Below are 49,303 nucleotides of genomic sequence, written 5' to 3'. Positions count from 1 at the left end.
TAGCGATATTTTTATGTACGCATCAGCCTGAGCATGCTTATCGGGTTGCGGATCAGGTCTTGTTATTGAAAAAAGGCCAGGTGATGGCAGCCGGAGATACTGCCAACACCCTGACCTTAACCACACTTGCTCAACTGTATGATCTTCCCATCGCTGCAGTGAGCCAGCATGCTCAAAACGTCATTCCTAAATCTTAGAAATGATGTGTGAGCCCAATCGCAGCACGACGACTGCTGCTATTTGAGGCATCAAAAACCTGCTCCAAGTGGTAGTTTTTACCGTAAGCACCAAAAGCATAGAGTTGGGTGCGGGCTGATAAATCATAGACATAGCCTAAGGAATACACTTGGACTTTGCGGGCTTTTTTCTGGGTTTCCTCCCAGTGCCAGTTAGGTTTAGCAAGACTCCATTGTGCAATAAGCTCCCCTTGGCCCAATGACAGGGCGGCACCGACAAAAACGCTATCTACTTTACCACCTTGCAAAAACTCAGGTGCGCCATAGCCTTCTAATGCGTCAACCTCCCAGTATTCTGCGGCTTGCTCGCCCCCATTTAAGCCAACAAAGCCATTTTTTTGCCTTGCCCAAGCCGCAGCAAGTGTAAAAGCATCAAAGTCGTATTTAGCACTGACTTGTAAGGCTTTGGCGTGTTTTGGGGTGTAGGGGTGACGAGACTGTAAGTGCTGATCATAGCTGATGGCCGCGTACAAATTCTCGCCCTCAAAGCGTAGAGCACCATTAAAACGCTCAGGTTGATCCGTCAGTGAGGATTTGTCCCAGTCGGCGGCTTGGTAGCCCAAACCGGCTTGCCAGCCTGCCCAGGAGGGTGTGTAGTACTGGATGCTTTGATTTTGTTGGTAGTTATCGCTATTACGCATCAGTGCGCCTAAGCCAAAGTCTTTCCAGCCCGCGAGCTCAACTTCTTCGTTAAATTGTTGTGAGACGGGGTTTTGGCGTCCTAAGTACAGTGTCCCCCAGCCTTCATGTTGTAAGCCAAGGCGGGCACTTTGATCAAATAGCGCATCTTCTTCGAGCTGACCACTAAGTAGGTCAATGCTGCTTTCTAATTGGAACAGGGCGTGGGCGCCATTACCTAAATCTTCACTGCCTTGCAGTCCCCAAATCGAATCGGTTTGCCCTCCGTTAATTAAGCCACGGTGACGAGCCTCACCGCTTTGTTTGGTGTAGCTAATGCCCGTATCGAGCGTGCCATAGAGCTGTAAAGCGCTCTCTGCAGCAACAGGTAGGGTGAGAGAAGACAGAATAACGGTAGTAAAAAGAGGAAAAAAAGGGTGTTTCAACATGATTTTGCTCATAAGGACTCACTACGCCTTAGAGCAAAGTGATTTGCCCTAGGTGGCGCAGGAGTCAGGAATTGATAAAAAAGTGGGAGTTAACCTTCCCGTCGGTTCATCGTCCATATGGGGGCTCCTTAGTATTGATCGTAACGGTCAGCCAACATGCCCCATAAAGGCTGGTGGGGTTGTGGCGTTTGATAGCGAGGTCGGGTAATAGCACGTAGTCGCTGGCGTACAGGGGTGTCGTTAAGTTTGGGACGTGCCATTGGCTTGGCGGCGTGTTGTAGAATTTCTAAGCCAATGCTTTGTACATCCATGTCTGCTGTACGCTGGACTAATTTTTGTAAAAATGCGGTGGACTGATCGGCGTGGGCATCAAACTCGACGCTGAAGTTCAGCTCAGAGTGATCGCGCCCTTGGCGTAAAATCTGTTGCTGCCAAGCCCGTAATAACAAGCCATAGTCATAGCCAGTAGCGCGTACAATATCGCGCAAGGCGTCAAACTGTTCGCTGTGGCAGCGAATGGATAAACGGTGCCGCATTTTGGCATCTGCCATTTTTTTAGTAAAAAAACGCATGATATTCTCCTAAATTACAAATGGTGTTGCAGATAAAGGGTGCAACAGCCCCTGCCTCCTTTAAGGCATACTGAGCATGCAATATTGTTAGTGACCTTCGACGTGTACGCGACGAATACCGTCTTTTTGCCCCAGTTTGAGGGCAAGGCGGTTTAAGACTAAGGGGCGATCAGCGGTGCAGTGAATGGTTAATTCTGTACACGCATGTTGGCCTTCGTGCAGCAAGGCGCTTTGGGCACGCGTGATCGATGCCCCTATGGACCGTAAGTCCTGGTATAGGGGTTGTTTAATGCTCTGTAAGCTGTTGCTTGAGCCCACAATCGTGAGGCGATAGCGCGGGTTGTAGGCACGAGAAGAAACTCGTCCACCTAGCCGGCGCAAAAATTGGGTGAAGCGCATGTTGATCTCCGGTAAAGAAAGAATCAAAACATAATGCGCGCATCACTTAGTGCTAGGCTACACGATGCAAAAAGGAGATATAGGAGAAAAGCAAATTCCAGAACGGAAGATGATTGGTCTACATCCTGCCTAAACAGGACGCAGCAAGAGGGCTGAAATCCTGATTAAGCGATACGCGCGATGTTAGATCGACTACATTCGTCTGTATCCACGATTTAACCTCTTGAGTTGATAATAATTGCTCTATTATAGGGGTAAGTCCCCATTTTGGGAACTGTTTCCTTTTCTCTGTGAAAAAATCAAGGGGTTTTGTACTTGGTCGTTGTTTTATCGCAATGTTTTTTACTTTATTTTTATAATCGCTTTTAAAGCACGTATTGTTATGGCGTGCCAACGAGTCGGTTTTAAAATATCGGCTCTAAGGGTTATCGCTAGTTTTATACCTAAACCATTGCTCTAGAACGAATCCTCGTTCTATTATTGATTATGCTTGAATCCACCTGTAGATTGTTTCCCGATATGGGTTCGCGTCATGCCTCGGTATTGCGCGCCGCGTTACGGCTTTTTAGCCAAAAAGGTTATTTCAACACTTCTGTGCAGGAAATTGTTGCAGCGGGCGGGGTGTCGGTTGGTTTTACCTATCACCACTTTAAAGACAAAACCGGTATTGCGCATGCGCTATACCAACATCTGTTAGCACGCATGGACGATTTGCTTGACCATATCGAGCAACAACACACAGAGGCTCAAGCACGCTGTAAAGCAGTGATTCATATGTTGTTTGAGCTGACCGAAGCCGAGCCCGATGCGATGGCTTTTATTATTCATGCTCGACATCAGGAATTTCTACCCGGAGAAAAATCCATCTGTTCGGCTTCGGCTTTTGTACGTATGCGCCGCTTTGTGGCGCAGGGCGTCGAAAGCGGCGAGCTAAAACCCATGGATCCGGTTGTAGCAAGCGCATTCATGTATGGTGCGGCAATTCGTTTAGTATGTTTGCGTTTGGATGATGTGATTACGGACTCCTTACTGCATTATCTGGATGAACTTTGGCGCCATACTTGGGACACGCTGAGCGCAGCTTAGTGTAGGTGCTCTGGTAACAGAGCATTTTTTAGGCCAATCATTAGAACGAATGTTCGTTCTACTTAAGGAGTTTAGCGATGGCACACCACATTTTAATTATTGGTGGGGGCATTGGTGGCACGATGACAGCTAATCATTTGGTCACCAAAATGTACCCTGAAATTCGCACAGGAAAAGTCAAAGTTACGTTGTTATCGAACTCTCCCTGGCACTATTACAAACCGGCTTTTATGTACGTGGCCTTTGATAGTTTTTTTCGTGATGAGCTACGCCGACCCCAACGTAGTTTGCTCCGCCCTGAAATTGATTTTCAGGTAGAAGAGGTCACACATTTTGACTTTAGTAGCCAACAGGTGGAATGTAAAAGCGGTAAAAAATTTGGCTATGACCATTTGGTGATTTCGACTGGTTGTATCCCTGCTCCTGAGCGTATCGAAGGCTTAAAAGAAGCGGGCGATCACTTTTATCAGCATGGGCCCGCACGCCAGTTAGCGGACAAATTAAAAACCATTGAAAAAGGGCGGATTTTTATTACCGTAACCTTTCCTAAAACCCACAATGTGCCCCATCAGTGTGGTATCGCTCCGATTGAAACCACATTGATGCTCGATGACTTATTGCGCCGCCGTGGGGTGCGGGATCAGATTGAAATTGTTTATACCTATCCCACGGTATCGCAGTTATTACGTAATTGCTTGTTTATGCAAAAAGACACATGCGATATTTTGCCACCAATTTTTGAGCAAAAAGGCATCAAGCATCAGCGTGGGTTTACCTTAGCCAAAGTCGACCCAGACAAAAAAATAGCGTATTCCGAAGAGGGTAAAGAAGAAAACTTCGATATTTTAATGGCGACACCGCCGATTCGTGCGGTAAAAGCGGTACGAGATACGGGGATTTCTCAAGCGGCCGATGGCGAGGGGTGGTTACCCACAGACCATGAAACCTTACAAGTGATTGGTTTGGAAAATGTGTATGTTTTGGGTGATACGGTGGACTTACCCATTAGTAAAGCCGGTGGTTCATGCCATAGTCAGTCGCCAGTAGTGGTAAATAATATTGCTTCGGAAATTCGCTTTGGTCGCACTTCGGATAAATATGATGGGCGGGTGGTAGCGATCGCGCAGATGGGCTTAGAGGACGGTATGCCGTTATGGTATGACTATCACGAGGATGTGAAGCCCACGCCCCCGAATAAGTTGGGCGGCTTAATGCGCAAGGGTTTTAACCGTGGTGCTTATTGGGCGGTTGCTCGAGGCTTAATCTAAGGAGAAATCAATGACAACGGATCATGAAAAAACAACCACCCCTGAGTCGGCGAGCCAGCAGGTTGATCACTTATTACAAGATGATGCCACCTTGATGGGGTTGCAGGATTTGATTAATAAGCTGGAGCCTTTGATTGCAGGTGGGCGACTTAATCGCTTGGTGGACTTAGCATCGGTTGCTGCGGATCTCGTGGACATGTCCGATGAATATATGATTGAGAAAATCGCTAAAGCGGGCGAAGACATGATGGGAGCAGCCTGGGCAACCGGAAATGCCGCACGCATGGCGAGTGCTCAGGTTTCTGACATGAAAGATGCCCCAACACTAATGGGTTTAGTGCGCATGGCACGCGAGCCCGAAGTGCGCCGTGGTTTAGCCTTTTTGCTAGCATTTGCTGGTGTCATCGGCAAGATGAATAGCTATCAACCGCTGGATTATGATGCAGATTAAGGTTTTTTATTTGTTGTAGGTTCGCTGTAAGTCATGCCTTTTGGGCATGTTGGTCGTGCTTAGCCCCCTGAGCACGACCTTTTTTCGTGCTCAAGTAGCCAGGCTTTATGCTCTATTCCCCAGCGATAGCCTTGTAGGGCACCTGATTTAGCAATAACACGGTGGCAGGGAATAAATAGGGCGATTGGGTTTTTAGCGCAAGCGCTAGCAACCGCACGCACCGATCGTGGTGACCCAAGGTAGTGAGCAAGCTCAGAATAAGTCCAAGTCTGTCCCCAGGGAATATGGGTTAATGCGTGCCAAACCCGTTTTTGCCATGTTGTGCCTTGTGGTGAAATGGCAAGGTTTTGTAATCGATCGTTGACAAAATAATCCTCTAGCGCCTCTCGATAAGAGGTAGGGAGACGTTGCCTCTTACCCGTGTAGTGAGGGAACTGTTGTAAAAACGATTGTTCTATTGTTGAAGCACAGTCACTTAGACTCAGCCAACAGAGCTGATTGTGTGCTGTGGCCAACAAAATCCAGCCCAAAGGGCTATGGGTTAGTGAATAATAAAAAGTCATCGTGTAAAAAACTCAACAAAATCAGTGCTAACGCGTAAAATAGTGAGCCGCTGTAACGCAGCGCAGATGTTTGATTTGATTTTTGGGTGTATATATTTTGACTACCAGACGCGCAAAACGTTGGGACGGTGAGCTATCCTCCCTGTCAGTAGAGTATTTAACCGAAGTGGCCGAAAAAATGCAGGCATACGGCCAAACGGTACAGTTTGAGTTTCCTGGCCATGCGAAAACGCCAATTTATCAGGTGATCAATCACCGTGGTTTTAAAATGGGTTTTGATGGCAAGCACTTGTTGCATAGCTTAAATGAAAACGGCAATGTGAGCGATCAGCTTTCAGCCGAATTTTCATTGGAGCAAGTACAAGAAGCAATTTTAAATCCGCCAAGTGCGGCACCGCGTGCACGTAAAAGTACTGGCGTTCGCGCTAGAAAAACGGCCGTGGCGCCTGATCAAATAGAGGTGGATAAATACAACTATTTTCGTGCTAATCGAGACTGGCTACCGGATGATATTCAGTACTACGCAGAAGACATCAGTGCTTTAATGCGTGGGGGGATGACAGCAGAGCAAGCATTTGCCAGTATTTTAGACCAGCACTACGAGTAAAAAATGGGCAGCCTGATTGGCTGCTTATTTTTTACTCCAGTTAAAGCCGAGTATAAATGCGGTATGCTTAGGAGCTCATACTAAAGGGGTCGCCATGTTAGAAACTGCCATCGTTGCCGCTAGAGACCGAGCGCGGCTTGTAGAGGTCGCTGGGATACTGATTGGGTTTGGGGTTGATGGATTAGTCAGTCAACTGGGCTTACGTAAACTTTTGCCTCGAGACCAAGCCAGCTCAGCAAATAAAGCCAATGCCGAGCTTTCGTTACCAGAGCGGTTGCGCAAAGCCATCGAGGCTTTGGGGCCTACTTATGTCAAGCTTGGGCAGATTTTAGCAACGCGACATGATTTGCTTGGCCCTGAGTGGACAACAGAGCTAGAGAAACTGCATAACCATGTGAGTGCTGTGCCATGGGAGCAGATTTCGCCCCAGCTGATTGAGGATCTTGGGGCAGATCCTCACGAGCTCTTTGTGGATTTTCATACAGAGCCCATTGCGGCGGCATCCATGGCGCAGGTATATCAGGCGCGCCTGCATGATGGTACAGAGGTGGTATTAAAAGTTCGGCGTCCAGACTTACGCGCCACCATCGAGGCAGACTTACGCTTATTAGCACATGGGGCTCATTTGCTTGCACAGACAAACCCAGATTGGGCGCGATTTAAGCCCGAGGAAATGGTGAGTTATGTAGCAAGCGCATTGCGAGACGAGCTGGATTTTGCACGCGAGGGACATAACTGTGAGCAAATGTCGGCGGCATTTGCCCAGCATCCAGAGATCGTTTTCCCTAAAATTTACTGGCAATGGACCAACGAACGACTACTCGTACAAGATTTTATGCGCGGAGAAAATCCTACCCATGCGCAAGCGCTACGCGCCAAAGGGCTTGATCCGGCTTTGCTTGCCAAACGAGGGGCTCTAGCTGTCTTGAAAATGATTCTAGAGGACGGTTTTTTTCATGCGGATCCGCACCCTGGCAATATGTTAGCCATGGCACATAATCGTGTTGGCTTTATTGATTTTGGGATGGTGGGACACCTTTCTGAGCGGCGTAAAACCCAGTTGCTGATTTTATTCCGAGCCCTTGCCGAGGGGCGTGGCGATGGTGTGGCTTCGATGTTGTTAGCATGGTCAGATCAATATGATGCGGATCCGGTGCAGTTGGATATGGCGGTAGAGCGCTTTTTAGCTCAGCATAGTACAGGCAAATTACGTATTAGCTTGGCTTTAATGGATTTTATGGCTTTAGCGCGTCAGCAGAAAATCACGCTGCCTGCGGATTTAAGTTTGTTGTTTAAAGCGTTTATTACGGCCGATGGGGTATTACGGCGAGTCGACCCGGATTTGGATTTGGTGCAATTGGCTACGCCAATGATCCATGAGCAGATTCGAGAGCATTACAATGTGCATGCTATTAAAGAGCGAGCCACCTATTTGGCGGCTGAGTTTTATGATCTGGCGGCCGACACACCTGGTGCGCTACGTTTACTGCTGCACCGTCTGCGTCATGGCCGTATCGGCGTAGACATGGAGCTACGTCATTTAGATAAGGTGGCTAAGTCTTTAGAACTTGCGGCAGTGCGCTTATGTGTGGCTTTGGTAACGGCGGCATTTGCTCTGGGTTTGGCACCACGTTTATTTGATTTTGGACCCATATGGCTGGGTATACCGTTATTTGCGTGGTTTGGTTTGATAGCTACGGTCATGGGGTGTGTGCTGTTATTGTATTGGCTATTTAAGCCCAAATAACGTGGTTTTTTATTGAAGAAAGACAAGTATTTGTATTAGATGATCTTGAGATAAGGAAGGTTATGAGCTTATTAAATAGTGTGTTAGCTAATGCTGCATCAGTGATGCTTAGGGACAAACAAAAAGAGCAAGCGACATTACTGCCGGCATTTTTACAGGCGGTAAATCAATATCCTGGTGGTATAAATGGGCTACTTGAGGCTTTTAAGCAGGGGGGCTTAGGTGCAGTGGTGCAATCATGGATGAGTCAGGGGGAAAACCTGCCTATTGCGCCAACGCAGCTACAGCAGGTATTAGGAAATAATATGGTGACTGACTTGGTCAGTAAAACGGGCTTAAGCCAGGACTCCGTACTAAACCATTTATCGAGTTTATTACCTGTGGTAGTTGATAAACTATTTAGTCAAAACAATAAAATTCTCAATGAGTCTGGACAAGTGGATATGAGCCAGATGATGAGTACAGTTTTAGCTTTGTTAGCTAAAAAGTAAAAAAAGCCGCAATTGCGGCTTTTTGCTAGCTGATATGTGGTTCGCTTAGGCAGATTGACTTGCTGCTAAGGCTTGTTCTAAGTCAGCCAAAATATCGTCGATATGCTCAATACCAATAGAAAGACGAACCATATCACTACTTACACCCGCAAGTTTTAGCTCCTCATCATTAAGCTGACGGTGGGTGGTGGTGGCAGGGTGACAAGCAAGAGACTTGGTATCACCGATATTTACCAAACGTAGAATAAGAGAAAGCGCATCAATGAACTTTGCGCCTGCTTCGCGCCCGCCTTTGATACCGAAGCTTAAAATAGCGGCTGGTTTACCACCGAAATATTTTTGTGCTAGGGCGTGTTCAGGGTTGCTGGATAAGCCGGCATAGTTCACCCAGCTAACATGTGGGTGATTGGCTAAATACTCGGCAACACGCTGGGCGTTTTCTGTATGACGCTCCATGCGTAAGGCTAGGGTTTCAATACCTTGTAGGATTTGGAAGGCATTGAAAGGGGAAAGCGCCGAACCAGTGTTACGCAAAGGAACAACACGACAGCGGCCAATAAAGGCGGCAGGGCCAAAGGCTTCGGTATATACCACGCCGTGGTAAGAGGGGTCGGGCTCGTTCAGAATAGGGAAGCGGTCTTTGTGTTTAACCCAGTCAAATTTTCCGGAATCCACAACAGCGCCAGCGATTGTTGTGCCATGGCCTCCCATATATTTGGTTAAAGAGTGCACCACAATATCGGCACCGTATTCAAAGGGACGACATAAGGCAGGAGAGGCTACCGTGTTGTCAACAATAACGGGTACCCCATGACGGTGCGCGGCCTCACACAGTGCCTCTAGGTCAATGATATTACCGGATGGGTTACCAATGGTTTCACAAAATACAGCTCGCGTTTTATCATCGATCAAAGCCTCGAGCGCTGCTATATCATCATGGGGTGCAAATTTGACCTCAATGCCTTGGCGCGGCAAAGTATGAGCAAATAGATTATAGGTGCCACCATACAGTTTACTTACCGAAACAATGTTGTCACCAGCTTGAGCGATGGTTTGTATAGCATAAGTAATAGCCGCCATGCCGGAGGCAACTGCTAGTGCGGCCACACCACCTTCGAGTGCTGCCACGCGTTCTTCTAGTACAGCGTTGGTGGGATTCATAATGCGGGTATAAATATTGCCCGGTACTTTTAAGTCGAAGAGATCTGCACCATGCTGTGTGTTATCAAATGCATAAGAGGTAGTTTGATAGATAGGAACAGCAACAGCTTTAGTGGTAGGGTCTGGTTGGTAACCCGCATGGATGGCTAAGGTTTCAAATTTCATGATAAAAATTTATGGACTAAGTTAAGGGAAAGATAATCTAATCGTAACGGCTTATTTATATATAAAATAGAAATAAATAGTATATCGTTATATTTTTTTGATATAAGCGAGTGGGCTTGTACCGTGCACTCTCGTAATATGATCGCCTAAGCGTTTATATGCTTATATAGTATCTGTTTTTAAGGTTAGAGGCCTAAATGAAAAAATGGTTTAAAAGAGGACTCTTTGCTTTAGTGGTCTTTGTAATTGTGGCCTTAGTGGGGGCAGCCGTTTTCTTGCTCACTTTTGACCCAAATGCTTATAAAAATAAAGTGGAGCAGTTGGTGTTTGATCGCTATCAGCGTCAGCTTAGTATTGATGGTGATATCGAGTTGTCACTCTTTCCACGCATTGGCTTAGCTGTAGAACAAGTGTCTCTAACTGATAAGCAAAGTGATGAGCCTTTTGCTGCTGTGGATCATGCGCGTTTTGCGGTTGCGGTTTGGCCACTGCTTTGGAACCGTTTGGTAGTGGATCATGTGGCTGTGAGCGGTTTAAAGATGTGGTTGCATCGCGATGCACAGGGTGAGTTCAATTTTATGGATCTTTTACAGCGAGGTCCAAACGAGGTAGCGCAGCATACGTCCCGATCATTTTTTCCTACGGCTCAGGCACAATCAACATCTATGGTGCCAGATGCCTCACAGGCTGAGTTTCAAATCGATATTGCAGGCTTAGAGCTTAAAAATGGTGAAATTCATTTCACTGATGAGCCCTCGGCAACGCAACTACGAGTGGTGGATTTAGAGTTAAATACGGGGCGTATGACTTTTGGACAGCCCTTTGATGTAATTTTTAAAGGTGCACTCCAAGGAGAAAGTCCGATTACAGATGCGACACTTGAAGGGCAAGCTGTGGTGCAGCTCGAGCCCCATTTGTATCGTTATTCGGCGCAGCGTATGAATTTAGCACTTAGTGGGCATTTGGGAGCTTATGAGGCTAGTGCAGCGACATTACGTGGTGGTGTTGAGTTATTAACCCACACAAAAGACATACGTGTTCGTAACCTAGAGCTGAGCACTCAGGGAAAATGGCGATCAGATACTTTAGCACTGGATAAAGTAAATATGACCATGAGTGCGGCGCAATTAAATGCTAAGCATCATCTTCCTTTTTTAACTACGCAGAAACTGCAGTGGCGCTTACAAGGGCTATTGCCAGTAGAAAGGGGGCAGTCCGAGCACAAGGTTGAATTAGCGTTAGACGTACCTAAGTTTGTTATGGAGCCAGAGCAGGTCCAAGGTGAACCGATTGGATTTTCTTTTAAGCAAACGCAGGGATCACAGATGTTTGGGGTGACTGCACGAGCTAAAGATTATAGGGGGGCGTTAGCGCAGCTGCATGTAGGGCAGGTCCACATGGATGTGGCTGGCAAAAATGCGCAGCAAGCCTACAAGCTAGGGGTCAGCTCTCCCGCACAATGGGAGCAAACAGAGCAACGTTTGGTTTTCCCTAAATTAATGGTAAATACATTATTGGATAATGAGGCACTAAATCCCAACCCGGCTCAAGCTTTGTTTTCAGGTGAGGTGGATTGGTTATTTGCTCAGCAGCAAGCGCACGTGGTGGGAGAGTGGCAAAGCGCCAATACACAGGCTCAGCTCCAAGCGCAATTGCAGTATGGTGAGCAAGAACGATTACAGCTAAACGTACAAGCTCCACAGATTGATTTAAATCCGTGGCGAGCTCAAGCAAAACCAGCACCAGATACGCCTGCCGTGAAACCCGTATTGGCGAAAATGCTGCCAGATTACTTTGACTGGCGTGCTTTAGCTACAGAGCTAACACTGCAAGCAGAGCAGTTGCATTATAAAAACTATATCCTACAAGGGCTCCAGCTGCAGGCAGAGCAGAAAAATCGTGAAATCACCATTGCTAAGTTATCTGCTCAAGCATGGAGTGGGCAGCTCGATATGAAAGCAAATTGGAGCCATCAGAAACAAAGTGGAAAGATGGAAGCACACCTTAAACAGATTGATATGATGCCCTTTTCTCAGTCTATAGGTGCGCAAATGGCATTAAGTGGTACAGGCGACATTAAATTGGCGCTCGCCACCCACGGGAAAACGCGCTTAGCACGTTTGGCTAATATGACCGGCAGTTCACAGGTCCACGTAAAAAATGGTAGCGCTTTTGGTTGGGATTTTTGGCAGTACTTACAAGAAGCGAATGAGGCCGTGCGTAACGTGTTCAGTGGTCAGGTTCAATCACCTGCTATCCAGCTAAATCCGCAGTTGAGTACACCATTTACAGTATTTAGCTATGATGTGAAGTGGCAACAAGGACAGGGGCAGATCACACAGCTTCAATGGCAAAGCCCTGGGGTGAATGCACAGGTTGAGCGAGGTTATGTGGATAGCGTCAATCAGCAAATGGATATGGATTGGCGTTTTGATGTAAAGAGAAAAACATTGCCCGATGTTTATCAGCATTTGGGAGCGTATAGTGTGCATCCCATCTATGCTCGCCTGAGTGGCAGCTGGCTCAGTCCTCAATTACGATTACAGTGGCAGGAGCTCAAGCATCCTGAAGTCCAACAAGCCATTGATCAGGGGTTGTTGAACTTATTGGATCAGCCTATTCAGTCAGAGGGGGCGGTGCCGGATACGGCTACTAAAACGCTAGGTACTACGATTAAAGACTTATTGAAAAAATAATATGACGACTTTAGCTTTAGTGACACCGATTCAGTTTGCTCCAGCCTTAACCATGCCCAGTCACTATCATCATCAATGGTTTTTGGTGGATACACAAGGCCACGTTCTGTCAGAGCAAGATTGCGCGAGGCTGGCGCAATTACAGCTCAGTACACGTTTTGGTCAGCTCCAGGTAAGAGCCCCAGGCATGCTGTGTTTAGAGCTGATGTTGGATGTGATCGAGGATGATGACGAGGTACGCCGTATCGCTACCGATGTTCATGGGCAGACACGTGCTGCTATCGATGAAGGTGAGCTGGCGGCGGTATGGTTTGAGCATGTGTTAGGACGCCCTTGTCGCTTATATAAAAAAGATCCAGGGCAGCAGCATGCCTAGGGGCAGACTACGAGCCGGTTAGGCGTTGGTATTTAGCAAAAAGTTGCTCTTGGGTTTCCTGATGTTCAGGGTGGACCTCAATACACTCTACAGGGCAAAATACAATGCATTGGGGCTCATCGTGGTGGCCAACGCATTCAGTACAAAGATTAGGATTGATTTCATAAATGTGTTCGCCCATATAGATGGCCGTATTAGGGCACTGGGGCTCACACACGTCGCAGTTGATGCATTCTTCAGTAATATATAAGGCCATATGATTTAACCGTTAAAGCCTAAAAGGTACAACTATAGTGTAGACCGAATTAGGCTTTAACGCGAAATTAGTCCTTAGACTGTAGTCGGCGTTCAGCGGCTTTAGTGGTTAACCAGCGCTCTACAGAAGGAAATACGAATTTGCTGACATCACCGCCGAGCAGTGCAATCTCGCGAACAAAGGTGCCTGAAATAAACTGATACTGATCGGATGGTGTCATGAATAGGGTTTCCACTTCAGGTAAAAGGTGGCGGTTCATGCCCGCCATTTGAAACTCGTACTCAAAATCCGATACGGCTCGTAAACCACGCACAATCACTCGTGCTTCTTGTTCGCGCACAAAGTCTTTGAGTAAGCCGCCAAAGCTTTTGACTTCTACGTTGGAGTAATGGCTTAGGACTTCTTTGGCGATTTCTACGCGCTCTTCAACAGAAAAGAAGGGACGTTTGTTAGGGCTATGTGCTACGGCCACCACCACATGATCAAAAAGGTTGGCGGCACGACGAACTAAATCCTCGTGACCTCGAGTTAACGGGTCAAAGGTTCCGGGATATACAGCTGTAATCATAGTAATAGAGGCTACCAATAATGGGTTAAGATTTCAGCGCGTACGATACAAGCGACGTCGCCGACCAATCTACTTGTCCGCATTATTATCTGTTTTTGCGCTCTCGGCAAATTGAAGTAGTTGAAAATGTACATGGCCTGCCTTTTGTTGGCGTAAACTAATAAAGTTTTGAGGAATTGAAATGGCCTGCTCACTTTCTACATAAATGAGCGCATCTGGGCGTAAAATACGCGGAAGTAACGGCCAGATCTTATCGAACCAATTCTGATGAAAGGGGGGGTCGATAAAAACCAGATCATACGGGTGGTCGGTGCGCTCAAGCACATGCATGGCGTCGCCAGCATGAATACGTATATGGTGCGCCTGAAGCTTGTTGCGCAAGGCGCGCAGGGCTTTGACAGCGTTGGGGTTGGATTCCACCATTTGCACAAAGGCCATCCCATGGGATGCGGCCTCAAAGCCTAGTGCTCCGCTGCCGGCAAATAAGTCCAATGCGCGTTTTTGTGAAAAGTCATCTGCCCAAAAATAGCGTAACCAGTTAAATAGGGTTTCGCGGACACGGTCAGGGGTGGGGCGTAAGCCCTCGCCGGTGACAACAGTAATAGGGGTGCGGCGATACTGGCCGCCTACAATTCGAATAGCATTTTTTTTCATGCCTAACCATTGGGTGCGTGAATTAACAAACTAGGTTTAGTGTAAAGCGATGTTTAGTTTTTTTAAAAGGCGCAAAGCCAAAAAAGAGCAAGAGCTGCAAGAAAAGCAGGTGGTAGTGCAACCAGAAACCAGCCAGACGGATTCTGAACCGGTGGTTGCTGCTCAGGAGCCGGTGGCTAGCCCCAGCCCTGTAGTTAGCGTTCAGGCACCTGTGGTGACCCCGGAACCAGCGCCGCCTGTGGTGGATCGATCTCATTTGATCCAAACGGCAGATCTCACTGTAACCGATTCGATTTTTGTGGAAACCGCGCGACCACAGTCTGAGGAACCGCCCCTAGCCAATACAGAGCCGCCTTTACTCAATACAGAGGACACAGAGGCACCCGTGGTATCGGCAACTACCCAAGACAAACCCACAAAAGGCTCGTGGTTGTCACGCTTACGCAAAGGGTTGTCACGCACTGGGCAAAGCTTAACCTCTTTATTTGTGGGTGTTAAAGTCGATGAGGAGCTATTTGAGGAGCTCGAAACGGCCCTTATTATGGCAGATGCTGGGGTTGAGGCAACCGAAGCGTTACTCACAGAGCTGCGTACACGTGTGCGCAAAGAGAAAATGACCGATGCGGCGCAAGTAAAACAAGCCTTAAAAGAAGCGCTTACACGACATTTAACACCTTTAGAAAAAACCTTTGCGTTGCAAGCGGCTAAGCCTTTGGTCGTTATGATCGCTGGGGTCAACGGTGCAGGTAAAACCACCTCTATCGGAAAACTGGCCCATGCTTTTCAACAGCAAGGGGCGAGCGTTTTGCTGGCTGCAGGGGATACATTCCGTGCTGCAGCTCGTGAACAGTTGGTTGAGTGGGGTAATCGCAATCAAGTGCAAGTGATTGCCCAAGAGGGGGGTAATCCTGGCGCGGTCGCCTTTAATGCCGTCACCGCTGGAAAATCACGTGGTGTGGATGTGGTGATGGTTGATACGGCAGGGCGTTTGCCGACGCAGCTGCACCTGATGGAGGAGTTAAAAAAGGTCAAGCGTGCCATTGCTAAAGCGGATCCAGGCTCCCCACACGAGTGTCTATTAGTTGTTGATGGAAATACAGGGCAGAATGCCTTGGCTCAGATTAAGGCCTTTGATGCGGCGATTGGCCTAACTGGTTTGGTGGTGACCAAGCTGGATGGCACAGCCAAAGGTGGTATTCTCGCAGCGGTTGCCGCAGGCAGTAACGGCGTACGGCCTGTGCCAGTGTATTGGATTGGGGTAGGCGAGGGCATGCATGATTTGCAGCCCTTTGTTGCTAGCGAGTTTGCAGGTGCCCTATTGGGGGATTAGTTCCTCTAGGGATAAGGTTGCACGTTGGTGATCTAGCCGCACCAACGTGTTTTGACTCTTACGCAGCGATTTTTGGATTTTTTGCTTAAGCCAGGTTTGGGCAAACTGTTTTTGCGCTTTATTCATTGCATTTTGTGTATACCAGTCATAGGCCACATAGGCGTCACACAAATCCCCAAGGTGGTCTTGGGCTTTAGCTAGCGTGGCATAGAAAGGGTGCTCATTGCTGTAGCCAAAAAGCTCAAGGTTATAACGTAATCGTTTGATTTGATTGCGTAAATCATGTTGGGCACTGGGGTTTAGATGCAAAAAGTCGTGACTTTGGTGCTGGATTCGCTGCCAGAGCTGCTGTAGACGCTGGATGAGTATCGCTAAGGCAGCGGGGTGTTGCTGGGCAGGTGCCAATAAGGATTGCTGTAATACGAAATGGCGTAGCTGCTGCAGTAAAAGCTTTTGGTATGGGGTACTTGCGGCTAGCTCTAGGGCTGAGGTCGTTTTGCTGTTGGGTCGATCCAGCTTTTTGGCTGCGGGCAAACCGGCAGCAATAAGCTTTGGCTGTAGTTCTAGCCAAAGCATATCTTTATCCCGCCACTGCCCAAACGCTTTATAGTGTTTTCGTAGTTGTTGTGTTAGTCCGACTTCTGCTGTGGTGAGCCAAGGTTTAAAAAGCTGACGACAAGAGCGTAAGCGACGCATTCCCACGCGCATTAACGTTAAGTAACTGGCTTGTTGTTGCGGGGGCGCTTGCATATCGTCCACACCCGCCAAAAAAGCCGCGTTGCGTATGACTTGGCTCAAGAATAAGCTGGCTCCTTGATAATAGAGCGAAGGCACATCCATTGTTTCGGGTTTAAATCCAGAGGGTAGCCGATAGGGTTGCGCAGCAAGCGCAAGCGCAAGCGCTGCGTCTTGCCCGCTTAAGGCCACCGGATGCTTGATAGCGTATTCATAAAGGGCATCACCACGCTCGGATTTTGTACGCAATTCGAGCAAAAGATGAAAACGTACTAACCACGCTTCGGCCAAGGCAAATACCTCTGCCATCTCTCCTTGTTTGAGTTCGAACTCGACTTCATGAATAGGGAGGGTATTTTGTTTGGCTCGAATTTCACCGTTATCTAAAGCAATTTCGATGAGGGTTTGGTTCTGCCTGATTTCAATAAGAGTACGTTGCACATGCGTTTCATAGCGCATTTCTAAGGGCGCTGCGAGTTGGGCAAACAAGGTTGCAGCAGGGGTGTTTTGGTACACCTGTAAATCCAAGGAGGGCTCAGGGCGAGGGTGGTTATATTCCAAATGACTGAGTTCGTCTGTCCCCCGCATTTTTAACGTTTGTACCCACTGCTGGCCCTCGCGACGTAAACGTAAGGCAGCGTAACGCTGCGCTAAACAGCGTTGAGGCGTATCGTAATACTGAGCGGCGAGCTCAATCGATTGAGTTTGGCTAAACTGCTGCACATATTGCAGCAAGTTGGCGCGGTGTGGCGCTGGAATAAAAAGTTTAATTTCTCGTTCTAACACGTTGATTGTTGATTATGGGGTTGGGGTATGGCCTAAGGCGGTAGAAATCTGCTGAGCGCACTGCCATAAGGCATGAGCAATGGGACCCTCAAGGCTAACATCAAAAACGGCACTCGGACCGATGCTAGTGAGTGCCAAGACAATATTACCTGAGTGATCAAAAACCGGTACAGAAATGGCATCAATACCGGGCAACGGGTTACCCAGAGCTTGTGCTGCGCCTTGCTTGCGTATTTTTTGTATAAGCTGATCAAAATCGCTCTCATCATAATCCAAATGCGTACTGCGCAATAGAGCGGTATCGGCGTATTCACGCTGCAAATAATGCTGAGTGACCTTAGGGGCGAGCCAAGCTGCAAAAACATGCCCCGTAGCGGTGTAGCGCATTGACATTACTGTGCCGGCTCGCATATTCACGTGGACGGGATAACTGGCCTCGGATAAATGCACGATAGTTGGCCCATGCGAGCCCAGCACAGCGATGGCTAGGGTATGCCCAATACGTGCAGCAGCTTCCGTCACGATAGGCTGCGCGACACGTAAAGGAGTTGAGTGCTGTAAGCTAATTAGCCCCATTTGCATGGCAAAAGGCCCTAACTCATAGTGCCCACTGACCAAGTCTTGACGCACTAGTCCAACATTAATAAAGCTAACGAGATAAGGGTGTGCTTTGGCCGAACTCATTTCAGCCGCGGCGGCAAGCTCACCCAGTGGCAGCGGACGTGCGGCATTAACCAGAGCGGCTAGTAGGCGGTAGCCGGTTTCAATAGATTGAATACGTCGGCGCCCACCTTCAGGAGTAGTGGGAGGATTTTGCATAGATAAAGCGTCGGTTGACGACATAAAAAGAAATCACAGCATTAAATTAAGAGAAATTGTACCTAATTGATGATACGGGGCTAAAATAGAGGAAATTATTCAAGCAGGACAGTCATGAGTCAGCATACAGAAACCCCTAATAACGATATATCCGATATTTCTCCTATTACCGAAATTGTGGCCGAGCTACGTGCTGGGCGTATGGTTATTTTGGTGGATGAGGAGGACCGTGAAAACGAGGGCGATTTGGTCATGGCGGCCGAATTCGTTACCCCTGAGGCCATTAACTTTATGGTGACCCATGGGCGTGGTCTCGTTTGTCTAACCCTTACCGAAGAGCGTTGCCAACAATTGGATTTGCCATTGATGGCCGTACGCAATGGTACACGATTTGGCACAAATTTTACGGTGTCAATCGAAGCCGCCGAAGGGGTGGAGACTGGTATTTCCGCCGCTGACCGAGCAAAAACAGTACGAGCGGCGGTCGCTCGTGATGCGCGCCCCTCTGATTTAGTACAACCAGGGCATATTTTCCCCCTAAAGGCCGTTAATGGCGGGGTCTTAGTGCGTGCCGGGCATACAGAAGCCGGTTGTGATTTAACTCGTATGGCGGGGCTGACACCGGCAGCGGTAATCTGTGAGATTTTAAATCCAGATGGCACCATGGCGCGCCTACCGCAACTGCTCGAATTCGCTAAACAGCACCATTTAAAAATCGGTACGATTGCTGATTTAATTCAATATCGTAGCGCTCATGAATCCATGGTCGAGCGCTTGTTTGAGCAAGACATGACGACGCCGTGGGGAACGTTTCAAGCGATAGGTTACAAAGACCTGGCATCTGGGGCCCCCCATTTGGCTTTGGTTCACGGTAAAATACAAGCCGATACAGAAACCCTAGTGCGCGTACACGAACCTACGACAGTTTTGGATCTGTTGTGTGCAGACAGCAATGACCATAGCTGGAGCATTCCTGATGCTTTAAAAACCATTTCCCAGTCAGAATCCGGGGTGGTTGTTATGTTAAATTGTCAGGGGTCAGAGGATAAAATATTCGAACAATTCCAATTGCGTAGTGGCCAGCCCCAAACTGAATCTAAAACGGCGGCACATCGCTACGATTTACGTACATACGGAATTGGCGCCCAAATATTACGCGATCTTAACGTGGGCAAGGCTCGTTTGTTAGCTCGCCCTCGTAAAATGCCAAGTATGACTGGCTTTGCTCTAACCGTAACGGGCTACTTGACCGAGCCCTCTGCTTAATTTTATTTGGAGTTTATCCATGAAGCCCTATATTGTTGAACCCGATTTAAACGGCGAAGGCCTACATATTGGTATTGTACGCGCTCGTTTTAACGAGGAAATTGGCTTAGCGCAGCAAGAAGCCTGCCTAGACGAGCTCATTAAGCTTGGGGTTGATCCTCAGGACATTACTGTGTTTTCAGTTCCTGGCGCACTCGAGATTGGCGTAGCGATTATTCAGATGGCTGAAACCACCGAGTTCGATGCCCTTATTGCTCTTGGTGCGGTCGTGCGTGGTGAGACCTATCACTTTGAGGTCGTCAGCAATGAAAGCGCTTCGGCGATTGCTCGCGTTTCCATTGGCACAGGCTTGCCCATTGCCAACGGTATTCTTACTGTAGAAAACGAAGCGCAAGCTCAGGCTCGCGTAGAGGAAAAGGGGCGTGATTGTGCCCGTGCAGCTGTAGAAATGGCAAACCTATTGGCTTTGCTTGAGCCTAGCGACGAAGAATTTGATGACGAGGACGAAGATTTTGACGATGAAAACTGATTCTGTTGAACAAGAACAGGACGAACTGCGCGGTACACCTCGTCACCGCGCACGGGGTTTTGCATTGCAGGGCATCTATGCGTGGTTGATTCGTGGTGCCGATGGTCTGCAAGAATCGGGCTCTATTGATGCCCATATCCGTGGTGAAAAGGGCTTTGATACCTGTGATACGGAATGGTATAAAACCATTTTATTTGGTGTAATGCGTGATGCTGCCTCCTTACAGGAGCAGTTCAAGCCTTTTATTGATCGCGATTTAACCGACTTATCGCCGATTGAGCACGCGGTATTACTATTAGCCACTTATGAGCTGGTGCATCACACCGAAGTCCCTTACCGCGCAACCATTAACGAGGCCGTCGAGCTAGCTAAATCCTTTGGTGGTACCGATGGCTTTAAGTTCGTTAATGGGGTGTTGGATCGGGTTGCAGCACAGGTGCGTCCCGCCGAATTTAAAAAATACCAAGCGCGTCGAAATCAAAAACGCTCCTAATGAGGTCTTTCTATGGCGGCTTTAAATGAATTCGATGTAATCCAGACATTTTTTCATCGGGCCGCCCCAGAGGGCTATGTTGGCGTGGGCGATGATTGCGCTCTGTTTTCGGTACGCCCAGGGTATCAGCTGGCGGTAAGCACAGATACCCTTATCGAAGGGCAGCATTTTTTTAGTGATGTAGATCCCTACGATTTGGGACACAAAAGCTTAGCGGTTAATCTTTCTGATCTTTGTGCAATGGGCGCAGAGCCTAAAGGTTGTGTACTGGCCTTAGCATTACCGCAGGTTGATCCCCAGTGGCTGCAAGCATTTAGCTCTGGCCTGCATGCGTTAGCAGCACAGTCTAACTGCCCATTAATAGGTGGGGATACGACTCGTCATCCCTATGCTGTAACCATCACACTCACTATTTTTGGCGAGGTTCCTATTACGCAGGCTTTGCGCCGAGATCTAGCCCGAGCTGGGGATGATATTTGGATCACCGGCACATTGGGTGCTGCCGATCTGGCCTTGCGTTATTTGACTCAGCGCTTGCCTATGGATGCAGAGCGCTTGGAACAAACGCGTTCTGCTCTTGAGCGTCCTCTTCCCCCTTATGCTTTTGCGCCCCATTTGTTGGGGCATGCTCATGCAGCTATCGATATTTCTGATGGCTTTTTACAAGATCTTTCCCATATACTGACGGCCAGTCATTGTGGTGCGCAGGTGTCATGGGCAGACTTACCCATGCATCCAGCGTTGCGGGGCGTAGCGCCGGCATTACAACAAGCTGCCGTCCTCGCTGGGGGGGATGTCTTTGAGTTGTGTTTTACGGCGCCCCCAACAGAGCGTGCTTATTTGTTAGATCTTGCTGCCCAGCATCAAATCCGGCTGACGCGTATCGGCACAGTGGTGCCAGAGCCTGGTTTGGTCGTTGTTGACGCGTCGGGACAAGCCTTGAACTTACCCGCTCAGGGCGGTTTTGATCATTTTTCTGCATGATGACCTCTTCTTCCACTTCTTTACGACCAAATCTCGCGTGGATTTACGCTAAACCTTGGCGAATCATTGCTTTTGGGATGGGGTCTGGCGCGATCTACCCTGCGCCGGGCACCTGGGGAACCCTATGGGCATGGGCGGTGTGGCTACTCGTGTTGCAATTTATCCCTCTGGGCGCTATGTCGCTCTTTTTGGGCTTGGCTTTTGCCATCGGTGTTTGGGCTTGTCAGCTTTCTGGGGATGAGCTTGGAGTATCGGATCATGGAGGGATGGTGTGGGATGAGGCCGTCGCCTTTTGGTTGGTTTTATGGCTTTTACCAACGCCTGCGTGGTGGATGCAGGGGCTTGCTTTCGGGGCGTTTAGGCTCTTTGATATTATCAAACCTCCACCCATTCGGTTTTTTGATCAAAAAGTAGGGGGCGGGTTTGGAGTGATGTTAGACGATATATTAGCCGCCGGCTACAGTCTTTTATTTCTCTATTTAGTCGCGTTATGGCTATAGGAGCCACCATGACACACCATTTAGCCTTGTTTGATGAGTCAACTTCGACGTTGGCAACCGCATTGCTACAGCATCGGCTAGTAGTAGCCACCGCAGAGTCTTGTACTGGGGGATTATTAGCGGCGGCTTTAACAGCAGTCAGTGGCTCTAGTCAGTGGTTTGATCGGGGTTATATCACTTACAGTAATCAAGCCAAACAGCAAGAGCTGGGGGTCAATCCAGATACCTTAGATAAATATGGCGCCGTCAGTGAACAGACGGCGATGGAGATGGCTCGAGGGGTATTAGGGATGAGCGCCGCGGCGGATATAGCACTATCAACCACTGGTATCGCTGGCCCTTCTGGAGCCACCCCCGGTAAGCCGGTTGGTATGGTTTGTTTTGGTTTCGCTCGGCGCGTAGGCGAGGGCGTTGTCGCCCACGCACTGACTGTGGTGTTTGAGGGGGATCGTCATCAAGTCCGGCAGCAAGCCGTGTTGTTTGCATTACAAAAAGCCTTAGATTTAATCAACCCCCATTTAGCCACGTCTACCGATTTTGCTCCCGGCTCTTCTGATCAGTAAATAGCGGCACGTGCGGCATTGATGGCATCGCGGGTAGATTGAGCGACTTGGGCAGCGGCTTGTTGCCAGTCCTCTTTGGCGCTGGCATATAAAATGGCTCTGGAAGAGTTAATCATCATGCCGGTGCCTTGAGCCGTTAACCCAGCTTTGACGGTAGCAGGAATATCACCGCCTTGGGCACCGATACCTGGTACGAGCAAAGGCATATCACCCACGACCTCTCGCACTTTGGCAATTTCATTGGGGAAAGTCGCCCCAACTACTAAACCACATTGGCCATGCGTATTCCATTTTTTTGCGGCAAGCTTTGCCACATGCAAGTAAAGCGGAGTTCCATCCGCGAGCGTCATAAACTGTAAATCCGATCCACCGGGGTTAGAAGTGCGACACAAAATGATGACGCCTTTATCTGGCCACTCAAAATATGGCTCGATGGAATCCGTACCCATATAAGGATTAACCGTAACAGCATCTGCACCGTATCGCACAAAAGCCTCGATGGCATAGTGGCGTGCTGTGGAGCCGATGTCCCCCCGTTTGGCATCTAAAATAATAGGTAGTGTGGGGTACTTGTCTTTAATATAAGCACAAAGAGCCTCTAGCTGTGACTCGGCCTGAGACGAAGCAAAATAGGCGATTTGGGGTTTAAAGGCGCTCACATATGGAGCACATGCATCCACGATCCCTGTACAAAAATCAAAAATTGCTGTTTTAGAATGTTGTAAATGTGGGGGAAAGCGCCGAGGATCTGGGTCTAAACCCAGAGTGAGCAAGGAATTTTGCTGTGCCCAAGCGTTTTGTAGTTGTTCGGTAAAAGTCATCATACACACTCATGAATAAGGAATGTGAGTATTATACGTGCAGAACGAAAAAGCCCCTGCAAAAATGCAGAGGCTTAATGTGCGTCATTGGTGCGCTGGTCTTAGCCAGCGCGAGAAGCATGAGCCAATTAGAAGCCCATACCACCCATACCGCCCATACCACCCATATCAGGCATACCGGCTTCGGGTTTTTCTTCAGGGATTTCAGCTACAGCGACTTCAGTGGTGAGCAGCAAGCTTGCTACGGAAGCCGCATTTTGTAGCGCGGTGCGAGTGACTTTGGTTGGGTCAAGAACACCTTGAGCCACGAGGTCACCGTACTCACCAGTAGAAGCGTTGTAACCGTAGTTACCTTCACCTTCCGCAACAGCGTTAACAACTACGCTAGCTTCTTCACCAGCATTGCTTACGATAGTGCGTAAGGGGGCTTCGATAGCGCGTAATACGAGCTTGATACCGGCCTCTTGGTCGATGTTGTCAGCAGAAAGAGCGGCAACGGCTTTGCGAGCACGGATAAGTGCTACACCACCACCAGGAACGATACCCTCTTCGACAGCGGCACGAGTAGCGTGTAGAGCGTCTTCTACACGTGCTTTTTTCTCTTTCATCTCGACTTCTGTAGCAGCACCAACGCGGATCACTGCCACACCACCAGCGAGTTTAGCCACACGCTCTTGGAGTTTTTCGCGATCGTAGTCAGAGGTGGCTTCAGCGATCTGAGCACGGATTTGTTTTACACGTGCTTCGATAGAAGCGTTGTCACCTGCACCATCAATGATAGTGGTGTTTTCTTTGCCGACTTCTACACGAACTGCTTGACCTAGGTGCGAGATATTCGCGTTCTCTAGGGTCATACCGGTTTCTTCGGAGATAACGGTACCGTTAGTGAGGATAGCGATATCTTCTAGCATCGCTTTACGACGATCACCAAAGCCAGGGGCTTTAACGGCAGTGGCTTTGAGGATGCCGCGGATGTTGTTAACAACGAGTGTAGCGAGTGCTTCGCCTTCTACGTCTTCCGCAATGATCAAGAGAGGACGGCTCTCTTTAGCCACTTGCTCAAGGATAGGCAAGAGATCGCGGATGTTGCTGATTTTCTTATCGAAAATCAAGATGTAGGGGTTCTCAAGTACAGCAACCTGTTTTTCGGTATTGGTAATGAAGTAGGGGGAGAGGTAACCGCGGTCAAACTGCATCCCTTCTACGACATCCAGTTCGTTCTCTAGGGATTTACCGTCTTCAACAGTAATAACACCCTCTTTACCGACTTTGTCCATGGCGTCAGCAATGATCTGACCAATGGATGCGTCGCTGTTAGCAGAGATAGAGCCTACCTGTGCGATTTCTTTAGAGGTTGCGCAGGGGCGAGAGAGCTTGCGCAGCTCTTCGACAGTTACGGCTACGGCTTTATCAATACCACGTTTGAGGTCCATGGGGTTGATGCCTGCCGCTACGTATTTTAGCCCTTCTTCGACAATAGCTTGTGCAAGAACGGTAGCTGTCGTGGTACCGTCACCAGCGTTATCAGAGGTTTTAGAAGCCACCTCTTTAACGAGCTGAGCACCAATGTTTTCAAACTTGTCTTTGAGTTCAATTTCCTTGGCAACGGATACACCGTCTTTGGTTACAGTAGGAGCACCAAATGCACGGTCTAGCACCACGTTACGGCCTTTGGGGCCCATGGTGGTTTTTACCGCGTTAGCTAGGATGTTTACACCACGTACAATACGGGTGCGGGCGTCGTCACCAAAATAAACTTGCTTTGCAGCCATGATATGTAATTCCTTTATTCAGTAGCGTTAATGTGGGAGATAGATGGGATTACTCGAATACAGCAAGAACTTCGTCTTCGCGAATCACGAGAACCTCTTCGCCGTCTACTTTGACGCTCTGACCGGCATATTTGCCGAACAATACTTTATCGCCAACTTTGAGGTCTAGAGGATGAACGGTGCCGTCATCGGCGCGTTTGCCTGGGCCAACCGCTACAACAGTACCTTGATCAGGTTTTTCGGTAGCGCTTTCAGGAATGACAATACCGGAAGCGGTTTGACGCTCGTTGTCCAAACGCTTGACGATCACGCGGTCGCCTAAAGGACGCAATTTCATAAGATGAACTCCTGTTCAAAAACAAGTTGGTCAAAATTTCATGTTTTTTGTTTGGTTAATAGGGGAGTGTTAGCACTCTCACCCTCTGAGTGCTAATTATAAGGGCGAGTTTTGTTATTTCAAGGGGGCGAGTACGACAATTTTTATTTTAACTTAGTGTAAAGTGATATGGGTCATAGCCATGTAGTGATGCAGGTCTTAGACTGTAATCAGTCGCAATCCTTACCTAACGTTTTATAAGGAGTCATGGTGTATCAAACTTCTACTTCTTTCGCTAAATTAATTGAGCGCGCGCAGCAGTTGCAGCCTCGGCGAGTATGTGCTGTGGCTCATCCTTGTGATGAAGTGTCATTAGGTTGCGCTATAGACGCTGCGCAGCGTGGTTTATTTACTCCTATTTTAGTTGGGCCTAAAGCGCGCATTGAGGGTGTGGCAAAGGCTCATCAGTTCAATTTGTCTGGCATTCAAATTATTGATACGCCTCACAGCCATGCTTCTGCTGAAACCGCTGTATTACAGGTTTTGCAGGGGCAGGCACAGTTGCTCATGAAAGGGAGCTTGCATACAGATGAGTTGATGCATGCTGTGATGACAGTTGAAGGCAAAGGGTTGCGCACCGAGCGTCGTGTTAGCCATGTATTTATCATGGATGTGCCTAGTTATGATGAGTTGCTGTTTATTACCGATGCTGCAATCAACATTCGTCCTAATCTAGCTACTAAAGTGGACATCGTACAAAATGCCGCTGATTTGCATGTGGCTCTTGGACTAGGTATACCACGCGTAGCGATTTTGTCAGCGGTGGAATCAGTCACAGAAAAAATTCCTAGTACCCTAGAGGCCGCTGCGCTATGCAAGATGGCTGATCGGGGTCAGATTACGGATGTCATTATTGATGGACCACTAGCAATGGATAATGCGATTAGCCCAGAAGCGGCACGTATCAAGGGCATTACCTCAGAGGTCGCGGGACGTGCGCAGATTCTTGTGGCTCCCGACTTAGAGGCTGGAAACATGTTAGCTAAAAACTTAACGTTTTTATCAGGTGCCGAAGCCGCAGGGATCGTTTTGGGCGCGCGCGTACCCATTATATTAACTAGTCGTGCAGACTCCGCCAATGCGCGTTTGGCTTCATGCGCTGTGGCAGCGGTATATGCCGATGCACTTATGAAAAAACAACTGACTGCAGCCACAGGAGCCTAACATGAGCGAAAAATTAATTGTAATTAACGCGGGTAGCTCAAGCTTAAAATTTAATGTCTACCAGATTCCCGAATCCGGCACCCTCGATGTTAATGACCTTAGCTTCTTGTATGGGGGGCAAGTTTCTGGCATTGGTACAGAGATAGCGCATTTTAAAGTCAAAGGGGCTTTGGGGCAGATCCTCGAGGACCGTGCTACGGCTTTTGAAGAAACCAAAGATCTACAAGCTGCACAAGAATTATTAGCTAACTGGTTAACTTTTAGAATGGATAAGCCGGCGATTGCTGTAGGGCATCGTATTGTACATGGTGGCGCCGATATGGATGATAGCGCCATTATTACCGACGAGGTGCTGGATTATTTAGATGCTTTGGCTCCTTTGGCACCATTGCATCAGCATAATAACTTAGCACCAGTGCGTGTTATCCGAGAGTATTGGCCACAGATTTTGCAGGTAGCGTGTGTCGATACGGCTTTTCATTGTCACCAGGATGAGCTTTATAACTATTATGCGTTACCCAAGCGTTATTACGAACAAGGCGTAAGACGTTATGGCTTCCATGGTTTGTCTTATCAGTATATTTCAGATTACATGGCACAACACTTGCCCGATCTACATAAAGGGCGTGTGATTGTTGCGCACTTGGGCTCCGGCTCATCGGCTTGTATGATCCAAGACGGTAAAAGTGTGGTAAGTACCATGGGTTTTACTGCTTTAGATGGGTTGCCTATGAGCACTCGACCTGGGCGTTTAGACGCAGGGGTCGTTCTATGGTGGATGCAGCAGCGTAAAAAAGATGCCGATGAGATCCAGGACTTACTCTATAATCAGTCGGGCATGAAAGGCTTGTCTGGAATCAGTGGCGATATGCGCACTTTATTAGCCAGCGAGGATCCACAAGCGAAGCTGGCTGTAGATTATTATTGTTTCCGTACGGCAGAAAGCTTAGCGGGTCTATGCGTACCCACACAGGGCGCTGATGGGATTGTATTTACCGCTGGGGTGGGCGAGCACAGTCCAGAGATTCGGGCTCGTATTTGCGAGCATTTGGCATGGCTTGGGGTAAAAATTGACCCTGAGCTCAATGCCCAAGGTGCCCAAAAAATTTCTACCCCAGATAGCCATATCTCCGTATGGGTGATTCCGACTAACGAAGAGCTTGTTATTGCGCGCGAGGCATTGCGCCACTATGCGCTCCATCAGCAATCGATCTAATCCCGTTTTGATGTTTTATTCGAGCAATATATCGGAATGCTGGCGGTTAAATCCAAGGGCTTTATTTTGTCATAAAGCCCTGTTACCCTATTTGTTTGTGGATTACTTTTGTTGGTCTGGCTTATAGTTAAAAGCTATCGCATCAATAAATTTAATCAATTTCACAAATCGATAGTGAAATCCTATAATGAAATCACTGTCACTATTAACCACAACGGGAGATAACAACGATGTCTTTGATTAATACACAGATCCTACCTTTTAAAGCGATGGCTTACCACAATGGTGAGTTCAAAGAGTACACCAACGAAAGCATTGCCGGTAAATGGTCTGTTTTCGTTTTCTACCCAGCTGACTTTACTTTTGTATGTCCTACAGAGCTAGAAGACTTGGCTGATCACTACGAAGAGTTCCAGAAACTAGGCGTAGAAATCTTCTCTGTATCTACCGATACACACTTCTGCCACAAAGCATGGCATGACACCTCCGAGGCCATCGGCAAGGTGAAGTACCCCATGTTAGCTGACCCAACACATCAGTTGTCCCGCAACTTCCAAGTGTTAATCGAAGAGGAAGGTGTTGCCTTACGCGGTACTTTCATCGTTAACCCCGAGGGTCAGATCAAGACCATGGAAGTTCACGATAACGGTATTGGTCGTGATGCTAAAGAGCTACTACGTAAAGTCAAAGCAGCTCAGTACATCGCTAAAAACCCCAACGAGGTATGTCCTGCTAAATGGGAAGAGGGTGCGAAAACCCTAGCTCCTTCCTTGGATCTTGTTGGCAAAATCTAAGCGGGTTCTCCCTGTAGCAATCTAGGTTGCTCACAAGCGCCCGTTGCATGCGGGCGCTTTTTTTGACCCTAAAAACGCCCAAATCCACCCTATATCAATCAAAAAGGAAGCCATCATTATGTTAGATGCAGGTTTAAAAACACAGCTTAAAGCGTACTTAGAAAATATCACGCAACCAATCGAGCTTATTGCGTCACTCGATGAGGGCGCTAAATCCGAAGAACTACGCGAGCTTTTGCAGGAGATTGCCGCGCTTAGCCCAGAGAAAATCAGCGTGAATCTACAGGGCGATAATGCACGCAAACCTTCTTTTACCATTCAGCGTGTAGACAGCGATGTGGCGGTGGCGTTTGCGGGGATTCCATTGGGGCATGAGTTTACCTCTTTGGTATTGGCGTTATTGCAGGTGGGTGGGCACCCCATCAAAATGGATGAAGCCGTTGCGAATCAGATTCGTAGCTTAGAGGGTGAGTTTGTATTTGAAACCTATTTCTCTTTGAGCTGCCAAAACTGCCCAGATGTGGTGCAAGCACTAAATGCAATGGCCGTGCTTAACCCTCGTATCAAGCACACTTCTATTGATGGTGCCTTGTTCCAAGACGAGGTCAAAGAGCGCGAGGTGATGTCAGTACCCGCCGTATTTTTAAATGGTGAAGAATTCCATTATGGCCGTGCGAACGCAGAGGAGCTGCTCGCTAAATTAGGTGCCGGCGATAGCGAAGAGCAAATTGCTGCCCTTAATGATAAAGCGCCCTTTGATGTGTTGGTAGTGGGGGGCGGTCCTGCTGGAGCAGCAGCGGCGATTTATGCTGCACGTAAAGGAATTCGCACTGGCGTGGTCGCGGAACGGTTTGGGGGGCAGGTGCTAGACACTATGTCCATCGAAAACTATATTTCTGTTCAGCACACAGAGGGTCCCGCTTTTGCAGCAGCGCTTGAGGCGCATGTACGTGATTATGATGTGGATATTATGAATGTGCAGCGTGCCGAGGAGCTAATTCCGGGCAAGCAGATTCAGCTAAAACTAGCCAATGGTGCCACACTTAAAACCAAATCATTGATTTTGGCTACCGGTGCGCGCTGGCGTGAGCTTGGTGTTCCGGGCGAGGCCGAATACCGTAATAAAGGCGTGGCTTACTGCCCTCACTGTGATGGTCCGCTTTATAAAGGGAAAGATGTGGCGGTGATTGGTGGTGGTAACTCTGGAGTAGAGGCGGCTATTGATTTGGCCGGTATTGTGAACCATGTCACCTTACTTGAGTTTGGAGATGCTCTGCGCGCGGATGACGTGTTGCAGCGTAAGCTAACCAGCCTACCTAATGTAACAGTGATTAAAATGGCGCAAACCACAGAAGTAATAGGTGATGGTTCTAAAGTTACTGCATTACGCTATACCGATCGTAATACAGATGAATCTCATGAAATTGCTCTGGATGGGATTTTTGTTCAGATTGGTTTAGTACCGAACAATGAGTGGCTGGGTGATGTGGTAAAGCGCACGAAGTACGGTGAAATTGAAATCGATGAGCGTGGTCAAACCTCTGTGCCTGGCGTATTTGCTGCGGGGGATGCCACTACGGTGCCGTATAAGCAAATTATTATTGCGGCAGGTCAGGGTGCTACGGCTGCGTTAAGTGCTTTTGATTATCTCATTCGCACCTCTGTAGAAGACTAACTACCTATTCCATCTTAAAACCCACCTACACATAGGTGGGTTTTTTTATGTTGATTCAGGAGGATAGATTTTGACACAGTTTCCGCTTTATACTGCTTCTTTTGCAAGGGGATTCTGTGTTTGAAAGCGTAGGAGTCATTAATCTAGGCACGTATTTGCTTGGTGCTTTATTTGTCATTGTGTTGCCTGGGCCAAATTCACTTTTTGTATTGGCCAGCGCTGCCGCCCGTGGGATTAAAGTGGGTTATCAGGCGGCGGTGGGGATTTGGGTTGGTGACACCATCTTAATTGCGTTGACAGCAGCAGGAGCAGGCACCTTGCTTCAAGCCATGCCTATCTTATTTTATGGTTTGCGTGCTTTAGGTGCGGGGTATTTGTTCTACCTAGGGGCACGTATGCTTTGGGCGTTGGTTCACCCCAAGCCTGAGCAGGAAAATCCTCCTACACAGACCCTAGAGCAGAGTGTAAGACAGCAGAGCTACTTTACTAAAGCGATGGTTTTAAGCCTATTAAACCCGAAAGCGATTTTATTTTTATTGTCTTTTTTTGTACAGTTTGTTGATCCAACACAAGGTCATCCGTGGCTCGCTTTTATGGTGCTTGGCCTTTTTTTGCAGCTATTTAGCGTAGCGTACTTATCTATTTTGATCTTTGGTGGTACCCACTTGGCGGCAGGTTTTAGAAAGCATCGCCGTCTTTCTGCTTTGGCCAATGCGGCGGTAGCCTTATTATTTATTGCTTTTGCGGTTCGGATGGCTTTTGGTGTAGCCTAAAGACTCAATCATTTATGCGTAAAGGAAAGGTAATGAACGCAAAAATTCGTATCGGTATTGCTGGTTACGGTAACTTAGGCAAAGGGGTAGAGCTGGCCTTGAGTCAAAACCCGGACATGGAGTTAGTCGCTGTATTTAGTCGTCGCGACCCAGCAAGCCTAAGCTTGCAAACGGCAGGGATTCCCGTGTATGCCCTGGATACGATAGAGCAGCACAAAGAGACGATCGACGTATTGATCTTATGCGGTGGTTCCAAGGATGATTTGCCACACCAAGGCCCACACTTGGCACAATGGTTTAACACGGTTGATAGTTTTGATACCCATGCCGCTATTCCAGATTATTTCGCAGCAGTAGATGCCGTAGCGCAGCAGACTCAGCACACGAATATTATTGCGGTGGGTTGGGATCCGGGTTTGTTTTCTATTAATCGATTAATGGGTGAGTGTGTATTACCCCAAGGACAAACGTATACCTTTTGGGGCAAAGGACTAAGCCAAGGGCATTCGGACGCCGTGCGCCGCGTGGAGGGTGTTAAAGCAGGGGTTCAGTACACGCTTCCTATTGAAGAGGCAGTAAATCGTGTACGCAATGGCGAGATGCCAGAGCTGAGCACCCGAGAAAAACATCGCCGTGAGTGCTTCGTGGTGCTCGAAGAGGGGGCGGATGCGGATCAGGTGAAAGAAGCCATCGTAACCATGCCGAATTATTTTGCTGATTATGATACCACCGTACATTTTATTACGATGGAAGAATTAGAACGTAACCATAGTGCGATGCCGCACGGAGGGTTTGTGATTCGTAGCGGCCACTCTGCTATGCACACGAAGCAAACCGTAGAATATGCGCTGAACCTGGGCAGTAATCCTGAGTTTACTTCCAGCGTGCTGGTGGCGTATGCGCGTGCAGCTTATCGCTTAGCACAACAGCAGCAGTATGGAGCCAAAACGGTATTTGATATTGCGCCAGGCTTGTTGTCCCCGAAGTCGCCTACCGATTTGCGCAAAGCCTTACTTTAATAATATCCCTGGTGCAGAGGACGAGTTATTCGTCCTCTGGCTTGGTTAACCCCGCTCTAAAAGACGTTGTCCATGGCGCCACCAACGTAGGGTTAACAGAACGGCGACAACACTTAGTCCAGTGACAAAACCAATCCAAATCCCTGTCCCTTCTAGGCCGACCCCAAAGGCTAAAAAAGCACCAATAGGGACACCTAAAACCCAATAACCAATTAATGCGAGCAGCATGGGTGTGCGAGTATCATACAAGCCCCTGAGCATACCGGCCGCAACGGCTTGGGCACCATCGGCCAGCTGGAATAAGGCAGCAAAAAATAAGAACTGTACCGCTGTAATGATAACGGCACGGTTTTCTGGGGCTGAAACATCAATAAAAAAGTGAATCAGCCATTCGGGTTGCCACCACATCACCGCTGCCGCAATGGCCATAAAACCTACCCCTAGTGTGTAAGCCACCCAGCCTGCTTGTACGGCATCTTTTGGGTGAGCGCGTCCCATTGCTAAGCCCACACGAATAGTAGCTACTTGCCCAAACCCTAAGGGGATCATATATGTGACGGAGCTAATTTGCATGGCAATGGCATGGGCAGCAAGCGAGGTATCACCAATGCGCCCCATCATCAATACCGCAGCATAAAACACCAATGTTTCTAGCGTAAAGGTAATGGCAATAGGAATTCCTAGCTTCCACATGTTAAGCAGACGAGTTAAATTCCATTGCCAGAAATGCATAAAAATTTGATAGCGATGAAACAGAGGGTGCTTAAATACTAATACCAGCATGCCAACAAACATCAGGATATTGGTCAGGGTGGTTGCTAGGCCAGCACCTGCAATGCCTAATGTAGGCATTCCCCAGTTTCCAAAAATAAATAGCCACGCAAAAAACGCATTGGCAAAAATACCACCTATAGCAATAATCAGCGTCCATATTGGCTTTTCTAAAGCAGCAAAAAAGGAGCGTATTACGATATAACCTAAATAAGGGAATAACGACCACTGCACCATGCGCACATATTGAATCGCTTTTTCAATCGTATCTGGATTCTGGCCTAGTGCTGTCCAAAGCGTATCGGCATGCCAAAGAGCGAGCCAAAAAGGGATACAAATTAATGCTGCTGTCAAAAAGCCATGGCGGATAATCTGCTGTACCTCACGCACATTACTGCGTTTTTTACCAATAGTGGTAGCCAGCATAGGGATGGTGGCAGAAACCAAGCCTAAACTAAAAATCATAAAGGCATGGTATAGACTTGCTGATAGAGAGCCTGCAGCAAGTTCTGTTTTACCTAGACGCCCAATAAAAATTAAATTTGTTGTTAATAGAGCAACTTGGGCTAAGTTGGTTAAAATAAGAGGCGATCCTAACTGAATGGATGCCTTTAGCTCTTGAAAATAACGAATGCTAGGGGCGGTTTGGTTCATCTTTATGCACACAGTTTTTTATTATCTGATGGATTCATAGTACCTTGTTTGGGCTGTAAATGGGTTGCCAACGTATGACATCTCCGCGTTTTCAGCGGCCTTATTTGGCTTGGCTTTTAATGCTGGCGGTGTTGTTGCGCGCGTTGATTCCTGCTGGCTATATGCCGAATACGGCTCAAAATAGCCAAGGACCAGCGATTACGATGTGCGTGGTGGGTTTGTCTGGGCCTACTATTGTGTATTTGGATCTGGATCCTCAGGGCTCACACCACCCCCACACCGATCATCGCCTTTTAGACTGTCACTTGGGTTCACTTTTGAACCTCATCGGGCTAGACGCTAATACGCCCACATTGGCGTTGGGCCTAGTAATACTCCCTTTGCTACAGCGGCTGGCTTATCCCTCTGCGCCGCGCCGTAGTGGCTTTTTAGGGGCGCCATTGGGCGCACGAGGTCCTCCCGCTTTCTCCTAATTACAAGTTTTTTGTTTTTAATTCAATTGTTATTAGGATGAAATTATGCGTCGTATGACTTTAGCTACATGTTTTGGTTTAGCCGCTGTTGCGTTTTCGGTACAGGCTCATGATCATCATGATCATCACGCCCACCATGATCACCATGGGCATCACATGACGGATTATTCCGCACAGTTTGCTGCGGCAACGTTAACAGACCAAGTGCGAGTTGAGCAGTGCTGGGTACGTTTGTTACCTGCCCATATTCCGTCAGCAGGGTATTTTATTTTGCACAATGATACCGATCAGCCAATCGAGGTCTTAGCTGCAGCCACGCCTAGTTACGATGATGTGATGTTACACGAAACCATCGAAGAGGATGGCATGGCAAAAATGGTCATGGCCGATACGATTCAGATCCCCGCAAAGGGCACCCTAACGTTTAAACCCGGTGGGCTGCATGCGATGTTCGAGCAGCCTACAGGAGCTCTTAAAGTGGGTGACACCATGCCCATGGAATTGCTTTTAGCTAATGAGCAAAAAGTCAGTGTTGATTGTAAAGTCAACCCCGCCAATGCCCGTAGCTACAACTAAGTTAATTGCATAAAGCGTAATAAGGCGCGATTAAATGCTTTGGGATTGGCTAAGTTCATGCCATGAGACGCTTTATCAATGACAACATGTTGTGCTTGAGCCAGCCGCTTTACTAAAGCGGCTGTGCTTTTTTGATAGCGTGTAGGGCTTAATTCCCCGCTGATTAATAGCACGGGCAGGTCATATAACAAATCTATCTGTGCAGCTGAAATCACAGGAAGCGCTTCTCGGCTTTGGGCAATTAAGGTATGGGCGTTATCCTCGACCATGGTTTTAAACCAGCCTACCATCTGACGCCATGTGTTGGCCCCGCTTACCGCGTCAATAAATTGATTTAGTGCGATTTCATCTTGGCCTTGAGTCAGGAGTTCAGCCGCTTGGGCTAATGCTGGCAACGCTGGCGTCGGGGCGTCGATGATAAAAGCCGGGTCGGCTAAGATCAGCCCTGTTAGCTCATGGTGCTGTAGGGCGTATTGTAGGGCAACTTGAGCCCCACGAGAGTGCCCGAGCACATAGAGGTTTTGCTTGGGTTGTCGTAATTGGCTTACAACATCTGCTACGGCATCCACATGATTTTGCAGCGTAAAGTCATAGGCGGCAGTACTTGGGTCATGTGGCCAATAACCGGGCAGGCTTAGGGAAACTACTTGGCAGCTTGAATACAGTTTTTGTACTTGCCAGCGCCAATAGCGTAGGTCACATAAAGAACCATGAATAAGAATCAGCAGGTCGCCTGCACCTTGTGTCACAAAAGGGATGGCGCTACGGCTCAGTCGAGGCGTAGCGCTTTGTATAGGCAGCTGTAATAAGGGGTCAAACACGTTTACTGTAAAAGCTGTAGACGGCTGCGTGCCGTATCGGCGGCTGGGGAGTCAGGGTACTCGGAGGCAATACGCTGTAGTGTTTTTTGAGCAGATGCTAAGTCGTTCATTTCGACTTGGCTAGAGGCAATCACCATGAGCGCGTCGGGAGCACGTGGACTCTTTGGGCTGCTACTAATAAAAGCCTGTAGTTTTTGGATGGCAGCAGAAAAGCGTTTAGAGGCATAAAGACTGCTACCCTCGTAGAAGCGCGCCTCATCGATTTGTAAGCTGTTAGGATAAGCATCCACAAAAGCGCCAAAGCCACTTGCGGCTTCTTGATATTGGCCGTTTCGATATAGATCCATGGCGGCTTCATACACAGCTAGCTCTTGGGGGTCACTGATTAAGCTTTGACTTGCGGGTTGCTGCTCTTGGGCAGTTTGCCAGCCAAGTGTTTCTACCTTACCACGCAGCTGAGCGATTTCTTGCCGCATCATTTCGATTTGGTCGGCTAAAAGTAAGCGCGCCTGTTGGTTTTGTTCGTTCATTTGTCGGATTTGCTGGCGTAGCTCTAGGATGGCGCGACGCGCTTCGTCATCCGCAAAAGCATACGAGGGCAAGGCCGTACCAGAAAGAAGTAAAGCACCTGTTATCACAGCCAAATGGCGGCGCCAAATTGGAGTTAATACGCTCATAATTAATCCTCATAGAAAAACGCCGTAGCGGGGTGAGCGCTACGGCGTCAATGTATCATACTTCAGCGAGATTAGCGCTGGTAGTTGATATCAGCACGACGGTTCTCGGCGTAGTCCGCTTCAGTGTTACCGAGCGCTTTTGGACGCTCTTTACCAAAGCTGATGGCTTCGATTTGACCCGCATTGACGCCCATTAAGGTCATCATGCGCGCCACTGCTTCGGAGCGGCGTTGGCCAAGTGCTAAGTTATACTCTGCACCACCTCGTGCGTCAGCGTGACCTTCAACACGGATAGTTTGTTGTGGCTGGTTACGTAAGTAGTTAGAGTGCATCTCTACGACATTACGATATTGATCCGCTACAACATAGCTATCAAAGTCAAAATAGACCGAACGCTGCTGGGCTAGAGGGCTTTGGGGATTGAATGGATCCATAATAGCACCAGTGCTAGGATCGGTCATTCCACCTGTGCCGGTACCTGCGCCTGAAGCAGACTCGTCTAGTGGTACAGAACTACATGCGGCTAAAATAAAAGCCAAAGAGGCAAGAGATAAGCCTTTAAAAATGCGCGAGCTCATTAGCGTTCCTTTAAAAAAGAGTCACACAGAAATTAATCAGTAAAAGGACCCCAAGTCGGTTCACGAACTTTGCCGTTCAGCGAGGACAGGGTTTGACGGACACGTCCGTCGACGGAGGTCACCGCAAGCACGCTGCGCCCACCTTGTACAGAACTATATAGTATTTGCATTCCGTTGGGTGCAAAGCTGGGTGACTGGTCATCTGGTCCCGCGGTCAACAATTGTTCGTTTCCTGTGTGCATGTCTTGGAGAGCGACGCGGAATGCGCCGTTTCTACGTGTAACATAGACAAGACTATTACCATCGGGAGCGACCTCTGGTGAGATATTGTAACTTCCGTTAAAAGTTATACGGCGAGCTTCACCACCATTTAGGCCAACTTGATAGATTTGGGGGTTGCCTCCACGATCGCTGGTGAAAACCAAAGAGCCACCATCTGGAGTATAGGAAGGCTCGGTATCAATCAGAGGAGAACGCATCACACGACGTAACCCAGAACCATCAGCATTGATGGTGTAGATTTGTGAGATGCCATCTCGTGAAAGCACCACGGCTAGTTGGTTTCCGCTAGGTGCCCAGGTGGGGGCGCTATTATTACCTTTAAAGTTAGCGATGGGTTCACGCTTACCGGTTGCTAGGGTTTGTACATAGACAACAGGCTTGTCAGATTCAAAGCTAACATAGGCAAGTTTAGAGCCATCAGGGGACCATGCCGGCGAAATAATGGAACTCTTAGAGCGTAGCATTACTTGCGGATTTTGGCCGTCAGCATCTGCAATTTGTAACTCATATGTGTCGCCAGTTTGCAACACATAAGCAATTCTTGTGGAAAAAACGCCACGTATACCCGTTATTTTCTCGTAAATACGGTCTGCAATACGATGTGACATTCGGCGTAATTCTTTTTCGTTACCAGCAAAAGCAATACCGTCAAGCTCGACGCGATTGACAGCGTCGACCAGACGATAAGTGATTTGGTACTGACCGCCGGTCTGTGCGACTGAGCCATAGGCAACATAGTCTGCGCCACGATTACGCCAGTTATCATGGTCAATTTGGCTTTCGGCTGTCAGATTGGCACCAGTTGCATTGATTAATTGGAACTGGCCAGAGCGGCTGAGGTCAGCGCGAATAATTTCACCAATAGGTTGTGCGGCGGGTGTATTAGCAAAGTCAGCCACCGCAATAGGGTATTGGGTGGCTCCTACACCTGAGATATCTACACGTAATTGGGCTTGTACGGTTTGGCTACATAGCATAATTGCTGTAGCAAATGCTGCCGCGACAACGCCGGCCCCACGTGTTGCTCGTTGAGTGGTTGCCTCCGAGGCGCATAGAGTTACGGTCATTCTGACGATCTCCTGGTTATTCATACATTCGGTACTCGCCATCAATATAAGATGGGTAGCGACCACTGTTTGGTTTGGGGAAGGGAGAGCACTTGGCTATCCCTTTTTGTACCGCATCATCAAAAAGTGGAATACCTGAGGAGCGAGTGATACGCACATTACGTACTGTGCCATCAGGATTTAAATCTACACGATATTGTAATGCAGGGTTGTTACTTCCGTTGCGAGGCGGTGTGTTGTACACCACACGCGGGCGCACACATGCACGTACTTTAGCGCCGTAGCCATCATTACCCCCACTGCCGCCAGCCTGATTACGGTTAGCTGTGCCGCCAGGTGCGCCAGCCACTTCTTTGCCAGCCCCTAACATGGCAGCGCGGAAGGCTTCTTCTTTCGCTTTTTTCTCAGCGGCGGCTTTGGCTTTACGTTCTGCTTCAGCCTTTGCCTTGCGCTCGGCCTCTTCTTTGGCTTTACGCTCTGCTTCAGCCTTGGCCTTGCGTTCAGCTTCTTCTTTGGCTTTACGTTCTGCCTCAGCCTTAGCCTTGCGTTCAGCTTCTTCTTTGGCTTTACGCTCTGCTTCAGCCTTTGCCTTGCGCTCAGCCTCCTCTTTTTCCTTACGTGCCTTTTCTAAGGCAATGTCTGGATCTTCTGCAGGGGGAGGAGTGACTTTTGGCGGAGAGGGAGGGCTTACCACAGGCTCAGGTAGAGGCTCTGGTTCAGGGGCAGGCTCAGGAGCAGGCTCTGGCTCAGGGGTGGCCTCTGGCTCTGGTTCAGCGGTAGGCTCTTCCATATTTTCAGCCATTGCCATCTCTCCCTCGGCCCATAGTTCAATTTGCACGGGGTTAGGTGATTTGGGAACACTAATCAGACCAAGAAGCAGCAGCAAAACAAGAGCGAAGTGCAGAGCAAGGGCATAGATCAGCCCACGACGCTGCTCTTTTTCCTCTTGGCTCAACAGAGCGGAGTGGCTGTTTCGTTGAAATAAACGCATTGTAATGAATTACTTGTCTGAATCTCGGTTAACCAAAAAGCCTAGGCGCGTAAACCCATGGCTACGCAGCTGATCCATAATCTCCATCACCGAAGCATACGGAACCTCACCATCTGCCGCAATGACAATCGGGTTTTCATTTAGTGCGAGCTGCTGCACCTCTGGAATAAGCTGGTCAGAAGGAATGGTTTGAAACTGAGCGTCGCCCTCACGTAGGCGAATGGCCATTTGTCCTTCTTTATCGATTTGGACCTCGATGGGGGCAGCAGGGACCTCTGAAGCTTGACCTACAGAGGGTAAATCAATCAAGCCAGGGGTAATCATGGGTGCCGTGACCATAAAGATAACGAGCAGCACCAGCATGACATCAATGTACGGTACAACATTGATCTCGTTTTTTAGACGTCGACTATTACGTCGGGAATGGCCTCGTAACGAAGACATGGTTTACACCTGACGCTGTAAAATATTAAGAAACTCATCCACAAAGCTTTCAAAGCGGGTAGCGATGCGATCAACCTCATTAGTAAAACGGTTATAAGCCACAACAGCTGGGATGGCGGCAAATAAGCCAATGGCGGTGGCAATCAGCGCCTCAGCAATACCAGGAGCTACCGATGCAAGCGTGGCTGACTGGGCGCCAGATAAACCTATAAACGCATGCATAATCCCCCATACTGTTCCTAGCAGACCAATATAGGGGCTGACCGAGCCGGCAGAGGCTAAAAAATTTAGTTTGGATTCGAGCTGGTCAAGCTCACGTTGAAAACTAGCACGCATTGCACGACGTGGGCCGTCTAGCAGGGCTTCCCCTTTTTGGTTACTTCGACGAGCCTTGATGAATTCAGTCATGCCCGCTTCAAAAATTCGAGCTAAGGCGCCATGTTCATCACGACGTGTAGCAATCGCTTGTTGGAGCATCGTTAGATCGCCTCCAGTCCAGAAATCGTCTTCAAAACGACGTGTCTGCTCCAAAGTGCGTTTAATCGCGGCGCGCTTACTAAAAATATAGCTCCACGACACGATAGAGATCCCTACTAAAATCAACATAACCAGTTGGACGGGGATACTTGCCTCTAGTAAGAGGGTAATTAGCGATAGGTCGCTGCTTGCTTGCATGGTCAATCCTGAGCTTTTTCCAAAATTGATCGAAGATGAGGGTTAATTTTTGTTGCGCGCATCGTATGACTATCTACACATACGACAACAATTTGGCTTTGGCAGAGAAGGTCATCCTCCCGCCAGGCCTCTTGGGCAAACCGAATCGATGCTCCACCAAGATGGGTGATACGACTACGTATGGTGAGTAGATCATCCAGTTTGGCCGATTTGAGGTATTCAATATCCGCTTGCTTTACGACAAAAAGTTGCTGCTCGGTTTGCGCCATAGTAGATTGGTGAATCCCTAAGCGCCGTAACCATTCAGTTCGTGCGCGCTCGAAGAACTTCAAGTAATTGGCATAAAATACAATACCACCTGCATCGGTATCCTCGTAATATACGCGAATCTGAAGCTGATTAGCATTTTGACTCATTTCAGTTGGCTTGTCTTTGTAAATAATGTGAATTAAGAACAGGTAGTGAGCTCCTAGCCTGCTACCTGTTATACGCGGGTAGAGCGAGTTTTATTGCTGAGCAAGAGCTTGTGTAATATAGCTGAGCGCCTCAGAGGTTTGAATTTTTTCATTCTCTCCACGAGCCCGCTGTTGGATTTCTAGCATGTTTTCTTTCAAACCGCGGTCACCAACCGTTACACGTACAGGGACGCCAATTAGCTCCCAGTCAGCAAACATCACCCCAGGGCGCACATCTCTATCATCAAGAATAACGTCGATACCTTGTGCTTTGAGTTGCTCATATAGCTGCATGCTGGCTGTTTGCACGGCTTCGCTCTTCGCCCAGTTTAATGCACAAATCACTACCTCAAAAGGGGCAATAGCACGAGGCCAAATCATACCTTTATCGTCGTGATTTTGTTCAATGGCGGCGGCGGCAATACGGCTGATACCAATACCATAACAGCCCATTTGTATTAATTGGGGCTTGCCTTCCTTATCTAAATAGGTGGCTTGTAGTTTTTTTGAATACGTATCCCCAAGGAAAAACACATGACCTACTTCGATTCCACGTTGGATTGCTAGTGTGCCTGTGCCTGTAGGATCAGGGTCACCAGCGACAACGTTGCGTAAGTCGGCTACTTGTGGTTCTGCCACATCACGACCCCAGTTCACCCCAGTGTAGTGAAAGCCTGCCTCATTGGCGCCACAGATAAAGTCGCTCATGTGGGCAACAGTACGATCCGCGATCACCGTGACTGTATCACTTAAACCCACAGGTCCTAGGTAGCCTGGTACACAGCCAAAGTGATCTTGGATTTCTTCTTCGCTCGCTAAGCGATAGCCATTTTCAAAGCCCGGTAGTTTGCTGACCTTAACCTCGTTAACCTCGTGATCACCTCGTACTAGCAATAACCAAATCTGAGGTTTACCTTTATCGTCAATCGGGTCCGTGGCTAGTACCACGGCTTTTACTGTATCGCATAGTGGACGTTTTAGTTGCTCAGCAACGAGCTCACATTTAGTCGCATCAGGGGTGGCTATTTTTTCTAGTTGGGCTGTGGGGGCTTGACGCTCAGCAATTAGGCACGGTGCTTCGGCTAACTCAATGTTGGCAGCATAATCGGTATCAGGGTTGTAGACAATTTCGTCTTCTCCCGTGTCCGCGATGACTTGAAACTCGTGACTGCGGGAGCCTCCAATCGCTCCTGTATCCGCGGCTACCGCACGGAACCTTAAGCCTAAACGTTCAAAGATTCGAGTATAAGCATCGTACATAATGTCATAGCTTTTTTGGGCCGAGATCTCATCACGATCAAAGGAGTATGCGTCTTTCATGGTGAATTCGCGGCCGCGCATCAGGCCAAAGCGGGGGCGACGCTCGTCACGAAACTTTGTTTGGATGTGATAGAAGTTGACGGGAAGTTGGCGCCAGCTATGGATTTCATTACGCACGATATCGGTGACCACCTCTTCAGAGGTAGGTTGTAAAACAAAATCGCGCTGGTGGCGATCTTTGATGCGTAGAAGCTCAGCGCCGTACTCATCCCAACGCCCAGTTTCTTGCCAAAGCTCAGCTGGCTGTACAACAGGCATGAGCAGTTCAAGGGCGCCGGCTTTATCCATTTCCTCGCGTACAATATTTTCAATTTTGCGTAAAACCTTTAAGCCTAAAGGCATATAGGTATAGATACCGCCAGCAATACGGCGGATCATGCCGGCACGAGTCATGAGTTGATGGCTGGCGACTTCGGCCTCAGAGGGGGCTTCTTTTAAGGTATTAATATGATAGTGGCTTGCAAGCATGGTAGTGAACTCAACTGGTACGTATAATCTAAGGTAATGATAATGAAATTATAGAGGTGGCCTATGTTAGATCGTGAAGGCTACCGTCCAAATGTTGGCATTATTCTTGTTAATCGCAAGAATGAAGTGTTTTGGGGTAAACGCGTGCGGGAACATGCTTGGCAGTTCCCTCAAGGCGGAATCCAACCGGGTGAAAGTCCGGTACAGGCTATGTATCGAGAGCTTCACGAAGAGGTCGGATTATTACCCGAGCATGTCCGCATTTTAGGACGGACGCGAGATTGGTTGCGTTATAACGTGCCCAATCACTTTGTACGCCGTGAATCACGCGGTCATTACAAAGGACAAAAACAGATTTGGTTTTTGCTTCGTATGTTAGGGCGTGATTGTGATGTTAGCCTAAGAGCAACATCTACACCGGAATTTGATGCATGGCGTTGGAGTGATTATTGGGTACCGTTAGACGCGGTGATTGATTTTAAGCGAGAAGTCTATTTTCAGGCACTGAATGAATTATCCGTGCATTTATTTAGACATCGGCAGGAAACCCGCTATTTACGCCAGCGTAGTTATACAGCACAGCGCCAGCGTCAAAATAAAACACTAAATCTAACGCATAATAACTAGCAAATCATAGCCCTATGTGTGTACATAGGGTTATGATATTTCAAATACACTATTTTTGGGTTCACCTTTTTCGATATTGCCTATGTTGCAGGATCTAGATCAATTAGCCAATCGCATTAGTCGCTTGGTATCCTATACAGAGCGCTTAAAAAGTGAGCGCTCGGAACTTCTATCACGCGTTAAACTGCTGGAGCAGGAGCGTTCTACTTTGCGTGATCAGCTTAGCTCACAACAGTCTGAATATGCCTCTATGGCCGAGATTGTAACGCGACACCAAACTGAAATGGAAAACGCCAAGCGTATTGCAGAGGAGGCTCAGGAAACTCTCTACGCTGAGCTTATTCAGCAACAAGAAGAGCTCGCCGCCTTACGCGAGCGTATTCAATTAAGCGAGTCCAAATCAGCGGCCTTAGAGCAGGCGGCTTTGCTTGCACGTGATCAGGTTGATACGATTTTGCAGCGTCTACCTGGTGGGCCCGTTGCAGAAGCGCTTACACAGGGGGACGCATAATGGAACGCTTAGATATTACATTATTAGGTCGAGATTACACCTTAGCCTGTCCTCCATCAGAAAAAGCCAAATTACTCGAAGCCATCGCTCATGTGGATGCTCACATGGAGCGCATTAAAGAAGCTGGCCGCACCAATGGTAACGAGCGCATTGCTGTTATGGCAGCGATTCAAATTGCTGTGGAGCTTTTGTCGATGAAAGCGCCGGATGGGCCGCTTAGTAATATTGCATTAGGCGATTTCAAGCGTAAAATAGAAGACATGCATCGTTTAATGGATACCGCTTTAGGGCCAGTAGACCATGTAAAACGTTAATGATTTTTTACAGTATCTGTTAAACTGATATTGTAGTATTGCTTAAGTCCCTGCCGTGAGCGAGACGTGGCCATATATTCCTTGAACCAATGCTTATGGCATTAGGTTGCTGGATTAACAAGCAGGAGTGCGTCGCTACTTTGTCTAGTGACCCCAAAACTTGTTTGATGGCAACCACCTTGTGAACCCTAGGTTCCCAGGATGCCGGCCTTGACGCCACAGGTGGGGCACCCTTTATAAAGCCGGCATCATGCCGGCTTTTTCTTTGGAGTGATACTATGCGTAACCGACTACTACCCCGAGCTTTACTTACTGCTTCCTTATTGTTGCCGTTGGGTGCAGTCTGGGCTGCTCAGCCATCTACAGAAGCAAAGTCGCCCGTGCTACATCTTGAAGCGCAGGCTTATACGGAAATTGATCAAGACACAGTGATAATTACTTTGCAAGCTACACATCAAAGCAGTGAGCAAAGTGTTGTAACGCAAGCGTTAGCCCAAACTGTAGCAGCAGTTTTAGACGAGGTGAAAACACAAGATGTAGTTAAAGTGAGTAGCGGACATTATTCTGTTCGCCCTCAGCATGACAAAGAGGGTCGTATTACCGCATGGATAGGGCAGTCGCAGTTATTGTTTGAGTCTACTGATATGAAAGCGGCTTCCGAGCTTGCTGCTAAATACCAAGAGAAAATGCCGGTTTCCAATGTGGCTTTCACAGTATCTAAAGCGGCTCGCAGTCAAGCAGAAAAAGCATTGATGAGCGAAGCTGCTCAAGCGTTTCAAGAGCGCGCGCAGGAAATGGCCTTAGCTTTAGGTTATGAGCATTTTGCGATTAAAGAATTACACTTAGGTGGCAGTGGGGCCGTGTATCGCGCCCCTAAAAGCTATCGGACGGAAATGATGATGGCTGCGGCCCCGGCTGCTGATAGCTTGCCTATTCACCAAGGAACGGAAGAGGTTAGCTTGAGCTTAAACGGTTCGATTTACTTGCTTGATAAAAAATAAAAGCGCCAAGGGCCATCATTGGTAAAGACAGCAGCTGTCCCATGGACAGCTGCGCCCAGAGCAGTCCTAAAAATGCATCCGGCTCTCGACTAAACTCGGCAATAAAACGAAAGAGCCCATAGCCCATTAAAAATAAGCCGCTAACTTGTCCCTGAGGACGAGACCTTTCTGAAAAAAGCCACAAAATCAAAAATAAGAGGATGCCTTCTAAGCCCATTTGATAAAGCTGAGAGGGGTGGCGAGCAACTCCGTCCATGGCCTGAGGGAAAATCATACCCCATGGCAAATCGGTAGGCCTCCCCCAAAGCTCACCATTAATAAAATTGCCCAGTCTTCCTGCAGCCAGCCCCAAAGGTATCAAAGGGGCGAGGAAATCACCAAGTGCGAAAAAAGGAATACGCCGTTGATAGCTAAACCAAGCTAAAACGGCTAAAACACCGATAAGCCCACCATGAAACGCCATACCGCCTTCCCAGACATAAAAAATCTGAAGCCAATGTTGCGGTTGTAAATAGTAGTCAGGCTGATAAAACAAAACATAGCCCAGTCGTCCGCCTACCACCACACCTAAAGCGCAATAAAAAATCAGATCCTCTAAACCCTTTTTGTCTATTGGACTGCGTTTCTGCTTAATACGGTAGTTGCCAAGTAACCAGACAAGAGCAAAACCGATTAAATACATCAATCCGTACCAATGTATGGCTAAAGGACCAATTTGTAGGGCAATAGGATTAAACTGTGGGTGTGTAAGCATAGTAAAAGTTCTACCGTATAAATACGAATTAGTCGGTACTATAGACTAGCGGTAATCTAGTACAAAAGAATGAACAACCTTTCAGATCATACACAAAAGGACTTACGATGACTGCAGCGGTTTTATTTGGTGGGGGATGTTTTTGGTGCATAGAGCCCGCGTTTAGTGCCCTTAAAGGCGTGAGCCTTTCTCAGGCTGGCTATAGCGGGGGCACCACACCCTATCCAACCTATGAGCAGGTTTGCTCTCAAAAAACAGGACACATCGAGGTCGTACAAGTTCGCTATGACTCGGATGTGATCGATTTTGAGACCTTGCTCAAGGTGTTTTTTTCTTTACATGACCCGACCACGCTAGACCGGCAGGGGCATGATATTGGCTCCCAATATGCGTCAGCTATCTTTTACACTACAGCTGAGCAGCAAAAGCAGGCGGCCGACTACATTAAAAAGCTAGAGGAAAAGCTGCAAAAACCCGTGGTAACTAAACTACAACCCGCACAGGTTTTTTGGCCAGCGGAGCCAGAGCACTATAACTATTATCTGAATAACTCTTTTGCTCCTTACAGTGTCAATGTGATTCAGCCTAAACTCCGTGCGTTCATGAAAAACTTTGAACCGCTTATCAAAGACCCACGCGAGGCTCTCAAGAAGACGTAAAGACAGGGCGACGAGGGCGGTTCAAATAGGCCGCCATTAGCGCCATGACCACTAACGTTACCAGTACTCGACCCACTAAAATTACCCAGATGTTGGCACCCAAGGCCATAATTAACAACGTGTCTTCTATCAGCGAGTGGGATAAAGAAAGCCAAGACAAGGCTAACAAGCGTGTTTTGGCATCAAATTGGTTTTTTTGGGCCTGCTCAATAATTAATGCTCCCCCATAGCTTAAGCCTAGTAACACGCCCACAGTGGTAACGGGGGCGACTCGTTCATTTAGGCCGGATAGTTTTAATACCGGGGTAAGGCATTGGCTAAGTAAACGGGTAAAACCGATACGTTCTAATACATCTAATACCACTACAAGGCAAAAGATAATTGCCGCCGTCATCCCTAAAGTTTTTAGGGTGTTAAGCAACCAAGGCAACCAAGAAGCCCAAAAATGGGTTTCCGCAGCTTTTTCGGCTTGTAGCCAGCTTAGGCTCACCGGGGTGTTAAGCCAGTCTAAATAGCTCAAACCCCATGCAATAAAAGCCCCATATACTCCCCCCACACCAAGGCGCAGGGAGCCAGTAATCCAAGCACTCGCTCCAGCGCGTTGAGCAATAGCCTGCTCCATGGGAAGATTATGAGCAAAAAGCATCATCGCACCTAAAGCGCTTAGCTGTGCATGTGTCAACGACATGCTGTCAGACAGTAGGCCAAGGGCAGCGATTCCGCCATAGATATTGGTGAGAATCGTGGTAACCCAAACAATACCGGCCTCTGGTGGTAAATTTAATAGAGCCATCAAAGGGGAGATGGCGTGTGCGAGCCAAGCAACAATACCTAGCTGCTCAGCAATATGCACAAAAAATAAAATAGGCAGCATAATTTTGGCTACAGTCAAAAACATGCGCCAACTACGCTGCCCTAAATGGAAAATAGACATCATGTTGTTGGTCTCCTTTTTTGTTTGCCGATTGTAGCAGGCAGGAGACCCAAAAGATTACTCTACGGTTTTAAGTACACCGCGTCGCATTTGATCAAGCTCAATAGACTCAAACAGGGCTTTAAAATTCCCCTCACCAAAGCCCTCATTGCCTTTACGCTGAATGAGCTCGAAAAAAATCGGACCGAGCTGATTTTCTGTGAAAATCTGCAATAACAGGCCACCGTCTGGCGCTCCATCTAATAAGATACGGTTTTTTTGTAAGCGCTCAAGGTCTTCACCATGATTGGGTAAACGTTGATCCAGTAATTCATAATAAGTATCTGGCGTATCCAAAAACACAAGTCCGCCTTGGCGTAACGACTCGACGCTGTGGTAAATATCATCGGAGCCTAGCGCGATATGTTGAATACCTTCGCCGCCATACATATCGAGATACTCTTGAATCTGTCCTTTTTCTTCAGTGCCTTCTTCATTAATTGGGATACGGATTTTGCCACAAGGTGAGGTCATCGCTTTAGACTTTACGCCCGTCACTTTCCCCTCGATGTCAAAGTAGCGGACTTCTTTGAAGTTAAAAAGCCGCTCATAGAAGTGCGCCCATTCATCCATACGTCCTTTATGGACATTATGTGTTAAATGATCAATAACGGTTAGCCCAGCGCCTTTGTGGCAAACGTCCTCATTTGCTGTAGCGGTATTGATAGGTTCAAAGTCCACGTCGTAAATACTAATGTCGCCAATGCCATGGTGACCATCTTTGCCTTTCCAGCGATCGACAAGATAAATTAGTGAGTCACCAATCCCTTTAATCGCTGGAATATTAAGCTCCATCGGACCACTACCGGAATCTAGACCCCACGCTCCCAAAGATAGGGCGCGCTGATAAGCTTGGGCGGCATCATGGACACGAAAAGCAATCGCACAGATAGACGGACCGTGACGATCCGCAAAACGACTTGCAAAAGAATTCGGTTCGGCGTTGAGCAAAAAATTAATTTCGCCCTGTCTATAAAGGGTAACGTTTTTACGACGATGCTTGGCGATCGCCTTAAAGCCGAGCTGCTCAAACGTTCGAGCCAGTTTTTCTGGCTCAGGGCTGGTGTACTCGATGAACTCAAAGCCATCCGTGCCCATTGGGTTATCCCAGGGGGTAAACGTTTCCATTGCTTGTCTCCTTGTCTTGTTTTCGTTTAGGTTGCTTATATATATAAAGAGAGGGTGCTGATCTGATCGAATCAGCCATAGTCAAAGTTTACGCTTAAAACATGAGCAAACAATTGCGAATTACTCGTGCTTTTCCATAGGCTTTGGCATAATCTGCTTATAAAATGAAAAAAGGAGACAGAAAATGGCAGATACGGGCTTAGATCGCATTGATAAACAAATCCTCCATGAGTTACAGCGTAATGGTCGACTAAGTAATCAGGAGTTGGCTGATCGGGTGGCCTTGTCACCGAGCCCATGTTTACGTCGAGTGCGCCGCCTCGAAGAGCAAGGCTATATCCAAAAATACGTAGCGGTATTAGATGCTCAGAAAATCGGTTTGGGTCTTATCGCTTATGTGTCGATACGTTTGGACAAAAGCCATCGCTTAAAAAGTATGCCGTTGTCTGACTTTGCGCGTGACGTTCAGCTCTGGCCCGAAGTCGTTGAGTGCTTTGCCATGTCAGGAGACATGGATTATCTACTTAAGGTTCAAGTCAAAGACCTTGCTGCATTCTCACGCTTTGCGATGGATAAGCTCATGCAGCATCCTAGTGTGATCGATATGACTTCAAGTTTTGCTATGCAACATATTAAAGACAGCACAGAGCTCAACATTTAAGTACACATTGCTGGTTTACATAAGCTCTTATATCTAGAGATGCTGACAGCACGCCTGCAAAAAGCAGGTTAAAAAAAGATTTATGACTTTTTTGTGAAAAAAGCTTGCCAAGCTTAATTTATTAATGCTATAGTTACTTTTCTTTCGCAGCACCCCTTGGGGTTTACCCGTATCAGGGAACCCGGGTCAGAAAGAATCAGCATTAAGCTGCTTGACACAGGATTAAAATTGCTTCATAATTTAAATCTTTCGCAGTTAACGCAGCGCAGCAAAATTAAGCTTTACTTTTTATTTTGTTCTGTGCTATAGTTTAATGCTTTCGCAGGGAATCAAACCTAAACGTTTACCGGTTTACGGCAGCATGCCAGCCATAAATTTTTATGTTTGATTTGAAAATAAAGCGGGTCACCTAAATACAGGTTGACAAAAATTTAAAAACGCTTCA

Annotated in this window: 54 protein-coding genes, 1 other RNA gene and 2 pseudogenes; 31 read left to right on the top strand and 26 right to left on the bottom strand. The window is 47.9% G+C overall.

Annotation, left to right across the window (positions count from 1 at the left end):
- Positions 1-197, top strand: a pseudogene (locus tag Q1V74_RS01730) (ABC transporter ATP-binding protein); the annotation flags it as partial.
- Here Q1V74_RS01730 and Q1V74_RS01725 read toward each other — a convergent pair.
- The 3 genes from Q1V74_RS01725 to Q1V74_RS01715 all read right to left on the bottom strand — a co-directional run bounded on the left by Q1V74_RS01725 (position 194) and on the right by Q1V74_RS01715 (position 2,274).
- On the bottom strand, positions 194-1,303 hold the full coding sequence (locus Q1V74_RS01725) for a porin (RefSeq protein ID WP_300646784.1): 1,110 nt from the start codon (positions 1,301-1,303) through the stop codon (positions 194-196). The pseudogene Q1V74_RS01730 and the gene Q1V74_RS01725 overlap by 4 nt on opposite strands.
- Before the next feature lie 128 nt (positions 1,304-1,431).
- Positions 1,432-1,875, bottom strand: coding sequence for a hypothetical protein (locus Q1V74_RS01720; protein ID WP_260650106.1), 444 nt, complete (start codon positions 1,873-1,875; stop codon positions 1,432-1,434).
- Between the two features lie 87 nt (positions 1,876-1,962).
- Positions 1,963-2,274 carry a hypothetical protein gene (locus tag Q1V74_RS01715; protein ID WP_300646783.1) on the bottom strand — a complete coding sequence of 104 codons (312 nt, stop codon included), beginning with the start codon at positions 2,272-2,274 and terminating at the stop codon, positions 1,963-1,965.
- Between the two features lie 486 nt (positions 2,275-2,760).
- On the opposite strand from Q1V74_RS01715, the gene Q1V74_RS01710 reads away from it, so the two are divergent.
- The 3 genes from Q1V74_RS01710 to Q1V74_RS01700 all read left to right on the top strand — a co-directional run bounded on the left by Q1V74_RS01710 (position 2,761) and on the right by Q1V74_RS01700 (position 5,079).
- Positions 2,761-3,360 (top strand): TetR/AcrR family transcriptional regulator, encoded by a 600-nt coding sequence (locus Q1V74_RS01710; RefSeq protein ID WP_300646782.1) that lies wholly within the window; start codon positions 2,761-2,763, stop codon positions 3,358-3,360.
- A gap of 77 nt (positions 3,361-3,437) precedes the next feature.
- Positions 3,438-4,628 (top strand): FAD/NAD(P)-binding oxidoreductase, encoded by a 1,191-nt coding sequence (locus tag Q1V74_RS01705; RefSeq protein WP_260650109.1) that lies wholly within the window; start codon positions 3,438-3,440, stop codon positions 4,626-4,628.
- A gap of 10 nt (positions 4,629-4,638) precedes the next feature.
- A complete protein-coding gene (locus tag Q1V74_RS01700) occupies positions 4,639-5,079 on the top strand; it encodes a DUF1641 domain-containing protein (RefSeq protein ID WP_300646781.1) in 441 nt (146 codons plus the stop codon).
- A gap of 59 nt (positions 5,080-5,138) precedes the next feature.
- On the opposite strand, the pseudogene Q1V74_RS01695 reads toward Q1V74_RS01700, so the two are convergent.
- A pseudogene (locus Q1V74_RS01695) lies at positions 5,139-5,402 on the bottom strand (methylated-DNA--[protein]-cysteine S-methyltransferase); the annotation flags it as partial.
- A 337-nt stretch (positions 5,403-5,739) separates the two neighbouring features.
- Here Q1V74_RS01695 and Q1V74_RS01690 point away from each other — a divergent pair.
- The 3 genes from Q1V74_RS01690 to Q1V74_RS01680 all read left to right on the top strand — a co-directional run bounded on the left by Q1V74_RS01690 (position 5,740) and on the right by Q1V74_RS01680 (position 8,487).
- Complete coding sequence (locus Q1V74_RS01690; protein WP_300646780.1) at positions 5,740-6,249, top strand: hypothetical protein; 510 nt, start codon at positions 5,740-5,742, stop codon at positions 6,247-6,249.
- Positions 6,250-6,343: 94 nt separating this feature from the next.
- Positions 6,344-7,996, top strand: a complete 1,653-nt coding sequence (locus Q1V74_RS01685) for an AarF/UbiB family protein (protein WP_300646779.1) — start codon at positions 6,344-6,346, stop codon at positions 7,994-7,996.
- Between the two features lie 62 nt (positions 7,997-8,058).
- Positions 8,059-8,487: a YidB family protein gene (locus Q1V74_RS01680; protein ID WP_300646777.1), complete on the top strand. Its 429-nt coding sequence runs from the start codon at positions 8,059-8,061 to the stop codon at positions 8,485-8,487.
- 45 nt (positions 8,488-8,532) lie between these two features.
- On the opposite strand, the gene Q1V74_RS01675 is transcribed toward Q1V74_RS01680, so the two are convergent.
- Entirely contained in the window at positions 8,533-9,813 is a 1,281-nt protein-coding gene (locus Q1V74_RS01675; protein WP_300646776.1) for a bifunctional O-acetylhomoserine aminocarboxypropyltransferase/cysteine synthase, read from the bottom strand.
- A gap of 197 nt (positions 9,814-10,010) precedes the next feature.
- Between Q1V74_RS01675 and Q1V74_RS01670 the strand changes: the two genes are divergently transcribed.
- Both Q1V74_RS01670 and Q1V74_RS01665 read left to right on the top strand, forming a co-directional pair.
- Complete coding sequence (locus Q1V74_RS01670) at positions 10,011-12,509, top strand: AsmA family protein (RefSeq protein WP_300646775.1); 2,499 nt, start codon at positions 10,011-10,013, stop codon at positions 12,507-12,509.
- Between the two features lies 1 nt (position 12,510).
- The gene (locus Q1V74_RS01665) at positions 12,511-12,885 is read left to right on the top strand and encodes an MOSC N-terminal beta barrel domain-containing protein (protein ID WP_300646774.1); all 375 of its coding nucleotides are present in this window, start codon (positions 12,511-12,513) and stop codon (positions 12,883-12,885) included.
- 7 nt (positions 12,886-12,892) lie between these two features.
- Here Q1V74_RS01665 and Q1V74_RS01660 read toward each other — a convergent pair whose 3' ends face one another.
- From Q1V74_RS01660 to rsmD, 3 genes are all read right to left on the bottom strand, one after another.
- The gene (locus Q1V74_RS01660) at positions 12,893-13,141 is read right to left on the bottom strand and encodes a YfhL family 4Fe-4S dicluster ferredoxin (RefSeq protein ID WP_260650118.1); all 249 of its coding nucleotides are present in this window, start codon (positions 13,139-13,141) and stop codon (positions 12,893-12,895) included.
- 67 nt (positions 13,142-13,208) lie between these two features.
- Complete coding sequence (coaD, locus tag Q1V74_RS01655) at positions 13,209-13,709, bottom strand: pantetheine-phosphate adenylyltransferase (protein ID WP_300646773.1); 501 nt, start codon at positions 13,707-13,709, stop codon at positions 13,209-13,211.
- 69 nt (positions 13,710-13,778) lie between these two features.
- Positions 13,779-14,363 carry a 16S rRNA (guanine(966)-N(2))-methyltransferase RsmD gene (gene rsmD, locus Q1V74_RS01650; RefSeq protein ID WP_260650120.1) on the bottom strand — a complete coding sequence of 195 codons (585 nt, stop codon included), beginning with the start codon at positions 14,361-14,363 and terminating at the stop codon, positions 13,779-13,781.
- Between the two features lie 49 nt (positions 14,364-14,412).
- Here rsmD and ftsY point away from each other — a divergent pair, with 49 nt between their 5' ends.
- Positions 14,413-15,693 carry a signal recognition particle-docking protein FtsY gene (ftsY, locus tag Q1V74_RS01645; protein ID WP_300646772.1) on the top strand — a complete coding sequence of 427 codons (1,281 nt, stop codon included), beginning with the start codon at positions 14,413-14,415 and terminating at the stop codon, positions 15,691-15,693.
- Here the strand turns inward: ftsY and Q1V74_RS01640 are convergent.
- Together Q1V74_RS01640 and Q1V74_RS01635 are read right to left on the bottom strand one after the other, a co-directional pair.
- Entirely contained in the window at positions 15,679-17,214 is a 1,536-nt protein-coding gene (locus Q1V74_RS01640) for a CYTH and CHAD domain-containing protein (protein WP_300646770.1), read from the bottom strand. The genes ftsY and Q1V74_RS01640 overlap by 15 nt on opposite strands.
- A 12-nt stretch (positions 17,215-17,226) precedes the next feature.
- Entirely contained in the window at positions 17,227-18,057 is an 831-nt protein-coding gene (locus tag Q1V74_RS01635; RefSeq protein WP_300646769.1) for an IclR family transcriptional regulator, read from the bottom strand.
- Between the two features lie 90 nt (positions 18,058-18,147).
- Between Q1V74_RS01635 and ribBA the strand changes: the two genes are divergently transcribed.
- The 6 genes from ribBA to Q1V74_RS01605 are packed head-to-tail and all read left to right on the top strand — an operon-like array spanning position 18,148 to position 22,368.
- Positions 18,148-19,299 carry a bifunctional 3,4-dihydroxy-2-butanone-4-phosphate synthase/GTP cyclohydrolase II gene (gene ribBA, locus Q1V74_RS01630; RefSeq protein WP_300646767.1) on the top strand — a complete coding sequence of 384 codons (1,152 nt, stop codon included), beginning with the start codon at positions 18,148-18,150 and terminating at the stop codon, positions 19,297-19,299.
- 19 nt (positions 19,300-19,318) lie between these two features.
- Positions 19,319-19,828 carry a 6,7-dimethyl-8-ribityllumazine synthase gene (gene ribH, locus Q1V74_RS01625; protein WP_260650125.1) on the top strand — a complete coding sequence of 170 codons (510 nt, stop codon included), beginning with the start codon at positions 19,319-19,321 and terminating at the stop codon, positions 19,826-19,828.
- Positions 19,818-20,321: a transcription antitermination factor NusB gene (gene nusB, locus Q1V74_RS01620; RefSeq protein WP_260650126.1), complete on the top strand. Its 504-nt coding sequence runs from the start codon at positions 19,818-19,820 to the stop codon at positions 20,319-20,321. Before ribH ends, nusB begins: the two co-directional genes overlap by 11 nt.
- A gap of 12 nt (positions 20,322-20,333) precedes the next feature.
- Entirely contained in the window at positions 20,334-21,305 is a 972-nt protein-coding gene (gene thiL / locus Q1V74_RS01615) for a thiamine-phosphate kinase (protein WP_300646765.1), read from the top strand.
- Positions 21,305-21,805, top strand: coding sequence for a phosphatidylglycerophosphatase A (locus tag Q1V74_RS01610; RefSeq protein WP_260650165.1), 501 nt, complete (start codon positions 21,305-21,307; stop codon positions 21,803-21,805). Before thiL ends, Q1V74_RS01610 begins: the two co-directional genes overlap by 1 nt.
- 8 nt (positions 21,806-21,813) lie before the next feature.
- Complete coding sequence (locus Q1V74_RS01605) at positions 21,814-22,368, top strand: CinA family protein (protein WP_300646764.1); 555 nt, start codon at positions 21,814-21,816, stop codon at positions 22,366-22,368.
- Here the strand turns inward: Q1V74_RS01605 and pyrF are convergent.
- From pyrF to Q1V74_RS01590, 3 genes are all read right to left on the bottom strand, one after another.
- Positions 22,362-23,189: an orotidine-5'-phosphate decarboxylase gene (gene pyrF / locus Q1V74_RS01600; RefSeq protein WP_300646785.1), complete on the bottom strand. Its 828-nt coding sequence runs from the start codon at positions 23,187-23,189 to the stop codon at positions 22,362-22,364. The genes Q1V74_RS01605 and pyrF overlap by 7 nt on opposite strands.
- Before the next feature lie 128 nt (positions 23,190-23,317).
- Complete coding sequence (groL, locus tag Q1V74_RS01595; protein ID WP_260650129.1) at positions 23,318-24,961, bottom strand: chaperonin GroEL; 1,644 nt, start codon at positions 24,959-24,961, stop codon at positions 23,318-23,320.
- Between the two features lie 49 nt (positions 24,962-25,010).
- Positions 25,011-25,298, bottom strand: a complete 288-nt coding sequence (locus tag Q1V74_RS01590) for a co-chaperone GroES (protein WP_260650130.1) — start codon at positions 25,296-25,298, stop codon at positions 25,011-25,013.
- 246 nt (positions 25,299-25,544) lie between these two features.
- Here Q1V74_RS01590 and Q1V74_RS01585 point away from each other — a divergent pair, with 246 nt between their 5' ends.
- From Q1V74_RS01585 to Q1V74_RS01560, 6 genes are all read left to right on the top strand, one after another.
- Positions 25,545-26,501 carry a phosphate acetyltransferase gene (locus tag Q1V74_RS01585; protein WP_300646763.1) on the top strand — a complete coding sequence of 319 codons (957 nt, stop codon included), beginning with the start codon at positions 25,545-25,547 and terminating at the stop codon, positions 26,499-26,501.
- 1 nt (position 26,502) lies between these two features.
- Positions 26,503-27,717: an acetate/propionate family kinase gene (locus Q1V74_RS01580; RefSeq protein WP_300646762.1), complete on the top strand. Its 1,215-nt coding sequence runs from the start codon at positions 26,503-26,505 to the stop codon at positions 27,715-27,717.
- 230 nt (positions 27,718-27,947) lie between these two features.
- Positions 27,948-28,511, top strand: coding sequence for an alkyl hydroperoxide reductase subunit C (gene ahpC, locus Q1V74_RS01575; protein ID WP_260650133.1), 564 nt, complete (start codon positions 27,948-27,950; stop codon positions 28,509-28,511).
- A 118-nt stretch (positions 28,512-28,629) separates the two neighbouring features.
- The gene (gene ahpF, locus Q1V74_RS01570; RefSeq protein ID WP_300646760.1) at positions 28,630-30,186 is read left to right on the top strand and encodes an alkyl hydroperoxide reductase subunit F; all 1,557 of its coding nucleotides are present in this window, start codon (positions 28,630-28,632) and stop codon (positions 30,184-30,186) included.
- A 116-nt stretch (positions 30,187-30,302) separates the two neighbouring features.
- The gene (leuE, locus tag Q1V74_RS01565) at positions 30,303-30,959 is read left to right on the top strand and encodes a leucine efflux protein LeuE (protein WP_300646759.1); all 657 of its coding nucleotides are present in this window, start codon (positions 30,303-30,305) and stop codon (positions 30,957-30,959) included.
- Between the two features lie 32 nt (positions 30,960-30,991).
- A complete protein-coding gene (locus tag Q1V74_RS01560; protein WP_300646758.1) occupies positions 30,992-31,978 on the top strand; it encodes a diaminopimelate dehydrogenase in 987 nt (328 codons plus the stop codon).
- A 45-nt stretch (positions 31,979-32,023) separates the two neighbouring features.
- Here Q1V74_RS01560 and Q1V74_RS01555 read toward each other — a convergent pair whose 3' ends face one another.
- Positions 32,024-33,403 (bottom strand): MATE family efflux transporter, encoded by a 1,380-nt coding sequence (locus Q1V74_RS01555; protein WP_300646756.1) that lies wholly within the window; start codon positions 33,401-33,403, stop codon positions 32,024-32,026.
- A 74-nt stretch (positions 33,404-33,477) separates the two neighbouring features.
- On the opposite strand from Q1V74_RS01555, the gene Q1V74_RS01550 reads away from it, so the two are divergent.
- Both Q1V74_RS01550 and Q1V74_RS01545 read left to right on the top strand, forming a co-directional pair.
- Positions 33,478-33,876 (top strand): DUF2946 family protein, encoded by a 399-nt coding sequence (locus tag Q1V74_RS01550; RefSeq protein ID WP_300646755.1) that lies wholly within the window; start codon positions 33,478-33,480, stop codon positions 33,874-33,876.
- A gap of 45 nt (positions 33,877-33,921) precedes the next feature.
- Entirely contained in the window at positions 33,922-34,452 is a 531-nt protein-coding gene (locus tag Q1V74_RS01545) for a copper chaperone PCu(A)C (RefSeq protein ID WP_300646754.1), read from the top strand.
- Here the strand turns inward: Q1V74_RS01545 and Q1V74_RS01540 are convergent.
- The 9 genes from Q1V74_RS01540 to Q1V74_RS01500 all read right to left on the bottom strand — a co-directional run bounded on the left by Q1V74_RS01540 (position 34,449) and on the right by Q1V74_RS01500 (position 42,230).
- Positions 34,449-35,273, bottom strand: coding sequence for an alpha/beta hydrolase (locus Q1V74_RS01540; protein WP_300646753.1), 825 nt, complete (start codon positions 35,271-35,273; stop codon positions 34,449-34,451). The genes Q1V74_RS01545 and Q1V74_RS01540 overlap by 4 nt on opposite strands.
- Before the next feature lie 2 nt (positions 35,274-35,275).
- The gene (gene ybgF, locus Q1V74_RS01535; RefSeq protein WP_260650141.1) at positions 35,276-35,950 is read right to left on the bottom strand and encodes a tol-pal system protein YbgF; all 675 of its coding nucleotides are present in this window, start codon (positions 35,948-35,950) and stop codon (positions 35,276-35,278) included.
- A 71-nt stretch (positions 35,951-36,021) separates the two neighbouring features.
- Entirely contained in the window at positions 36,022-36,528 is a 507-nt protein-coding gene (gene pal / locus Q1V74_RS01530) for a peptidoglycan-associated lipoprotein Pal (RefSeq protein WP_260650142.1), read from the bottom strand.
- A 32-nt stretch (positions 36,529-36,560) separates the two neighbouring features.
- A complete protein-coding gene (gene tolB, locus Q1V74_RS01525; protein WP_366524602.1) occupies positions 36,561-37,787 on the bottom strand; it encodes a Tol-Pal system beta propeller repeat protein TolB in 1,227 nt (408 codons plus the stop codon).
- Positions 37,788-37,893: 106 nt separating this feature from the next.
- Positions 37,894-38,868, bottom strand: a complete 975-nt coding sequence (gene tolA, locus Q1V74_RS01520) for a cell envelope integrity protein TolA (RefSeq protein ID WP_300646752.1) — start codon at positions 38,866-38,868, stop codon at positions 37,894-37,896.
- A 9-nt stretch (positions 38,869-38,877) separates the two neighbouring features.
- A complete protein-coding gene (locus Q1V74_RS01515; RefSeq protein ID WP_260650144.1) occupies positions 38,878-39,312 on the bottom strand; it encodes an ExbD/TolR family protein in 435 nt (144 codons plus the stop codon).
- Between the two features lie 3 nt (positions 39,313-39,315).
- The gene (tolQ, locus tag Q1V74_RS01510) at positions 39,316-39,987 is read right to left on the bottom strand and encodes a protein TolQ (protein WP_260650145.1); all 672 of its coding nucleotides are present in this window, start codon (positions 39,985-39,987) and stop codon (positions 39,316-39,318) included.
- 2 nt (positions 39,988-39,989) lie between these two features.
- Positions 39,990-40,403 carry a tol-pal system-associated acyl-CoA thioesterase gene (gene ybgC / locus Q1V74_RS01505; protein WP_260650146.1) on the bottom strand — a complete coding sequence of 138 codons (414 nt, stop codon included), beginning with the start codon at positions 40,401-40,403 and terminating at the stop codon, positions 39,990-39,992.
- 90 nt (positions 40,404-40,493) lie between these two features.
- Entirely contained in the window at positions 40,494-42,230 is a 1,737-nt protein-coding gene (locus Q1V74_RS01500; RefSeq protein WP_260650147.1) for a proline--tRNA ligase, read from the bottom strand.
- Between the two features lie 63 nt (positions 42,231-42,293).
- Between Q1V74_RS01500 and Q1V74_RS01495 the strand changes: the two genes are divergently transcribed.
- The 5 genes from Q1V74_RS01495 (at position 42,294) to Q1V74_RS01475 (ending at position 44,683) form a co-directional block, all read left to right on the top strand.
- Positions 42,294-42,857, top strand: a complete 564-nt coding sequence (locus Q1V74_RS01495; protein WP_260650148.1) for an RNA pyrophosphohydrolase — start codon at positions 42,294-42,296, stop codon at positions 42,855-42,857.
- A gap of 82 nt (positions 42,858-42,939) precedes the next feature.
- On the top strand, positions 42,940-43,368 hold the full coding sequence (locus tag Q1V74_RS01490; RefSeq protein ID WP_260650149.1) for a hypothetical protein: 429 nt from the start codon (positions 42,940-42,942) through the stop codon (positions 43,366-43,368).
- Positions 43,368-43,682, top strand: coding sequence for a cell division protein ZapA (locus Q1V74_RS01485; RefSeq protein WP_300646751.1), 315 nt, complete (start codon positions 43,368-43,370; stop codon positions 43,680-43,682). Before Q1V74_RS01490 ends, Q1V74_RS01485 begins: the two co-directional genes overlap by 1 nt.
- 44 nt (positions 43,683-43,726) lie before the next feature.
- A non-coding RNA gene (gene ssrS, locus Q1V74_RS01480) (6S RNA) lies at positions 43,727-43,915 on the top strand.
- Positions 43,916-43,960: 45 nt separating this feature from the next.
- Entirely contained in the window at positions 43,961-44,683 is a 723-nt protein-coding gene (locus Q1V74_RS01475) for an SIMPL domain-containing protein (RefSeq protein WP_300646749.1), read from the top strand.
- Here the strand turns inward: Q1V74_RS01475 and lgt are convergent.
- Positions 44,637-45,437, bottom strand: coding sequence for a prolipoprotein diacylglyceryl transferase (gene lgt, locus Q1V74_RS01470; RefSeq protein ID WP_300646748.1), 801 nt, complete (start codon positions 45,435-45,437; stop codon positions 44,637-44,639). The genes Q1V74_RS01475 and lgt overlap by 47 nt on opposite strands.
- A 107-nt stretch (positions 45,438-45,544) precedes the next feature.
- Here lgt and msrA point away from each other — a divergent pair, with 107 nt between their 5' ends.
- Positions 45,545-46,096, top strand: a complete 552-nt coding sequence (gene msrA / locus Q1V74_RS01465) for a peptide-methionine (S)-S-oxide reductase MsrA (protein ID WP_300646747.1) — start codon at positions 45,545-45,547, stop codon at positions 46,094-46,096.
- On the opposite strand, the gene Q1V74_RS01460 is transcribed toward msrA, so the two are convergent.
- Complete coding sequence (locus Q1V74_RS01460) at positions 46,083-47,033, bottom strand: nucleoside recognition domain-containing protein (RefSeq protein ID WP_300646746.1); 951 nt, start codon at positions 47,031-47,033, stop codon at positions 46,083-46,085. The two genes, msrA and Q1V74_RS01460, sit on opposite strands and share 14 nt — an antisense overlap.
- Positions 47,034-47,087: 54 nt before the next feature.
- Positions 47,088-48,197 (bottom strand): 4-hydroxyphenylpyruvate dioxygenase, encoded by a 1,110-nt coding sequence (gene hppD / locus Q1V74_RS01455; RefSeq protein WP_300646745.1) that lies wholly within the window; start codon positions 48,195-48,197, stop codon positions 47,088-47,090.
- 184 nt (positions 48,198-48,381) lie between these two features.
- Here hppD and Q1V74_RS01450 point away from each other — a divergent pair, with 184 nt between their 5' ends.
- Entirely contained in the window at positions 48,382-48,858 is a 477-nt protein-coding gene (locus Q1V74_RS01450) for an Lrp/AsnC family transcriptional regulator (RefSeq protein WP_300646744.1), read from the top strand.
- Positions 48,859-49,303 lie beyond the last annotated feature (445 nt).

The sequence above is a fragment of the Paenalcaligenes sp. genome, from assembly GCF_030152715.1.
GTDB lineage: Bacteria > Pseudomonadota > Gammaproteobacteria > Burkholderiales > Burkholderiaceae_B > Paenalcaligenes > Paenalcaligenes hermetiae.
Note: the sequence above shows the minus strand (reverse complement) of the source record. Positions and strands in the feature narration are given on the sequence as shown.

Bases quoted from the DNA above. Each gene is read 5' to 3' on its own strand.
- Q1V74_RS01725 (WP_300646784.1), bottom strand. From the start codon at position 1,303: ATGTTGAAACACCCTTTTTTTCCTCTTTTTACTACCGTTATTCTGTCT.
- Q1V74_RS01720 (WP_260650106.1), bottom strand. From the start codon at position 1,875: ATGCGTTTTTTTACTAAAAAAATGGCAGATGCCAAAATGCGGCACCGT.
- Q1V74_RS01715 (WP_300646783.1), bottom strand. From the start codon at position 2,274: ATGCGCTTCACCCAATTTTTGCGCCGGCTAGGTGGACGAGTTTCTTCT.
- Q1V74_RS01710 (WP_300646782.1), top strand. From the start codon at position 2,761: ATGCTTGAATCCACCTGTAGATTGTTTCCCGATATGGGTTCGCGTCAT.
- Q1V74_RS01705 (WP_260650109.1), top strand. From the start codon at position 3,438: ATGGCACACCACATTTTAATTATTGGTGGGGGCATTGGTGGCACGATG.
- Q1V74_RS01700 (WP_300646781.1), top strand. From the start codon at position 4,639: ATGACAACGGATCATGAAAAAACAACCACCCCTGAGTCGGCGAGCCAG.
- Q1V74_RS01685 (WP_300646779.1), top strand. From the start codon at position 6,344: ATGTTAGAAACTGCCATCGTTGCCGCTAGAGACCGAGCGCGGCTTGTA.
- Q1V74_RS01680 (WP_300646777.1), top strand. From the start codon at position 8,059: ATGAGCTTATTAAATAGTGTGTTAGCTAATGCTGCATCAGTGATGCTT.
- Q1V74_RS01675 (WP_300646776.1), bottom strand. From the start codon at position 9,813: ATGAAATTTGAAACCTTAGCCATCCATGCGGGTTACCAACCAGACCCT.
- Q1V74_RS01670 (WP_300646775.1), top strand. From the start codon at position 10,011: ATGAAAAAATGGTTTAAAAGAGGACTCTTTGCTTTAGTGGTCTTTGTA.
- Q1V74_RS01665 (WP_300646774.1), top strand. From the start codon at position 12,511: ATGACGACTTTAGCTTTAGTGACACCGATTCAGTTTGCTCCAGCCTTA.
- Q1V74_RS01660 (WP_260650118.1), bottom strand. From the start codon at position 13,141: ATGGCCTTATATATTACTGAAGAATGCATCAACTGCGACGTGTGTGAG.
- coaD (WP_300646773.1), bottom strand. From the start codon at position 13,709: ATGATTACAGCTGTATATCCCGGAACCTTTGACCCGTTAACTCGAGGT.
- rsmD (WP_260650120.1), bottom strand. From the start codon at position 14,363: ATGAAAAAAAATGCTATTCGAATTGTAGGCGGCCAGTATCGCCGCACC.
- ftsY (WP_300646772.1), top strand. From the start codon at position 14,413: ATGTTTAGTTTTTTTAAAAGGCGCAAAGCCAAAAAAGAGCAAGAGCTG.
- Q1V74_RS01635 (WP_300646769.1), bottom strand. From the start codon at position 18,057: ATGTCGTCAACCGACGCTTTATCTATGCAAAATCCTCCCACTACTCCT.
- ribBA (WP_300646767.1), top strand. From the start codon at position 18,148: ATGAGTCAGCATACAGAAACCCCTAATAACGATATATCCGATATTTCT.
- ribH (WP_260650125.1), top strand. From the start codon at position 19,319: ATGAAGCCCTATATTGTTGAACCCGATTTAAACGGCGAAGGCCTACAT.
- nusB (WP_260650126.1), top strand. From the start codon at position 19,818: ATGAAAACTGATTCTGTTGAACAAGAACAGGACGAACTGCGCGGTACA.
- thiL (WP_300646765.1), top strand. From the start codon at position 20,334: ATGGCGGCTTTAAATGAATTCGATGTAATCCAGACATTTTTTCATCGG.
- Q1V74_RS01610 (WP_260650165.1), top strand. From the start codon at position 21,305: ATGACCTCTTCTTCCACTTCTTTACGACCAAATCTCGCGTGGATTTAC.
- Q1V74_RS01605 (WP_300646764.1), top strand. From the start codon at position 21,814: ATGACACACCATTTAGCCTTGTTTGATGAGTCAACTTCGACGTTGGCA.
- pyrF (WP_300646785.1), bottom strand. From the start codon at position 23,189: ATGACTTTTACCGAACAACTACAAAACGCTTGGGCACAGCAAAATTCC.
- groL (WP_260650129.1), bottom strand. From the start codon at position 24,961: ATGGCTGCAAAGCAAGTTTATTTTGGTGACGACGCCCGCACCCGTATT.
- Q1V74_RS01590 (WP_260650130.1), bottom strand. From the start codon at position 25,298: ATGAAATTGCGTCCTTTAGGCGACCGCGTGATCGTCAAGCGTTTGGAC.
- Q1V74_RS01585 (WP_300646763.1), top strand. From the start codon at position 25,545: ATGGTGTATCAAACTTCTACTTCTTTCGCTAAATTAATTGAGCGCGCG.
- Q1V74_RS01580 (WP_300646762.1), top strand. From the start codon at position 26,503: ATGAGCGAAAAATTAATTGTAATTAACGCGGGTAGCTCAAGCTTAAAA.
- ahpC (WP_260650133.1), top strand. From the start codon at position 27,948: ATGTCTTTGATTAATACACAGATCCTACCTTTTAAAGCGATGGCTTAC.
- ahpF (WP_300646760.1), top strand. From the start codon at position 28,630: ATGTTAGATGCAGGTTTAAAAACACAGCTTAAAGCGTACTTAGAAAAT.
- Q1V74_RS01560 (WP_300646758.1), top strand. From the start codon at position 30,992: ATGAACGCAAAAATTCGTATCGGTATTGCTGGTTACGGTAACTTAGGC.
- Q1V74_RS01555 (WP_300646756.1), bottom strand. From the start codon at position 33,403: ATGAACCAAACCGCCCCTAGCATTCGTTATTTTCAAGAGCTAAAGGCA.
- Q1V74_RS01550 (WP_300646755.1), top strand. From the start codon at position 33,478: ATGACATCTCCGCGTTTTCAGCGGCCTTATTTGGCTTGGCTTTTAATG.
- Q1V74_RS01545 (WP_300646754.1), top strand. From the start codon at position 33,922: ATGCGTCGTATGACTTTAGCTACATGTTTTGGTTTAGCCGCTGTTGCG.
- ybgF (WP_260650141.1), bottom strand. From the start codon at position 35,950: ATGAGCGTATTAACTCCAATTTGGCGCCGCCATTTGGCTGTGATAACA.
- pal (WP_260650142.1), bottom strand. From the start codon at position 36,528: ATGAGCTCGCGCATTTTTAAAGGCTTATCTCTTGCCTCTTTGGCTTTT.
- tolB (WP_366524602.1), bottom strand. From the start codon at position 37,787: ATGCTATGTAGCCAAACCGTACAAGCCCAATTACGTGTAGATATCTCA.
- tolA (WP_300646752.1), bottom strand. From the start codon at position 38,868: ATGCGTTTATTTCAACGAAACAGCCACTCCGCTCTGTTGAGCCAAGAG.
- Q1V74_RS01515 (WP_260650144.1), bottom strand. From the start codon at position 39,312: ATGTCTTCGTTACGAGGCCATTCCCGACGTAATAGTCGACGTCTAAAA.
- tolQ (WP_260650145.1), bottom strand. From the start codon at position 39,987: ATGCAAGCAAGCAGCGACCTATCGCTAATTACCCTCTTACTAGAGGCA.
- ybgC (WP_260650146.1), bottom strand. From the start codon at position 40,403: ATGAGTCAAAATGCTAATCAGCTTCAGATTCGCGTATATTACGAGGAT.
- Q1V74_RS01500 (WP_260650147.1), bottom strand. From the start codon at position 42,230: ATGCTTGCAAGCCACTATCATATTAATACCTTAAAAGAAGCCCCCTCT.
- Q1V74_RS01495 (WP_260650148.1), top strand. From the start codon at position 42,294: ATGTTAGATCGTGAAGGCTACCGTCCAAATGTTGGCATTATTCTTGTT.
- Q1V74_RS01490 (WP_260650149.1), top strand. From the start codon at position 42,940: ATGTTGCAGGATCTAGATCAATTAGCCAATCGCATTAGTCGCTTGGTA.
- Q1V74_RS01485 (WP_300646751.1), top strand. From the start codon at position 43,368: ATGGAACGCTTAGATATTACATTATTAGGTCGAGATTACACCTTAGCC.
- Q1V74_RS01475 (WP_300646749.1), top strand. From the start codon at position 43,961: ATGCGTAACCGACTACTACCCCGAGCTTTACTTACTGCTTCCTTATTG.
- lgt (WP_300646748.1), bottom strand. From the start codon at position 45,437: ATGCTTACACACCCACAGTTTAATCCTATTGCCCTACAAATTGGTCCT.
- msrA (WP_300646747.1), top strand. From the start codon at position 45,545: ATGACTGCAGCGGTTTTATTTGGTGGGGGATGTTTTTGGTGCATAGAG.
- Q1V74_RS01460 (WP_300646746.1), bottom strand. From the start codon at position 47,033: ATGATGTCTATTTTCCATTTAGGGCAGCGTAGTTGGCGCATGTTTTTG.
- hppD (WP_300646745.1), bottom strand. From the start codon at position 48,197: ATGGAAACGTTTACCCCCTGGGATAACCCAATGGGCACGGATGGCTTT.
- Q1V74_RS01450 (WP_300646744.1), top strand. From the start codon at position 48,382: ATGGCAGATACGGGCTTAGATCGCATTGATAAACAAATCCTCCATGAG.